Genomic DNA, 57,671 nt, shown 5'->3' on the forward strand with positions numbered 1-57,671 from the left:
TCGGGCTTCCGTGAAGCGATCCTGTCAGGGCCGCGCGGAGAGACGCGCGATGCACACGCCCCAGCGGTGCGCGCAGGGCAGCGCCGAGCGCGACGCCCAGGCGAAAGAATTCAGTCGCGAAGCGGCCATGCCGGCGGCCGTAATCCCGTATCCGGTTTGCCGTCAGCATGCTCGACAGAAACGGGTTCGTTTTGGCTTCACCACCGATATGGGTGGCCTGTGCAGAAGGAATGAAGTCGATGCGCAAGCCGCTCTGGCGAACCCGGCGCATGAAATCGACCTCCTCGCTGTAGAGAAAGAAACTTTCGTCCCAGTCTCCGACACGGGCGCGCGCCTCGGCACTGATCATCAGCGCGGCTCCCGTTGCCCATTTCACGGCAGCGCGCCGCTGGTAGAGCCGGCTGTCCGCGATCACCTCTCCGACCCCGAGCCTGCGTGCCAGCTTCCCCCCGATCAAGGCTTCCGACCAAGCCGTCAGGATGGATGGCTCACGCCTGAGCGAGGGCGCGAGCGTCCCGTCCCCATGCATGATGCGAGGAACCGTGACACCCACTCCCTCATCACCCAGTGCCTCTCGGAGTAGCCTTGCGCAGCCCGGCATGAGGCGGATATCGGGATTGAGCACGAGCAGATCGCTTTCCGGGCCAGCAAGTTCCGCAGCGGCGTTGATCGCGGTGGCGTAGCCGGCATTGCGCCCCATGCGCACGAGTTCCGGCTTGGTGAAATGGAAAGCCGCGAGTTCCGGGGAGGCATCGCGGGAATCGTTGTCCGCCACGATCACCCGCACATTCTCGACGCCGTTGATGCCCAGAGGAAGGGAGTCGAGCAGGCCGGGGAGCACTTCCCCGCTGTTATAGGTGACGATGATCACCGCCAGCGGCGCCGGCTGCGCGGCGAGGGGATATTCCGCTTCCGTTGAAACGCCGAGCGTCGTCATGATTCCTCGCGATGGTCCGGTTTCCGAGTTTCTTGTGCCGGCCCAACTCTAAAGAGCGTCAGGCGTACGGGGACAGGGAGAAAGACGGCTTATGGCGACTGGCAATTCAGCGGTTGGGGGTGTTCGGATGGAGTGACGCTTCGTCCGATGGGCGTAAGGGCGGGGCGCGTGTCCGCGCTCTGTCCGCTGCAGCTAAGTCTTTCATGCGAATAGCCAAGTAGCGTTCGAATTTCGGAACATCGTTGTCGAAATCGGTGGTTCGGTATCCGGCTTGCCTGCTGGTCCGTCCCCGATCCGTTTCATCCAGGGTGCGACGCGATGAAAAATATGAGTTTCCGCAGCGAGCGCGATTTCGGGGAACGGCCCGAGCCGCCGGTCCGGCCCTTCGTCGTGGTAGCCGACAATGCGACGCTTCCGGCCACACAGCCGCTGGACCGTCTCGAAGCGCTTCGCCGCATGTCTCCCACGCTTGCGCGGCGGGTCGGCGAGTTTCTCGAACTGGCCAAGCGCGGTCTGCCGCAGATGTATGCGGATGGTGCCTTCGCGCATACCGTCAGGCTGACGCCTGCGCGTGACGCGGTGGCGGCCGAAGGCGACAGCCTGCGCTATGCGGTGAATGTGGGCCTCGGCGTCAGCCTGCTCGACGAAACCGAACAAAAGCAGATTCTCAAGGGCGACACGGCGCAGGACGTCATCGTGCGCACCACGGGCAGGGCGGAATACTCCAACGACCCGGGCGCGGTGGCTCTTGCCGCCTGGACGTCGGCCGAGGCAAGCGAAATATTCGCGGAAGCCCTGTTCCGCCGGCTCACCGAACTCTTCCTGACCGACGCGCCGATCAACACCGTGGACACAGCCTGGGCGCTGATGGCGGCGGTTTCGGGTCACCGGCTGGGCGATACGGCGCAGCTTCTTGTTGCCGCGCGCGACAGACTCCTCGCGGCGCAGAGCCCGTCGGGCCTCTTTCCCCATACGCTTCCAGCAACGGCCAATGGCCGCATGCGCGCCCATGTCGGCTCCTTCGCCGATCAGGTTTATCCGATCGAGGCGCTGTCGCGCCTTTATGCGCTCAACGGCGACAAGCGTGCCTTGCAAGGCGCGGAAGCCGCAGCCGCCCGCATCTGCGCGCTCCAGGGCCCGGCCGGCCAATGGTGGTGGCACTACGATACGCGCGATGGGTCTGTGGTCGAAGGCTACCCAGTCTACAGCGTCCATCAGCACGCCATGGGACCGATGGCGTTGCTCGACCTGCGCGAGGCGGGCGGCACCGATCACATGGCGTCCGTGGTGAAGGGGCTCGGCTGGCTCGACCATCATCCCGAAGTGCGCGAGCCGATGGTGTCCGAGAAGCATTCCGTGATCTGGCGCAAGGCCGCGCGGCGCGAGCCCAGAAAGATGGTGCGTGCAGTGTCCGCTCTCACCACGCGTTTCAAGCCGGGACTGAAGCTGCCGGGCCTCGACATCCTCTTCCCGCCTGCCCGCATCGACCATGAGTGCCGGCCCTATGAGTTCGGTTGGATGCTCTATGCCTGGCTCGGCGGAGGCGCCGTGCTGGCTGCTCGGGATGGATCCCCAAGGGATGAGGAGAACGGGAGGGCATGATCATGCGCCATCGACGCCAGCTTCTTTTCGGCCTCTATTTCGATCCGCTCTCCATGGACGAGGTGATCGAGCAGTGCCGCAACGCGCTGGTCACGCGCAGCCGGGTGCTGCTCGGCGTGCTCAACGCGGCCAAGATCGTCAATCTGCGCGGCGACGAGGCGCTGCGCAACTCGCTGATGGAATGCGACCTCCTGCTCGCCGACGGACAGTCGGTGGTTTGGGCGAGCCGGCTGCTCGGACGGCCGCTGCCCGAGCGAGTGGCCGGCATCGACATCTTCGAGCGCTTGCTGGGCCTGGCCCATCGCGAGAACCGCTCGATCTATCTGCTTGGCGCAAAGCCGGAGGTGCTGGCCGCGCTTCAACTGCGCCTCGCTCAGGCCTATCCCGGATTGCGCATAGCGGGCAGTCATCATGGTTACTTCAAGGCTGCTGAAAGCGCCGAGGTCGCCGAGGACATCCGACAGTCGGGCGCCGACATGCTGTTTCTCGGCATGACCTCGCCGAAAAAGGAGATCTTCCTCGGTGCGCACGGGGCTTCGCTCGATGTGCCGATCCTTCATGGCGTCGGCGGTTCCTTCGACATCCTGGCCGGCCTCACCCAGCGTGCTCCCGATCATTGGCAGCGCTCCGGATTCGAATGGGCCTATCGCGTGATGCAGGAGCCGCGCCGGCTCTGGTGGCGCTATGCGCGCACCAACACGATCTTTCTGGCGTTGACACTGGCCGAGCTCCTGCGCCCGGCCCGCGCCTTCAAGCGCAGCCGCGCTTCCGCCGTGATGCAGCCGGCGGAATAAGGCCGTTGGTTCGATACCGTCATTCAGTGCCTGAGATTCCGAGTCCGGGGGGACGAGAGAATGCATAACCTGTTCAAAGGCCGGGTCGCCATCATCGGCCTGGGCTATATCGGCTTGCCGACGGCCGTGGTGCTCGCCACGCGCGGCATCGAGGTGATCGGCGTCGACGTCAATCCGCAGACGGTCTGTGCTGTGTCGCGCGGCGAGGTGCCCTTCGTGGAGCCGGACCTGGCGGTGGCCGTCAGCGGTGCGGTGGCCATGGGCCAACTGAAGGCGACATCGGAAACGCCGGAGGCAGACGCCTTCATCATCGCCGTGCCCACACCCTTCAACGAGGACCATTCGGCCGACTTGTCTTACGTCGAGACCGCTACGCGCCAGATCGCGCCGCATCTGCGGCAGGGCAACATCGTTGTGCTGGAATCGACCTCGCCGCCCGGCACCACGGAGAAGATCGCGGGCTGGATCGCGGAAGAGCGGCCCGACCTCAAGATGCCGCACGACACCGAGCCCAATGCCGACATCTTCGTCGCCCACTGCCCCGAGCGCGTTCTGCCCGGGCGCATCATGATCGAGATGATCACCAATGACCGGATCGTGGGCGGGCTGACCAAGCGCTGTGCGGAAGCTGCGGCCTCGATCTATCGCATCTTCGCGCAAGGCGAGATCCTGCTGACCGATGCCGCGAGTGCCGAGATGGCGAAGCTCGTCGAGAACGCCTATCGCGACGTGAATATCGCGTTCGCCAATGAGCTCTCGGCGATCGCCGAGCATCTTCACATCGACGTCTGGGAAGTGATCAAGCTCGCCAACCGTCACCCGCGCGTTTCGATCCTCAATCCGGGGCCGGGTGTGGGCGGCCACTGCATTCCGGTCGATCCGTGGTTCATCGTGGCGGCTGCGCCCCAGATTTCCCCGCTGATCCGCACCGCGCGCGAAGTGAACGACCGTCGCCCGCACCATGTGGCCGAACAGGTCATCGGCAAGGCCCGCCGCTTCCGCACGCCGACGGTGGCGTGCCTCGGCCTCACCTTCAAGGCCAATGTGGACGATATCCGCGAAAGCCCGGCCGTCGAGGTGGTGGGACTGATCGCCGAAGGTCTGCCCGATGTCGAGATCGTGGTGGCCGATCCTTACGTCGATGCACTCCCGCGCCAGCTCGCTGGCCGTGACAACATCAAGCTCGTCGGCGCGCATCAGGCGGTGGAAAGTGCCGATATCGTGGTGCTGCTCGTCGAGCACGAGCCGTTCAAGGCGATGCGGCACACGCGGCTCAGCGGCAAGGTCCTCTACGACACGCGCGGCGCCTGGCGCTGACGCGCTGGCACCATTCCTGCGACAGTTCGGCCCGCAGCGCGAACAGGCGCTGTGGGCCGAAGGTTTTCGAAGGAAGTGGTTGAAGCACGCGACGGGACCCGCCGAGCGGCACCCGCCAATCCGGTAGATCAGGCGGCGACGTTCTCGGTGACTGCCGGCAGCGGCGCGGCGTCGAACTCGTCCACGGCAACAGCGAGGCCGAAATAACGCTCGATGGCCTTGACGGTGCGCTCCGCCGCGAGGCCATCGCCGTAAGGATTGACCGCTCGCGCCATGGCGTCATAGGCGGCCGCATCCGTCAGCAGCGCCACCGTTTCCCGCACGATGCGCTCTTCGTCGGTTCCGACCAGCTTCACCGTGCCGGCTGCGACCGCTTCGGGCCGTTCTGTGGTCTCGCGCAAAACCAGAACCGGCTTGCCGAAGCTCGGCGCTTCTTCCTGCACGCCGCCGCTATCGGTCAGCACCATGCGGCAGCCGTGAAGGGCAAGCACGAAATCGCTGTAGCCGAGCGGTGCCGTGATCAGCACATTGGCCAGCCCTTCGAGCGGTGGCAGAAGCGTTTCGCGCACGCGCGGATTGAGATGCGCGGGCAAAAGGAACGTGTGGTCCGGGAAAAGCCGCGCGAGACGTGCGATGGCGCGTGCCGTGCGCTCCATCGGTTCGCCCCAGGATTCGCGGCGATGCGCGGTGACGAGCACATAAGGCTTGCCGGCAAGCGAGACGAGGTCCGGGTTCTCGATCGGGATTTCGCGGCTTGCGACGTCGAGCAGCGCATCGATCACCGAATTGCCGGTGACGAGGATATTTTCCGGGGCGATGTTGTCGCGCAGGAGATTGGCTTTCGCCTCATGGGTGGGGGCCAGATGCAGGACCGAGACCTGCGAGGTGATCCGGCGGTTCATCTCTTCGGGAAACGGATTGTAGCGGTCGCCCGTGCGCAATCCTGCTTCGAGGTGGATCACCGGGCACTTGGCATAAAATGCCGCGAGGCTCGCGGCGAAGCAGGTCGTGGTGTCGCCCTGTACCATCACCGCGTCGGGCTGTTCCTGCGCGATCAGGTCGGCCACGCCGGCGAGCACGCGGCAGGTGACGTCTTCCAGACGTTGCCGTTCGGTGATGACGTTGAGGTCGTGTCTGGGCACGATGCCGAAGAGCCCGTTGACCTGGTCGAGCATCGCACGGTGCTGGCCCGTGACCGCCACGATCGGCATGCAGGTCGTCGAACGTTCCAGTGCCGCGATGATCGGTGCGACCTTGATGGCTTCGGGCCGCGTGCCGTAGACGACGAGAATCTTGCGCATGTTCCGGTCCCCCGTCTGAAACGAATGCCGTGCCGGACGATTGAATTTAGCCGGCTATTAATATCCGTATTTCTGCATGGTCGTGTGGCAGCGGTTGAGCACGACGCCGAAGAAGTTGGCCCGTCCCTCGAACTCACGTTCGCACTGCTCGATCTCGGCAAGCGTGGTCTGTCCGGCGGCCGCCACCAGCATCACGCAGTCGACATGGGGCAGAAACGCCATCACATCGTCGCTGGCGAGCATGGGCGGCAGGTCGAAGATCATCACATCGGGTGCGAGGCTTTCTCTGACCGTCTCGATGGCGCGCGTGGTTTCCGCACCTTGCAGAAGCTCGGCAGGCATCGGTACGGGCGCATCGTTGGGAGCAAAGGCAAGGTTGGCGCCGAATCGCAGAAAGGTGCGCTCGACGCCTGCGCGACCTTCCAGAAAGGCGCGCATGGATGGCGCTTCACGCAGGCCCAGCGCGTTGGCGACCTGCGGTCGCCGCAGATCGAAATCCACGAGAACCGTCCGGCAGTCCTTCTGGTGTGCAAGGCTGAAGGCGAGGTTGAGCCCCACCACGGTCTTGCCGCAGCCGGCGGTCGGCGAGGTGATGGCGACCGAACGCCAGTTGTTCTCACGCAGTGTCTGCAAGAGTTTCGTGCGAACTACATCGAAGGCCGAGGACGCCGGATCCCTGCGCTCGAAGGCAAGAATGCGGCTGTTGGCGGCGACGCTCGGATCGATGTCGATGGAGTGCAGCGCATCCCAGGCGGCACCCTCGGCCGCCTGCGGACCCCCTTGGAGCAGTTCAGGCTTGAGGCTGATCAGGGGATCCCGCATCGGAATCACGGGTGAGGCGCTGCTGCTCATGCGGCCATCCTCATGCATGTCAGTCAGCGGGTAGGCGGCGGAGAATTCTTCGGAGCGCATCGACATCTCTCACATCACCCGATTGGAGCCGAGGCTCACGGCGACATGCTCGATCAGTCCAGTGATCGGCTGGCGGTAGTGCTGGACGACAAGAAGAAACAGCGGCAGCGCACAGGCCATCGTGAGGGTGCCGAAGGCGAGCCTGGCCTGCTGCGTGCGCTTCTCGCCTTCGATCCAGATATAGGGAATGGTCGCGAGCGGCTGGATTTCGAGCATCTGCGCGAGCTCGGTCGGGCGGCGGATCGATTTGTCCAGGAGCTCGAGCAAAACGACGAGGCCCAGCCCCATCACGATGCCCATCCCCAAGCCCATGGCCACGATCTTGCTCTTCTTGGGGCTTTCCGGCTTGGCCGGCGGCTGGGCTTGCTCGATCACCGAGATGCGCCCGCCCTTGGAGCGCATTTCGATCTGTTCACCGGTGGATGCCTCGGCGAGCTTGGCCACCGCCGTGTTGTACTGGGCCTGCACATTGTCCCGGCTGCGTTCGAGCGCATTGAGCGTGGTCTGGTTGGTGGGCGTGGCCGCGATGGTCTTGCCGAGCGTCGAAAGATCGTCCTCGATGCTGCTCCGCTCGCGGCCGATCTGGGAAAGTCGCTCGTCGATCTCGGAGAGCTGGATATCGAGGCTGGAAGGCTCGGTCTTGCGACTGGTCGTATTGGCCGTCTGGTTGTCCTGCACGCGCCTTTGCACCGCGGCGATGCGGCCCTTGAGAGTCACGATGTTCGGGCTTGCCTCCGAATAGATCGAAAGTTGGTCGGACAGCGCGCGATTGAGGTCCTGCAGCATCTGCTGGTCGGGTGTCAGCGGGCCCGCACCGCCGATTTGGCCGGTGTTCTCGAAGAGCCGCACGAGATTGTCGCGCCGCAGGCGAAGGCCAGCTTCCTCGCGGTCGAGCAGTGCAAGTTTTTCCTGGCCGTTCGACTGGCGGGTGCGACGGAAGTCGATGCTGTCGGGCAGTGCGTCCTTGTTGGCGTTCTTGAATCGCAGGATCTGGGATTCGAGTCCGGTCAACTCGTTGCCCAGCCGCGACACCTCACCGTTGAAAAAGGCCTGCGTGTCGCCGGCGCGGCCCGTGCGCACTCGCATGTTGCGGTCGAGCACGATATCGGCAAGCTCGTTGGCGACGCGTGCCGCGAGTACCGGATCGCGCGCATCGAAGGACACGTTGAAGACATTCGCGCTCTGCTCGCCGGGTGTCACGGTAAGCGGCACCTGTTCGAAAAGGATGCGTGCGCGCATGTTGTCGACAAGCGTGTCGTCCGAAAGCTGCGCACGTCGCTCACCGAAGATGTTCAGCCGGTCGGCGAGGTCGAGCATGATCTCGCTCGTCGTGATTTCCTGCTCGATGATCTGAATCTGCTCAAGCGCGCTCGTGGGAACCGTGGATTTGGCAAGGTCGGAGGGAATCTGTGGTGCTTCCGCCAGAAGCTTGGTGCTGGCGCGATAAACCGGGGGCAGAAGAAGGGCGGTTGCGATCCCGAGGGTCGCGCCGAGCGCAACGATGCCCAGAAAAAGCGGGAGCCGCTTCAGAAAGACCGAAAACAGATGGCGAATATCGAAATCACCCATCGCGAAGCGCAAGCTCCCTTGCCGGATTGGTTCCCGATCTTCGGCCGGCTAGGGCTTGAAAGCCTAGACAGACCTTAGGAGGGCTTGGGTAGGGAGGCCCATCCCGACCTCCTCGCTCCGATGACCGAGCCTATGCACCTTAAGGATTAGACCGGCGCCGGGCTCGACATTTCGGCCTATAAGGCGCCCATGGCCGCTGCGGCCATGGCGCCCGCATCGGCCGGCTGTAGAATCTGCTCGGCGCTGGACGCCGTCGCGCGGAGGTAGAGATCGGCAGCCCAATAGGCGAGTTGCATGATGGTCAGAGTGGGATTCGCGCTGCCTGCCGTTGGAAACACTGCCGCACTCACCACGGCAAGGTTGGGCACGGCGTGGCAGAACAGGTCCGGCCGTGTGACCGAGGAGGCGGGATTCGTTCCCATTCGCGCCGAGCCGGAAGGGTGCGCACAGGCTTCCGCGCTGGCGGTGATGAGCGCTTGCGGATCGCGCGCCGCGGAGGAAAGCCGAAGCGGGCAGCGAGCTTCCAAGCCGGACTTCTTCCAGTAATCGGTCAGGCAGGCGACGGCCGTGCGGAAAGTTCGCTCGTCGGCAGCAGTCGGCTTCCACTCGAGGCGAGCATTGCAGGTGCCGAGCCTGTCACGCGTTTCACCGAGCGAGATGCGGTTCGCGTGATGCGGCAGTTGCTCGACGCACAGGAAGATGCGCTGCGTGACATCGGGGGGGACGTAAAGACGCTTTCTGGCGAAGCGCCAGTAGGCCGAGCGGACGACTGTTCCTGCATGCGCCGCGATGTGTCCGAGCCCTGCAACGTCGAGCCGCCTTTCCTGCAATCCGTGTGCAGCGGCTCGAAGATTGCCTAGCACGCTGGTCGACAGATCCATCGATACATAGGCAAAAGCCCCCGACACGTCATGCTTGACCTGGGCGCCCGCCGACAGGTCGAGATGGATGTCGCGCCGCGTCCCCTTCATGAACAGATAGCCGAAGAGCTGTCCCGTCAGCTTGGGATCGGTGCGGTCGACCGTAGCAATTTCGGCCTTGAGATGGTCCTGGAAGAAGCGACCCAACACGCGGCAGCGCTCGAACGCGCGCTGTTCAGATACCTTGTCAAGAAGCAGCAAAAGGCGTGTGCTTTCGATCGTGCCGGCCGCGAGCACGAAGCGGTCAGCATGGATGGTGATCTCGCGTCCGTTCAGGCTGCGCGCCGTCAGCGCTTCGAGCCGGCCGCTGAGCCTGTCGAGTCGGAAGTCGTACACCGTGGCGTCGAGCCAGACTTCGAGATTGGCATTGCGGGCGCATTCTCGCCGAAGCTGGGCGCCCAGATTGCACTTGCGGAAACTCGGACACTTGGCCCATCGCGGATAGAAGGTTTCAGCGTCCGCCGGAAAGCGGCCTTCTTCCAGCCCGCCGCTCTCATCCCCCATTGTGTCGAACGACCCATCGGCCAGACCGAAAAGTGTCTCGATCTCTTGCTGGTAAGGCGTGAACCGCGTCATCGAGACAGGCCACCCCGATTGGCCCAGATTGCGGCGCGGGCCGGTTTCATAATCGGTTATGGGAATCATCCGTCCACCCCAGCGGAAGGAGGTGCCGCCGAGACCGCGGTGCCGACCGCTCAGTGAACGGCTGTAATATCCGTTCGGGTCCTCGATCTCGTTGAGCGACTGCCATTCCTCGCCGTGATCCGCGTCACCGCTTTCGAGAAGAACGACGCGCCGGCCGGCCGCCGCGATGCGGCGCGCCATGAGCAGGCCCGCAATGCCCGCACCGACTATGCAGATCGGTGCAACGACCCGCTCAGCTTCCGCGCCGATTTCGGAGAGACGAAACAGAGACATGCGGCTCGAACCTTCTGACCCAAGCGATGTGATTTCATTCTCAAATGATAATGAAATGGAGGCAGGGGTATGAAGTCATGGCCAATCCTCCTTTTGACCAATATTGCCTCTCGCCAATAATCGTGGTCTCTCGTGACGGCATGCACCACGCGGATTAAGTAGTTGTCCGCTTGAGCCGTGCTTTGTGCTTCCGCCAGACAGACGAGGTTCGAGCCATGCAAGCCGTTCCGCAGCTGAGCGTGATCATTCCACACCTCAACGAGCCAGGTGAACTGCGGCGCTGTCTCGCGGCGCTAGCAAACCAGGAGGTGGAAAAAGGAAGCGTCGAGGTGATCGTGGTGGATAACGGCTCGCGCGAGCCGCCGCGCACGGTTTGCGACGGATTTGCCGATGTGCGGCTCGAGATCGAGACCGTTCCCGGTCCGGGCCCCGCACGCAATCGCGGCGCAAGCGTTGCGCGCGCGCCGCTTCTTGCCTTCATCGACGCGGACTGCTTGGCCGATCCTCGCTGGGTTTCGGCTATCCTCGACTTCATGAACAGGCATCCGGAGATCGATTTTCTGGGGGGCGAGATCGGTATCGAGCCGCAGGACCCCGATCGGTTGAGCGCAGTCGAGGCCTACGAAAGCGTCTTCAGCTACCAGGTGCGGCGTTATACCGAAAAGCTCGGCTTTGCGGCCACAGGAAACATGGCGGTGCGCGCCGACGTGTTCCGGCGTGTCGGTCCCTTCGGCGGCATCGCCACCATGGAGGACACGGAATGGGGGCAGCGCGCGACCGCGATGGGCTTCAAGGTGGCGTTCCTGCCTGAAGCGCGCGTGACGACGCCGTCCTGCAAGTCCTTTGCCGAGCTGGCGCGCCGCTGGGACCGTCATGTGGCGCATGAGTTCCGCCATGTCGGCATGAAGCCGGGCCGCCGGGCGGTCTGGGCGGCAAAGGCTGCCGCGGCCGTTGTCTCACCGCTCGCATCCGTGCCGCGTATTCTGCGATCCGACCGTCTTCAAGGCTTGGCGCCACGCTGGCGAGCCTTCGTTTGCCTGGCGAGGGTGCGCTTTTACCGGGCCCAACTGATGGCGCGCCTGCTTTGGCGCAACGACGCGGGTGCAATGGTCGGTCTTTGGAACCGCGAAGCGTCCTGATCCGATTTCAACTTCATTGCGCGGGTTTCGCCTGCGGACATGGCCAAGGGGGTTCCGGCGCATCCTGAAATATGCCTGCCCATGGCGCACTCGATCCCAGGCTTGCCGTCAGGATGCGCAAGCCTCGCCAATTGGATCGATTTCCTTTCTCAAACCAATGCCACGATCGGATGTTGCGGGGTGCCCATCTTCCTCCATACGGCTGAGCGAATTGCGCCGTGTGAAGAATGGAAAAGCAGAAAAATTCTGCCCGATCCGGGATATATTGCGGAAGGAATCGATCGAGAGCGTGGTTGAACCATCCGATCTAGAGCAATGTTGCTAGGTCTAGACGATTGATAGCCTCGGGACGGGGCGATTAAGATTCGTTAAATCTTGCGGGTAGCCGAATCGACTGCTGCCTTGAAGGATTTCGAGGGGTTGTCGCGCCGCGCACAGAGCGCGCGGCCATGGCAGCAGCGCCCAACATAGTCTTCATATCTGGAGGCCTCCATGACGGAGTCCGTTGCCAGGCTGCATGAGCGCGGCCTGATGCTCGATAGCGCTTGGATTCTTCCCGGCTCGCGTCCCTTGAAGCTTTATCCGAAGGTGAAACGCTGCATCGATGTGGGGGCGACGCTTCTGGCAGCCCCGTTTCTCCTTTGCCTTATCCTTGTTCTCGCCATTCTGATCCGCCTCGACGGGGGGCCGGCCTTCTTCGCGCAGCCGCGTATCGGCATGAACGGGCGGCCGTTCCGTCTATGGAAGCTACGCTCCATGCAGGTCGACGCGGAAGCCTGCCTTCGGCATTATCTGGAAACCAACGTGGAGGCACGGCTCGAATGGGAGCGCAACCAGAAACTCCGCGAGGATCCACGCATCACGCCGCTCGGCCGGTTGATCCGCAAGTACTCGCTCGACGAACTGCCACAGTTTCTCAACGTGTTGCGCGGCGAAATGAGCCTCGTCGGGCCTCGTCCCATGCTCTTGGATCAGCGCAGGCACTATCCCGGCACGGCCTATTTCGCGCTGAGGCCCGGGCTCACGGGGTCCTGGCAGGTCAGCGACCGCAACGACTGCTCGTTTGCCGAACGGGCACGCCACGACAATCGCTATGCCGCCGCCATGTCTTTCGCGACAGACCTTCGCATCCTTGTGATGACGCCCCTGGTAGTGGTCCGCGGCACGGGGATTTGATTGGAGAACATCAGGGCTTTGCCTTGGGAGAGTAGCGGCCAAAGAAAAAGCGGGCATATCAGCTGCGATATGCCCGCTTTTTTCAATCTCTTTCCTGGGGACCTGCAGGAGAGCCGCTGTCACCCCACCCTTTAGTTCATAGGAAAGAGATCATTGATCTTGAAAGCCACTTCCGTGCGGTTCGTCGCCTTCAGCTTTTTCATGATGTTGCGGATGTGAACCTTGACGGTGCTTTCCCGCAGATTCAACTCATAGGCGATGATCTTGTTCGCCTTGCCGCGCCGAAGCGCTTCCACCACCTCCGTCTGGCGCAGGGTGAACATGCCCGAAAGCGGACGTGCCGTTTCGTTGCCGTTTGGGATCAGCTTGCGCATGGCAAAAACGCTGGATGCCGGCACGAAGGTCCCACCTGCCATGGCGAGCCCGATCGCTTCGATGCAGACCTCCACGCCCACCGAGCTCGGAATATAGCCCCGTGCGCCGCAATCGAGTGCGCTCAGGATCTGGGCGAGGTCGTCCGAGTCGGCGAGCAGGATCACCGGCACCGGTGCGAACTCGCTTGAAAGTTTGCGGATCTCGCTTTCGGTTGCTGCATCGGAAACCTTGCGGCCGCCGATATTGAGCAGGATGGCCGAAAGCGGCGGGTTGAAGTCCTTCTCCAGCTTCCACTCCTCCATGGAGCTGAAATGGAGGATCTTCATCTTGAAGCCGCGCGATACCATGCTTTGTGCGAGACATTCACGGTCGAGGGCGCGCGGGTCGATGATGACCAGCGAGCGGTCGAGTCTGACCGCCATGTCCCGTCCCCCACTCTCCTTGGATGCCATATCCGAAGAGAAGAGATGAATGGGAGCTGCGTGCCGCGCTGCAGCCATGCTGCTCCCGTTCGATGCTACGATCTGTTCCATGTAACCCCCAATTCCAAAAGGCGGTTCGTCCGCCCGAAAGTTGAAAGATTATGGGAAACCGAGAAGCGATGTCGCATGCCGGAGTCATCCTCCAGCCTACGAACGAATGTGCCCCCACCTTCCCCCGATGAGCACTCCCTGCACCGTCCTGTTTACCTGTTTTTAACCCACCGTCTATTGATCTAGGTTAATAATTGATTGATTTATTCTTGTGTCGAAAAGACGACGACTCTCAATCAAGTGGTTAATTCAGTTTTGATGAACCCAAGCGCGCCTTGGTTTAGTATCAATTTGACGTATTCGACTATTTGGATGGATGCGGGCTTGTGGTTTCCTTCGCGCAAACTCGCAGGTGAGGGCGGAAGTAAGTAATCGTCTAATCATGTGGTCGTATCGAATGCGGTGCGCCCTCGCCTGAAGGATGAGGCCATGATTGCAGCATAACGAAAGGAGAACTGTGAAGCGGCTCACGCTCAAGTCGGTTCCACCACTCGCCTAAGCTGCCCGACCCCAAGCGGGCTGACCGAACATCTCGGCGCAGTGCCGGGAGATTTCATTTCTTCGAGCGGATCAACACCTTCCGGTCGGCCAATATTGGACCGTCCTATTCGGAAGATGGTTCGATGCGGGTGGGAAGACCCTCGAACGAGGAGCATGAGCCGGATGTCGATCTTGGTGAGCAGGCGAGCATCCCTTTTCCACCGATCTCACCCATAAAGCTTATCGCGCCACCTCCAATGACGAGCTTCAGCTCTTGCCGCGATCGCACATCATGTGGGGCTGCAGGGTTTCGGTTCAGCGACCTCTTTGGGGAATGAAGTCATGTTTGGTGCAAAACCGCGGAAGCCTGCTCTCGCGGGCTCCTCCAACCTTGTTGCGGCGCCCGTGACGTTCAAAGGGGCTTCCGATCCGGCTGTGGTCTCGCTTGACGCCATCACGGGCCATGTTGGTAACGTATCCCAAAGTTCCAGTTCGAATGGAAGCGGTGCCGCAACATCGTCGGGAGCCTCGTTGCGCTTCGTCTCGACGTTCAAGTCCTCCCCCGTCTGGGCGCCCTCGGCGGCTGCACAAGGCGCTGGGTCCGACGGTGCCTCTGCCGACCGTCACGAAGACGGCCAGCCCAATTCCTCCGTGCGACTCGTCTCATCCCCTGCCAGGCCGGCGACGAGCTTCCGCGTCGTCCGTTCGCCCGATACGGCCGCTTCGGGTGGCGATGCGGGAGCAGGATCGGGCGAACGGACGCCTGTGAAGCTTGAGACGCCAGCCACATTGGAAAGCGCTTCCCAGACAGCAGCCTCAAGCCTGATGGGTGGCGCGCCCGGCATGGCGGGCGTCGAAAGCTCGGGCAACAATGCTGTTCCATCGACGATGACCACTGCACCGGTGGCGCGTTTCACGACGTCGAGCGCAACGACGCAAACGACCGAACCGCAACCGGCCTCGCTCGCCGCCGGGCCGGCGATGAACAAGATCGCACTTGAGAACCTGAAAGAGGGCAATCCCGAGAGCGAGTGGGGTATCACGGGCGATGGCGATGCCAATATCCAAGGCTTCGCCACCAACATAAGCACCAATATCGGCGGCACGGTCGATTTCAAGATTGCCACCGATTCCACCCATTACCGCATCGATATCTATCGCATGGGCTATTACGGCGGCGATGGCGCGCGCAAAGTCGGCTCGATCGACAAATCGTTGACGAGTGCCCAGATCCAGCCGCATCCCATCGTCGACATGGACAAGGGCCTGATCGACTGCGGCAACTGGGCGGTCTCGGCGAGCTGGGCGGTCCCGAGCGATGCCGTGTCGGGCCTCTACTTCGCCAAGCTGGTGCGCGAAGACGGCACCAAGGGCGAAAGCATCATTCCCTTCGTGGTCCGCGAGGACGGCTCCAAGAGCGACATCGTCTTCCAGACCTCGGACACCACCTGGCAGGCCTACAACGAATGGGGCGGCGCGAGCCTCTACTTTGGCGAGGTGCCGACCGATCCCAACGACATGATCGCCTATATGCCGCCCAACTGCTCCTGCGGCATCAAAGCGATCGGGCGTGCCTACGAGATCAGCTACAACCGCCCGCTCGTGACCAACACCAGCACCAAGGGCGGGCCGCACGATTTCATCTTTGGCGCCGAGTATTCGGCCATCCGCTGGCTCGAGCAGAACGGCTACGACGTTTCGTATATTTCTGGCGTGGACACCTCGCGAAACGGTTCGTCGTTGCTCGACCACAAGGCATTTCTGTCGGTCGGCCATGACGAATACTGGTCGGGCGAGCAGCGCCAGGCGGTGGAGGCTGCACGGGATGCCGGCGTCAATCTCGCTTTCTGGGGTGGCAACGACTGTTACTGGAAAATCCGGTGGGAAGACAGCATCGACGGCAATGGCACACCCTACCGCACCATGGTCTGCTACAAGGAGACTTGGGCCAATGCCGACATCGACGAAGGTGGGGCAACCGGCACGTGGCGTGACCCGCGTTATGCCGATCCCGGCCAGAAGCCCGAAAATGCCCTTATCGGCACGATGTTCCAGGTCGACAGCTATCGGGAAGACCAGATCACCGTTCCTTACGATTATTCGCAGCTCCGCTTCTGGCGCAACACCGATATCTCACAGCTTCAGCCGGGTGAAACCGGCACGCTCGCCAAGAACCTGCTTGGCTATGAGTGGAACTCGGATGTCGACAACGGCTTTCGGCCTGACGGTCTGATCAATCTCTCGCTGACCAATGTGTCGGTGCAGCAATATGTGTTCGACTATGGCTCGACGGTGGGTGCCGCAGATGCGCAGCACAGCCTGACCATGTATCGCGACGCAAAGAGCGGTGCGCTGGTCTTCAGCGCGGGCACCGTGTTCTGGTCCTGGGGTCTCGACTCGAACCATACGGGTGCCGCGACCCCAACCGACCCTAACGTCCAGCAGGCCATGGTCAACATGTTCGCGGATATGGGCGTCCAACCGACCACGCTGGTCGCAAGCCTGATCGCTGCGAGTTCGACCGAAGACTTCGTCAAGCCGACCTCGACCATCACCTCGCCGGCAATGGGCGAGGCGCACACGGAGGGCCAGCGAATCGTCATCACCGGCACGGCAACCGATGGCGGCGGCGGGCGCATCGCCGGTATCGAGGTTTCGGTCGATGGCGGCCTGACCTGGCGCAAGGCAACGGGCACGACATCCTGGACCTACGCCTGGAACGCGCAGGCGGCAGGCACCTACGTGATCAAGGCGCGCGCCACCGATGACAGCCTGAACATGGAAACGCCTTCGGCGGGTACCACCATCACGGTCTCGCTGCCCGACACCAACAGCCTGTGGACCTATGCGGCGAAGCCTGCTCAGGAAACGACGGTCGAGCGCAAGCCGGTCGAGCTTGGCGTGCGCTTTTCCTCCTCTTCCACCGGCTATGTCTCGGCGATCCGATTCTACAAGGGGCAGTACAATATCGGCGAGCACACGGTAAACCTGTGGACGGCCGATGGGCAACTGATCGCAAGCAATGCTTCGGTAAGCGAAACAGCGACGGGCTGGCAGACGGTGAAACTGGCTCAGCCGATCCGTATTCAGGCGGGTGTCACCTACGTCGCCTCCTATCACACCAACGGATTCTATTCGGCCAGCACTGGCTATTTCAACTCCGGTTACACCAGCGGTCCGCTGACCGCCGAGGCAGGTGGCGGCGTCTACAAATACGGTGATGCAGGCACTGCGGTCCCCGACCAACGCTATCTGAACGAGAACTACTGGGTCGATGTCGTGTTCAAGCCAGGGGCGGCGCCCGTCAACGGTACCCCGAATGCGCTCGACGATTCAGGCTTTTCGACCTCAGGTAATACACCGCTCTCGATCGCGGCCGCACAGCTTCTTGCCAACGACAACGACCCGGACGGCGATCCACTGAGTATTGTAAACGTTGCCGGCGCCGTGAACGGAACGGTCGCATTCGACAGCCGAACAAATGCTGTCACCTTCACGCCGACGAATAATTTCAGCGGAACCGCGAGCTTTTCCTACACGATATCCGACGGGCTTGGTGGTACCTCCACTGCCAAGGTTTCTCTGCAGGTCGGCGCCCCGGCGCCGCAAAGCCTTTTCTCCTCGAGTAGCATGCCGACAGTCCAGAACAGTGGCGACAATGCCAGCGTCGAACTGGGCATGAAATTCGTGGCCGCGAGCAACGGCACGGTTTCCGCGATCCGCTTCTACAAGGGCTCGGCGAGTACCGGTGCACACACGGGATCGCTCTGGTCGAGCACCGGCGAGCGGCTAGGCAATGTGACATTCACCAACGAGACCGCCAGCGGCTGGCAGGTGGCGACCCTTGCCTCACCGATCGCCATCACCGCCGGTTCGACCTACACGGTCTCCTATTATACGTCCTCCGGCTATTCCTACACGCAGAACCAGTTCGCGAGTTCGATCGTGAATGGCCAGCTCACAGCGCCATCCAGTTCCTCGAGCGGAGGCAATGGCGTGTTCCGCTACGGCTCCGGCGGCGTGGCGCCGACCCAGAGCTACGGCAACACCAATTACTGGGTGGACGTCGTCTTCAATCCAGGCGCGACCGTCGCCAATCGCGTGCCGGTCGCAGCCAACGATGCCGGCTTCTCGACGAACCGCGACACGGCATTGTCGCTCGCCGCCGCAGCTCTTCTGGCAAACGACAGCGATCCGGACGGCGACGCGCTCGCCATCACAGGTGTGAGCGGGGCCACCAACGGCACTGTGTCGTATGATTCCCAGAACAAGACCGTCACCTTTACGCCGACCGCTGGCTACACGGGCTCGGCGGGTTTCACCTACTCCGTTTCGGATGGAAAGGGCGGAGTGGCGACAGCCAGCGTTGCGCTCACCGTCACCAGTCCGGCGCCGACGAACAGGGCGCCCGTCGCGACCAACGATTCAGGCTTCTCGACCACCAAGAACACCGCGCTGACGCTTGCCGCCTCGGCGCTGCTTGCCAACGACACGGATGCCGACGGCGATCCGCTCACGATCACCGGTGTCAGCGGTGCCATCAACGGCACCGTGTCCTATGACAGCCAGACGAAGCAGATCACGTTCACGCCGACAGCCGGCTATGCGGGTGCTGCCGGCTTCTCCTATGCCATCGCCGACGGCAAGGGCGGCACGGCAAGTGCGAACGTTGCACTCAACGTGTCGGACCCGGCTGCGACCCAAAGTCTTTTCGCAGGCACCGCCACGCCGGCCGTGCAAAACAGCGGCGACAATGGCGCAGTGGAACTCGGCATGAAGTTCACCGCCTCGGTGGACGGCACCGTCACCGGTGTGCGCTTCTTCAAGGGCTCCGCTAACACGGGTACGCATACGGGCACGCTGTGGAGTGCCAGCGGCCAGCGCATGGGCACGGTGACGTTCACCAACGAGACGGCAAGCGGCTGGCAGACGGCCACCTTCTCGGCACCTGTCGCGATCACGGCAGGCACGAGCTACACGGTCTCCTATTATACCTCGTCCGGCTATTCCTACACGTCGAACGGCTTCTCCTCGGCCGTCAGCAACGGTTCGCTCGCCGCGCCGGTGGGGGCAGGTGTTTTCAGCTACGGCACAGGCAATGTTGCGCCGGCGCAGAGCTATAACAACACCAACTACTGGGTGGACGTGCTCTTCAACCCGGGCGGTACCGCGCCCAATCGCAACCCCGTCGCGACGGCCGATGCCGGTTTTTCGGTTGCCAGGAACACGGCGCTCACCTTCAACGCTTCCGCGCTTCTCGCCAATGACAGCGATCCGGATGGTGACACCGTCGCGGTCACCGGCGTCAGCGGCGCCACCAACGGCAGCGTTTCCTTCGACGCGCAGAACAAGACGGTCACGTTCACGCCGACCGCCGGTTACACCGGTGCGGCGGGCTTCTCCTACGCCATCTCGGACGGCAAGGGTGGCACGGCAAGCGCAACTGTCGCGCTCAACGTGATGGATCCCGCTGCAACCCAGTCGATCTTCGCCGCAACCGACACGCCCACGATCTTGAGTGTCAACGACACCAAGCCTGTCGAACTCGGCATGAAGTTCAAGGCCGACGTGGCGGGCACGATCACCGCGATCCGTTTCTACAAGGGTTCGGACAATACCGGCCCTCATGAGGGGCACCTGTGGAATGCCTCGAACCAGCTCGTCGGCACCGCGACTTTCACCAACGAAACGGCGAGCGGGTGGCAGGAGGCTGCCCTGAATACGCCGGTCAACATCGCGGCGGGCGAGACCTACACCGTTTCCTATCACACCAACGGCTTCTACTCGGCGACCTCCAACGGCTTCGCCACGAACAAGGTGAACGGCAATCTGGAGGCGCTGGTCGGCTCGGTCGCGGGCGGCAACGGTGTCTACAAATACGGTGCGTCGGGCGTGCTCCCCGATCAGAGCTACAACAAGACGAACTACTACGTGGATGTCGTCTTCAAGCCGCAACTCGCGGCGTGAGGTGGCCGTCGTGGAGAAAAAAGCTGTCGACCGCCGTCTGCCCGTTTCGGTGCTCGCCGGTTTCCTGGGCGCGGGCAAGACGACGCTTCTGAACCATGTGCTGTCGAACCGCGAAGGCCTGCGGGTCGCGGTGATCGTCAACGACATGTCGGAGGTCAACATCGACGCCGACCTCGTGCGCGATGGCGGTGCCGAACTGTCGCGCACCGACGAGACGCTGGTGGAACTGTCCAACGGCTGCATCTGCTGCACGCTGCGCGACGATCTTCTGGCCGAGGTCCGGCGGCTCGCCGAGGAGGGGCGCTTCGACTATCTGCTGATCGAGGCGACCGGCATCGCCGAGCCTCTTCCGATTGCTGCGACCTTCTCGTTTCGTGACGAGGGGGGGAGGGCGCTGGCCGACATCGCGCGCCTCGACACGCTGGCAAGCGTTGTCGATGCGACCAGCGTGCTCGACCAGTTCGGTGACTTGTCCAAGCTCAGGGATCGAAATGCCGCCCGCGACGACGCCGACGAGCGCACGCTGACGGATCTCGTGGTGGAGCAGATCGAGTTCGCCGATGTGGTGGTCGTCAACCGTGTCTCCGAGGTGGACGCCGAGACGCGTCTCGCCGTGCGCCAGCTGGTCGCGACCCTCAACCCGGACGCGCGGGTGGTGGAAGCCGATTGGGGTCGCGTGCCGCTGGGTTCCGTGCTCGGCACCGGGCTCTTCGACGAAAAGAAGGCCGCGACCCATCCGCTCTGGCACAAGGAACTCTACGGTGCGACCGCCCACGTGCCCGAGACCGAGGAATACGGCATCGGCTCATTCGTCTACCGCGCTCGCCGGCCATTCGATCCTCGCAAGCTCGACGCGTTTCTTGCCGAGAGGTGGCCGGGCCTGATCCGCGCCAAGGGGCATTTCTGGCTGGCGACGCGGCCCGACTGGGCCGGCACGCTGTCGATTGCAGGCAAGCAGACGCGGATCGAGCCCAAGGGCATGTGGTGGGCGGCGGTTCCGAAAGTCCTCTGGCCACGTTACCCGCAATTTCGCGAACTGCTCGACAGGCACTGGCAGGAACCCTGGGGGGACCGCCGGCAGGAACTCGTCTTCATCGGCACAGGCCTCGACCAAGCGGCGATGCGAGGAGCACTCGATACCTGCCTGGTGGGCGACACCGACACCTTCGCACCGGAGCGCTGGAGCGCGCTTCAAGACCCATTCCCGTCCTGGGAACACCAGCACGCCGCCTGAGGGGCAGGGGCGTGGAACGACCGAGCAACCGTCTGACTTGAGGAGACAGAACATGCATAACGAAACTTACGCCGACGGCGTCGGCGAGATCACCATCACCGGCTCCATCGTGCGCATCAACCTGATGAGCCTGTCGCCCACCGAAATCGACGAGCACGGCAACGCCAAGGCGGTGTTCCGCCAGCGCGTGGTCATGCCGGTGGACGCCTTCGCGAACGCCGTCGAGCTGATGCAGAAGGCCTTTGCGAGCCTGGTCGAAAGCGGCGCCATCCGCCGCGTCAACGACGGCCAGATGGGTTCCGTGCCGCCTGTGCCCGCGCCTGAGCGCGGCACCAACGCTTCGCCCAACTTCAACTGAGGCGAAGATCCCCGCTCGATGAGAGACGATCGGGGACCGAGCGCAGCAACCGGTGGTGCGCGGTGCACCGCCTTGTGAGGCCAGAGTAGAGAGCCGCGGGGGCGGTACGGCCGATGGCAACGCATACCAATCTTTTGTGTCTGGCTGTGGTTGCCCGCAGCCATGGGGTGGATTTGTCGCCCGAACGCCTCGCTCACGATTATTCGGTGGGCGAAGCCATGGTGCCGACCCGGCGCCTTTTGCGCATGGCAAGCGACGCAGGCCTGAAAGCCCGCGCCGTCAGCCTTTCCTGGGCAGGATTGCTGAAGCTCGAAAAGGCTTTTCCGGCGCTCGTCGAGCTCAGCAACGGCAATTGGGTCGTGGTGGTGGGCGCCAGCGCCGGCGAGGGGTTGAGTGGCGGCGCGCCTGTGATCAAGGTGCTCGACCCGCTCGCCGAGCGGCCCGAGCTTCTGCTTCTGAACGAGGAGCAGTTCTGTTCCCGCTGGAAGGGTCGCGCGGTTCTCGTCAAGCGCGCCTATCGCATGTCCGATCCCGACCGGCCCTTCGGCTTTCTCTGGTTCGTTCCGGAACTTTTGCGCCAGCGCAAGCTCTTCGTGGACGTGACGATCGCCGCTCTCATGCTTTATGCGATCGGCCTCGCCACCCCGATCTTCTTCCAGCTCGTGATCGACAAGGTGCTGGTCCATGAGAGCTATGGCACGCTGACGGTGCTCACCATCGGCGTCGCGGTGGCGCTCGGCTTCGACGCGCTCTTCACCTTTATCCGGCGCTATCTGCTGCTTTACGCGACGAACCGCATCGATATCCGCGTGGCGACACGCACCTTCGGCCATCTGCTCAGCCTGCCCATCGCGCTCTTCGAGCAGGTCTCGGCGGGTGTGCTCGTCAAGCACATGCAGCAGACGGCGCGCATCCGCGAGTTCCTCACGGGCCGTCTCTTCCTGACGCTGCTCGACGCGATGTCGCTGTTCGTTTTTCTGCCGATCCTGCTTCTTTACAGCGTCAAGCTGACGGCGGTCGTGGTCGGCTTCACGCTGCTCGTGGCGCTCGTCGTGCTGATGCTGATGGGGCCGTTCCGTCGCCGTCTCCAGACCCTCTACGAGGTCGAAGCCGACCGCCAGGGCTCGCTGGTCGAAACCGTGCACGGCATGCGCACGGTGAAGTGCCTGGCACTCGAGCCGCGCCAGCGCCAGGTCTGGGACGACCAATCGGCACGCTCGATCTCCGTCCGTTTCCAGGTCGAGAAGATCTCGACGCTGGCCCAGAGCATGACGGGGCTGCTCGAAAGGCTGATGGGCGTCGCCATCATCGGCATCGGCGCGCTCGATGTCTTCGCGGGCTCCTTGTCGGTCGGCGCGCTCGTCGCTTTCAACATGCTCGCGGGCCGCGTGTCGGGACCGCTCGTGCAGATCGTGACCATGGTGCACGAGTATCAGGATGTAGCGCTCTCCGCCCGCATGCTGGGGGAGGTGATGAACCGGCGGCCCGAGAATTTCGGCCGTTCGCGCGGTGTGCGCCCCGAACTCAAGGGCGATATCGAGTTCGACCACGTGTCCTTCCGCTACGGGCCCGATGGCGCGCCGGCACTCGACGACGTGTCGTTCAAGATCCCGGCCGGCTCACTCTTCGGCATTGTCGGCAAGAGCGGCTCGGGCAAGACCACCGTCACCCGCATGATCCAGGGGCTCTACCCGATCCAGCAGGGTCTCTTGCGCATGGACGGCACCGACATGCGCGAGATCGATCTCGTGCACCTGCGCCAGAGCATCGGCGTGGTGTTGCAGGACAGTTTCCTGTTCCGTGGCACGGTACGCGAGAATATCTGCGCGGCGAAACCCGATGCGACCGTCGAGCAAGTAGCCGAGGCCGCGCGCCTCGCAGGCGCCGACGAGTTCATCGAGAAGCTGCCACGTGGGCTCGAAACCATGCTCGAGGAGAACGCCTCGAACCTTTCCGGCGGGCAGAAGCAACGACTGGCGATTGCGCGCGCTCTGATCACCGACCCGCGCATCCTGATCTTCGATGAGGCCACCAGCGCGCTCGATCCCGAGAGCGAGGCGATCATCCGTCAGAACCTGAAGCTGATCGCCGAAGGCCGCACCGTCATCGTGGTTTCGCACCGCTTGTCCACGCTGACGGATGCCGATGCGATCCTTGTCGTGGATCGCGGCAAGATCGCCGACCTTGGCCGCCACGACCAGCTCGTGACGCGCTGCATGCCTTATTACCAGCTTTGGAACCGTCAGAACCGGGTGGCAGCATGAGCACGCCAGCGAACAATGGGAACAAGAGTGGCAATGAGGGCAATGCGCCCGCGCCCGCCGTCATCGAAGGTGAAGTCCTGCCGCCCGAAATCGTCGTGAAACGCACGCCCCCTGCGGTGATCTCGGAATTCCAGTCCGACGCGGTGGAACTCGAAGAGCGGTTGCCCTCGCGGGTGGCGCGGGTGATGCTTTATGCGATCACGCTCTTCATCGGGGCGGCGGTTGCCTGGGCCTCGTTTTCCTCGCTCGATGAGGTGGTGGTGGCGCAAGGCAAGCTGGTGACCACGAAGCCGACCATCGTGCTCCAGCCGCTCGAAACCTCGATCGTGCGCGACATTCATGTGGCGCCCGGTGACATCGTGCATCGCGGTGACAAGCTCGCCACGCTCGACCCGACCTTCACGACCTCCGCCGCCGATCAGCAGAATGCCAAGTTCGCAGCGCTCGACGCGCAGATCAGGCGGATCGAGGCGGAACTCGACAATCGCGACTATCGCCCGAGCGTGTTGCCGACCGAGGAGGAGCAGTTGCAGCTTCGCCAATTCGGCCAGCGCCGCGCCTTCTACGTCGCTCAGCTGCAGAATTTCGATCAGCAGATCGCGGGGCAGGCTGCGACGATCCAGACGGCCGCCGAGCAGGGCAAGATCCTGCAGGCGCGTGTCGACACGCTCGGCCAGATCGAGAGCGTGCAGGAAACGCTCTACAAGAAGGAAGTCGGCTCGCTCCTCAACATGCTGTCCGCCCGTGACACCCGCTTCAGCATGGAAGCCTCGCTTGCCCAGACCAAGGGACAGGGCTCGGAAGCCTTCCATGCGCTCGCCAAGCTTCGTGCCGACCGGCAAGCCTTTATCGAGGATTTTCGCCGCGCGGCCGTCGATCAGCTCGTGGATCTGCGCTCCCAGCGCGCAGCTGTGTCCGAAGAGATCAAGCGGATCGAGCTGCGCCAGAAGATGGTGACGCTGGAAGCGCCGGCGGATGCGGTGGTGCTGGAACTTGCCCAGCGCTCGATCGGCTCCGTGGTGCGCGAAGCCGAGCCGATGATTACGCTCGTCCCGCTCGACGTGCCGCTGGAAGCGGAAGTCGCCATCCATTCCCGCGACATCGCGCGCGTTTCGAATGGTGAAGCGGTTCGGGTGAAGTTCGATGCCTATCCGTTCCAGAAGTTCGGTACATGGCCGGGCACGGTGCGCACCGTCAGCCGAGACGCGTTCGCGGCCGACCCTGCGAAAGCGCAGGGAGACCCCGCCGAGGCATCCGTCTTCCGTGGTCGTGTCACACTCGCCGATGCGGCAGTCGGCGCACCTCACACCACGCTCCAGCTGCTGCCGGGCATGACGGTGAGCGCCGAGATCAAAGTCGGTCAGCGCCGCGTGATCTCCTACTTCCTTTATCCGCTCCTGCGGGGGTTGGACGAGAGCCTGCGCGAGCCCTGATCCCGTTTCTCGCCCTGGCTCGCAGGCGTACCCAATTCGTATGCCGCATCATCGTCCATAAGTGGTAGGCTAAGCCAAATGGTGTAGCTCTCGCGGTAAATTGGAAGCAACAATCACCACATTGGTAAAGGCGGAGAACTTATTAAGAGAGTAAATGCTAGAGCTGATCGTATGTGACTTTGGGGAAGGTGCTGAAACCAGTTTCAGTTTTGGTGGGGTCGATGCTGAGGGGTGTGGATGCATTCGCGATCAAGCTTGAGGCCTTCGGTGCGCTGAGCTTGGGGGACCAGGCCGCCTTGAATACCGTTCAGGGGCCAGTCCGGCGTATTTCGGCCGGCACGGAAATCGTGGCCGAAGGGCAGCCGCTGCGGACCGCCTATATCCTGCGCGAAGGCTGGACCTCGTCGTCCAAGCAACTGCGCGACGGGAGCCGGCAGGTCATCGATATCCAGATTCCCGGCGACCATCTCGGCCTTTCCGGCATTCTCCTCAGTGCTTCGGATCGAACCTACACGGCGCTTACCAAGGTTGAGGTGACGCAACTCGATACCGAGCGCCTTCTCGATGCTCTCGGCACCAGTCCGAACCTTGCCCGCCTGCTACTCAAGGCCGCCTCGCGTGAGGAAGCCATGCTGGTCGAGCATCTGGTCAGCATCGGCAAGCGCGATGCCACCGCGCGCACGCTGCACTTTCTTCTGGAACTGGGCGCGCGCATGCGGCTCGTCGGGCGCGGCTCGGCCAACCGGTTCGAGTGCCCGATCTCGCAGGCTACGCTCGCGGATGCGCTCGGCATGACCGCCATCCATCTCAACCGCGTTTTGCGCCAGCTGCGCGAGGCGCAGCTGATGATTTTTCGGGAAGGTATCGTGACCTTTCTCGATGTCGAAAAACTGATCGAAATGGCGGATTTCGACCGTGGCTATCTGGAAGACGGTATGGGTCTGCTCGGGTGATCCTTGTTCGGTTCTAAGACACTTCTCCGCAACCATTGATCCAGCGCTGGCCTCCCGGCAAACCTCTGCTAGGCTGTTCTTCGGGAACAGAACAGCAGCAGAGGAGAGCCCATGTCGACGGTGATCAAGAACGGCACGATCGTGGCGGCCGACCGCTCTTATGAGGCCGACATCCTGATCGAAGGCGAAACGATCGCGGCCATCGGGGTGGATCTGAAAGGCGACACGGTGGTGGATGCCGAGGGGGCTTATGTGATGCCGGGCGGTATCGACCCGCATACGCATCTGGAAATGCCCTTCATGGGAACGACCGCCGCCGAAACCTGGGAAAGCGGCACGGCCGCAGCCCTTTCGGGCGGCACGACCTTGGTGGTAGACTTCGTAATCCCTGGTGAGGCGGGCATGCTGGCGGCTCTCGATGATTGGGAGGCGAAGGCGTCGCGGCAGGCTTCGTCCGATTACTCGTTCCATATGTGCGTGACGGGCTGGTCGAAGAACCATTTCGACGAAATGGAGAAGGTGGTGGGTAAGGGCATCAACACCTTCAAGCATTTCATGGCCTACAAGGGCGCGCTGATGGTGAACGACGACGAGATGTTCGCCTCGTTCCAGCGTTGCGCGAGCCTCGGCGCCTTGCCGCTGGTGCATGCCGAGAACGGCGATATCGTCGCCGCACTCCAGCAGAAATACCTGAGCGAGGGCCTGACAGGCCCCGAGGGTCATGCCTATTCCCGCCCGCCGGAAGTCGAGGGCGAGGCCACCAACCGCGCGATCATGATCGCGGATGCGGCAGGCACGCCGGTTTATATCGTCCACACCTCGACTGAGCAGGCGCATGAAGCGATCCGTCGCGCGCGCCAGAAGGGCATGCGCGTCTATGGCGAGCCCTTGATCCAGCATCTGACGCTGGATGAAAGCGAATATTTCAACCAGGACTGGGACTATGCCGCGCGCCGCGTGATGAGCCCGCCTTTCCGCAACAAGGCGCATCAGGACAGCCTGTGGGCCGGTCTCTCGGCCGGCTCGCTGCAGGTCGTCGCCACCGACCACTGCGCGTTCACGACCGACCAGAAGCGCACCGGGCTCAACGACTTCACCCGCATCCCCAACGGCACCGGCGGGCTCGAGGACCGCATGCCGGTGCTCTGGACGCGCGGCGTCGAAACGGGGCGGCTCACGCCCAACGAGTTCGTGGCGGTGACCTCCACCAACATTGCGCAGATCCTCAACATCTACCCGCAGAAGGGTGCCATCCTGCCGGGTTCCGATGCCGATCTCGTGGTATGGGACCCCAAGCTCGGCAAGACCATCGCGGCCGCCACGCAGAAGTCGATCATCGACTACAACGTGTTCGAAGGCGTCGAGGTGCGGGGCCTGCCGCGCTACACGCTGTCGCGCGGCGAACTGGTCTGGCAACACGGCAAGAACGACGCGCCGCGGCCGGGACGCGGCAAGCATGTGGCGCGCAAGCCGTTCGCGGCGGCGTCCAAGGCCTTGTCGGTGTGGAAGGAGATCACGGCACCACGGGCAGTGACGCGGTCAGCGCAGCATATGCCGATCGGGGTGTGAGGTTTTTTATGGTGAGTCTAGCGGAGACGTCACCACCGCCCCTTACCCCTCCCCACAGGGAGGAGGGGAGACGTCATCGCTGCGTCTCACTCTGAAGCTCGTCGCCTAGCCTAAAACAAGAGGCTCGACTTTCACGTCCCCCCTTCCTCCCTGTGGGGAGGGGTACGGGGTGGGGGTAACCTCTCCACCTCAAGATACCTCGCAATTTCCGTTCCTCATCCCACTCCAAAGGGTGCAAACGGCTCCTGACCATTCCTATATGCGGGGAAATCAACCACGAGGACCCGTTCTTGGCCCGGTCGCGCTTTCGCATCACAGCCCTTCTTGCCAGCCTGTTCATGGTGTTTTCCATGATTGCTGTCGACCATGCCGAGGCACGGCGGGGTGGCAGCTTCGGGAGCCGGGGCACGCGCACTTTCCAGAGCGCGCCGGCGACCCGCACGGCACCGCAGCAGACGGCACCGATCAATCGCTCCATGACGCCCAATCAAGGGCCGACCACGCGGCAGAATCAGGCTCTGCCCGGCGCACAGCCCCGCCCGGGTTTTGGCGGTGGTCTCTTCAGCGGCGGATTGATGCGCGGGCTTCTGATCGGCGGCCTGTTCGGCATGCTGCTCGGTCATGGTTTCGGTGGCATCGGTGGCATGATGAGCATGCTTTTCCAGTTTCTTTTGATCGGCGGTCTGATCTGGCTTGCGTTGCGCATGTTCCGCCGTCAGGAGCCTGCGATGGCAGGCGGTCCACGCGCGAACCGATATGAGGCGCCGCGCCAGCCTGCACCGAATACGTTCAACGTGCCGCGCATGGGATCCGGTGCCGCCCCAAGCGCGCCGGTCAGCCGCGATATCGAACTGAACCAGACCGATCTCGACCGCTTCGAGCGTATGCTGAGTGCGGTGCAGGACGCGTTCAGCCGCGAGGATCACGGCGCGCTACGCCGTCTCACGACGCCCGAGATGGTTTCGTATCTGTCCGAAGAACTGGCCGACAACGCGCAGAAGGGCGTGCGCAACGAGGTGTCGGATGTGCGCCTGCTTCAGGCCGACATCGCCGAAGCCTGGAACGAGGGCGCGGATGATTATGCCACCGCCGCCCTGCGCTACACCTCGCGCGATACTTTGCGCGACCGCGCAACGGGGCAGATGACGCTTGGCTCCGACGAGACAGCGAGCGAAACCACCGAACTCTGGACCTTCCGCCGCACCAATGGCGGGGAATGGAAGCTGTCGGCTATTCAGGAAGCCTGAACAGGCAGGAGAGCCGCTTTCGCTGCTTGGCCCGCCGCACGTTCACTCCGCGATGGAGTCATGGTCGGTCGTCTATAATGGCAGCTATGACGAAGATCATATGCCTCTCGTTTTAAAGCGAGAGGCTGCTCGCATCCTCCAGCCTAAACTGCTGAGTGCTACAGTCCGGGTTGACAAGAATGGCCCTTACGAGTGCAGGCGTTGCCATCATGGAGAGGTAATTGAGCAGCCGGGCGCGGTAATCGGCCAGCCGCGTGCGTAAGACAGGTTGATCTTCGTAGAGTGTCCCTTCGAACGAGTAGGCGACGCGCTGCTTTGCCCTCTCTTCGCTGATGATCGAACGATACCATCCTTGCGGTGAGACATCCGCGATGCGGACTTTGCATGATCCCATCGTGCCGGTCACCCATTCTGGGGCCGTGTTCGGTGCGGCGTGAGCGACGCTGAAGCCTCGCTCGGAAAGAAACGCTGCGATATCAGGGCCGCCATTGGTATCCGGCGCCTTTTCCGCGCTGCGAAATGCATGAACTTTCGCTGACAGGCTCACGGCCAGTACGAAGGCCGCAATCAGGCTAGGCAAGGCGCGTGGCATCGTTTCTGATCCCATGCAGGCAGATGAGGAAGATGGTTGCAACCGTCAGCCAGCCGAATACGCCTGCGCCGATCGGACCATGGAGGAGATCGTAGGAAGCGGGAAAAAGGCCGATCAGGCTGATCCGCGTCACGTTGAGTGCGATCACCGCGAGACAGGCAAGCAAAGTCCAGAGCATAGCCTTGCGCGACCAATCGCCGGTCTGGAGGTTGACGAAAGTAGCGGCGCAGAGAAACGCCAACGACAGGTTGCTCATCGAAGAACAACTGGGCGCGATGAACATCACGCCCGACCCGTCCGCGAAGGGCACCACATTGTCGTTGACGCTCGTTCCGATGACCCATCCGACCAGCTTCGCGTCGAGCCGCAGGATGAGATCGCTGAACGTCGCGAAAAGAAGTCGCGCCCAGAAAAGCGGGACGGAAAGCGCGAATGCCAGCACACCGGCCCGACGAAGCGAACTTTCCGCAGGTGAAGAGCGGATCAGATATGCTCCCATGAGGGCGATAGCCAGCCAGCCCAGCACAGGAACAGGGAGCAGGATCAGCACCACTGCGGCAACCGCGACCGCAAGATCGGTTCGGCTGCGGGGCTCTGCCGGCACGGCATTCCAAAGCTGCAGAGCGGCGACGGCGCCGGCGAACCACAGAATGGCGCTGACGTCGAAAGTGTTTAGCGCGGCATCGACCCAGCCGTCGCGAAGGACGGATTTATAGATTTTTTCAGCTGAACCGTTCAGAAATGCCAGTACGACCAAGCCCGAGAAAATAGCCTGGCGCGACAAAGCCTGTGCTTCAGCAAGCGGCACACGCCAAGCAGCAGATCGGGCGGCCTCACGTGGCATCACGCCATGCGGGTTGGACAGAGTCGTGTTTGCCTGCAGCATCGCTGCTGCGCCGGATCAGCGGCGATCCGGCGACGACTTGCGGTGCTGCTCGACGTTGCGACGGCGGCGGCGGACGAACCAGGCATAGCTGCCTGCCGCGAGAACCACGGGAATGCCCAGGCCGGCGACCGGTCCAGGGACCGCATGCGAGGTGGGCGGGCCCTTTGGGCCGCCTTTGCCAGGACCGCCGGGGCCACCGGGCCAACCGCCCAGAGCGAGGGCCGGCGAAGCGGCGAGAGTGAGAGCGCAGGCAGCGCCCAGAAGAAGTGACCGAGGCTTTGTCATGACCGTTCCCTGCATCGCGAAAGTTCAAGCGTTGAGAACATTGCGTATCAGGTTGGGAATCAGTCGCGCAGATAGCCTAATGGCTGGAGACATTTTATCGAAAGAATATGCCCTAAGACTTTTGCATTAATTCAATCAAATCCCCGGCATCAGTGGTATTCGAGCGATTTCCCGCTCGCGATGTTGGGAATATCAATAATATTGTTTAGATAAGGCGTTTTATCGTGTCTATCCATAGCACCTTTGGTGAGGTGCAAAAGCGGTTGAGATTATTATATCGGCACAACTTTCTTGCGAGGTCGGATGCCAGCCCAGTTGTCTCGGAAATCAGGCCACCGCCTTCCGCGAGGCGATAAAGTCCGGCAGTTCGGGTTCGGGCCGACCGGCGGTGCGGATCAGCAGGCCGCGCGCGGCAAGTTCGAGCTTTTCCTTCAAACCCAGATGAGCACCGGTTCGCGCGGTGATGAGCGCCTTAACCAGCCCGCGTGCGCGGAGCGCGACTGGGTAGCGGAAGCTTGCACTTTCCAGGAACTCACGCTGCTTGTCGCGGCCCGCCAAGGCCCAGGCCTCGCGCTGCAGGATCTGCACCGCGCGTTTGAGGTCCAGTTCGCGTTTGAGATAGCCGGCCGTGCCGCCGAGATCGCGCGTGGTCTGCGCGCCGTTCTCGGCCCAGACGGCGAGCGGCTCCATCGCCACATAGATGTCTTCCCAGACCGAGAAGGTGCGCAGATATTCCTGCAATGTCGCGGTGCAGGCATAGCCGATCTCGAGCCGGCTCCTGGCATCGCGCGACCAGAACAGTCCGCCATTCGACACGCCGATGCCGGGAATGAGCGAGAGCCTGAACTGGCTGGGCTCGTAGCGGCCTTCCGCGAACATCTCATCGAGAATGCCCGTCTCGCTCAACCGCGCTTCGGGTGTGCCGGAGCCGAGTTCGATCAGCTGGTTGCGCAGGATCAGTTCGACGCCCTGTTCGCGGGCGATGCGGAGATTGTCTTCCATGAAGCGCGGAAGCAGGAAGTTGTCGTCCTCGACCACGCAGAAATAGTCGGCCTCGTGCGGGTTCTGAGCGGTGAAGCACTGGTCGATGTTGCGCGAAGCGAAGTTCTGCTTGGGGTTCAGCGTGTAACAGATGCGCGGATCGGCGAGTGCCTCCACCACGGCGCGCCCGGCACCATTGCGGTCGTCGTCATAGACGTCGCAGATCCAGTTTGTGTGCGTCTGTGCTTGCAGTGACTGGAGCGCACGTCGCAGCATGTCGGGGCGCTTGTAGGTCGGCGTGCGCGCATGGACGAGAAAACCGGATGTTTCCATTCTCAGGCCCTTTTGCGTTCAGGCGACGCCGATGATTCTGTGATCAAGGGTGTGAGGTCGCCATTCGCCGGATCGCGCACCAGCATCTCGACGTCCAAACCGTCCAGGCGTTGGAGAATGGCCGGCGTCTCGTTCGCGTCTTCGACCACCACCGCGCGCAAGGTGCCGCGGGAGCAGAGCGAGGCAGCACGCAGTCCGGCAAGGCCGAACGCAATGACGCGGCTTTCGTTGAGAGCCGCACTCTGCGTCAGTTCGGCCATGCTTTGGCGCTCACCCGCATCCATACCGCCTTTCTCACGGAAGGGCGGAACGGCAACCGCAACGCCGTCACCGACGATGCCGAGTGTTCGCATGACCGTTGACTGCAAATTGGCGTCAGGCAGTTTCTCTCGCAGGAGAAGGACTTGTCCGGTGGGCGCCGTGCTTTCGGCAGTTTTGGCCGGATGCGAGAAGTGCTCGCGCACCGAACGGATGAGGGGCGCCACCAGCGTCGGACGCTTGGCCACCAATGTGGCAGAGCGCGCAACGGCCTTGCGTTTCAGGCTCGACACCAGCTGCTCATAGGCGAGCGCGCCTTCGAGGCCCTTCATGCGCTTGTTCAGCGCCTCTGCCGCCTCGCTCGCAATCGTCGGGTAGGCGACTTGCAGCGCCTTCTGATTGGTGATCATGGCTTCGACTTTCTCTTCCGAAAGCCGGTGCGAGATCGAACCGCTATGGCGGCGGTAGAGATAGGTCGGCTCGGGCAGAAGGAAGAAGCGATTGCCGTCGAGCAGGAAGCGTAAAAGGAAGTCGTAGTCTTCGCCGACGCGGATGGCCTCGTCGTAAGACAGGGCTGCGAGCTTCTCGCGCTTGAGCATCGGCTTGAGATAGCCGAGCGCCGGTAGGCCGGAGTTCAGGCCGTTGGCACGGATGAAATAGGCGGGCGATACCTCTTGCGGCGCGTCGTCGAGCGAAGCGCCCAGAAGCGTCTTGGGCTCGATCGGGCCGTCCTCGGAAAAGAACACCATGTCATCGGCCACGCCATCGGCCTGAAGCGCTTCCGCGCGTTCCAGAATGCGCTCGAAGCGTTCGGGATGAATGATGTCGTCCGAATCGACCACCGCGATCCAGGTGCCGCGTGCCGCACGAAGGGCGGCGTTGCGCGCGGCCGATGGCCCGCCATTTTCCACCATCTCGATCAATGTCACACGTGAATCATGTGCCGCCGCATGGCGGACGAGGACAGCGCTCGCATCGCTCGAAGCGTCATCGGCGACGATCAGTTCGATGTCCGAAACCGTCTGCGCGAGCACCGAGGCGATGGCCGCCGGCAGGTGGGGTGCGCCGCAATGGTTGGCCATCACCACGGAAACGAGGGGGCGGTCCGAGACTTTGGCCTCGCGGGTGAGTGCGAGCGGCAGGGAAGCGGTCATCGGCCCGCTCTCTTACTGGATCGCAACCGGCGGCAGGGGCTGCACGACTTTGAGCACGTCGCCGGGCAGAACCGGTGTGTTCTCGTCGGCGTCGAGCTTGGTCGTCTTGCCGTCCACCGTGCGAGTGAGCGTGTAGCGCAAGGGCGGCAGGCTGCTTTCGCCTTCGGTCGCGGCGAGCGAGGCGAAATCGGCGGCCTCGACGATCAGCTGGCGCTGTGTGCCGGTCTTCATCACCGCTTCGCTCAAGGCGCGCTGCACTTCCTGACGTTCGGTCGCGACATCCGAATTGCGCGTGTTCTGCAAATCACTCGCATCCTTGTCGGCCTCGCTGATGCTCTGGCGCGCCTGGAGGATGGCCATTTCGTAGTCGAGGATCTTGCCTTCCATTTCGGCCACCGACTGCTCGGACGAAAGCACACGGGTGTTGGCGACGAGGCCCTTCTGCTGCAGGCCACCGACGCTTTTCAGCTCTTCACGAGCAAGCTCCACCTGACGCGTCTGGCTCTTGATCTTTTCTTCGAGCGAGGAAACCTGATTTTCGAGCACGACCTTGAGATCGGCGAGCGATTTGAGCCCGACTTCGAGCTTCTTGCGGCGCGTGTCGAGCAGCGCGCGCTCGTCGGCCATGATGGCGGGCAGGTTGGGGTTCTTCCGCACCTCTTCGGGCGCTTCGAACTCGGTCTTGTTTGCCATTTCAGCGTCGAGCCGGGCGCGCTGCACCAGAAGCCGCACACTCTGGTCGGAGGCGACATCGAAATTGCCGCGTGCGGTGATCAGATCTTTTTCGGGCCGCGAGCCCGAATCGGACGAGCGTCGCATGCCGCCCGCGACGGATACGGCTTTCAGCACAGTGAGCTCGGGTGCGTAGGGATATTCACCGGGGCTCTTCACGTCGCCATCGATGAAGAAGGGGCGGTATTCGGCCACTTGAACTGCCGCATCCGGCCGGTCCGGCAGGGCGAATTTCTGCTGAAGCGTTTCGCCGATCGTCTTGGCGATCTCGGTGGTAGTCTTCCCCGTCGCCGCCACTTCGCCAACGAAAGGCAGGTAGATGTTGCCCGCCGCATCCACCGAATAATCGCCGGCCACGCCTGCCCAGTCGCGGAACTCGCCCTCCACCGCGCGCCATTCGACCACGCGGATCGAGAGCTTGTCGCGCACGCCGAGGCGATAGGGCTCGGCGGCAAGGGGGCTCATGCCGGCGAAAAGAGTGGAAGCCGCAAGGGCTGTGAGAAGGAAACGAGAAGTCAGCATGCGGAGCAAGCCTCCATGCAGCATCGTTTGAAACAAAAAGGAGGCGGGAATGGTCCCGCCTCGCTGGGATCGCGCCGGAAAGATCAGTACGAGCCGCGCGCGGCATAGACGGCTGGGATCGTCTTCATGATGATCCGCAGGTCCTGGCCGATCGACCAGTTCTCGACGTAACGCTGATCGAAGGCGATACGCGCATCATAGGACACGTCGTTGCGCCCGCTGACCTGCCACAGGCCGGTAAGGCCCGGACGGGACTTGAAGTAGTAGATGGCCGAATTGCCATACATGTCGAGCTCGTCGCGCACCACGGGGCGGGGCCCCACGATGCTCATCTCGCCACGCAGGATGTTGATCAGCTGCGGCAGCTCGTCGAGCGAAAGCTTGCGCAGAACCTGACCGACGCGGGTCACGCGCGGATCGTTCTTGAGCTTGCGGGTTTCTTCCCATTCCGCGCGCGCCTCGGGGTTCGCGTGGAGGAAAAGGGTCAGCACCGTGTCGCCATCGGGCACCATGGTGCGGAACTTCAGGCAATGGAAAGGCGTCCCGCCGCGCCCGATGCGGCGATGGCCGTAGAAAATGCTGCCGCCATCGTGGAGCTTCACGAGGGCCGCGACGAGAAGAAACAGGGGGCTCAGCGCAACAAGGCCGCAAAGAGCACCAAAGATATCGAATCCGCGCTTCATGACCCCTCCGATGGGAGGAAGGTCAGCATGTGTGGCGGGCATGGTGAGGCTGCCGAGCTTGGCAAAGTCGCTCATGTCGCAACTCCGAGTGGTAAACTGTCGGTGAGAGAAAGGTAGCACGCTTCTGGTGCGGTGCAACACATAGGCTGCATTTTAACGGAGAATAGACTTGCGCTAAATTAGCTAAAAATTCCGCGTTAAGCGAATGTGACGAAACAATGTCGGAATTTGGTGTGATTTCACTGCAATGCAGTTATGCAATTTTGTGCTCGTCGGCTGTGCCTATGCACAAAAATTAAGCCGGAAGACCAAGGGTAAGCAAAAAACAAAATCCTCGTTACGTGGTCTTGTTTCGGACTATAGTCTGAAAAAGGCTATTTAAGCTGACTCCTATCCGAATGATTGCTTGGCGTCTTTTGATGCTGCGGTGCAACATAAATCGATATGATTTTGGTTATCGACCCTTTGGCTAACTTGTGGAGAAAATCGGTCGCCGATATACTCAAAGTTAATGCTTAAAATAAGCTGCATTTTGTGCTGAACGCTCTCTTCACGTCTTTCCGTGAGAATTCGGTGCACGTGTAGAGAGACTTGAAGAAGGCTAAACCTGTTATGGCCTCTCTTCGGAATTCTGAGAGAGGGTAAGTCAGGCGATGTCGCTGCCAAAGTTCTTGATTGGTATGGCAGCGGTGTGCGGCGTGGTGGCGCTCTGGTCGGTGCTCGATGACGCATCGTTAGGCACGGTCGTTTTGCGCGTCATCATATGCGCTGCCCTAATTCAGCTCGGCTATTTTCTCTGCATTTTAGTGCTCGTGGGTCGCGAACCCGAGACCGAAACCGAGAAAAACAGCGCTGCTCGTGGCGAGAATGAGGCAGCGAAGACCCCTTCGATCGAGCCCAACCGCTCGATTCGATGAAGCGAGTCGCGGCGTAGCTCTCTTTATATATGGGCGGTGCCTCCGAAGTTTCGCCCCGAGGTTGCCGAGCCGGCTTTGATGCTCGATCGGCGCGCCAATTTTTCTCCAAGTCGCGCTAAACCGCTCCGCGCTTTTTCCTCGGCGGTTGCCCTCTCGGCTCCGTGATGCCATGTTTATGCTGCATTGCAGCACGACAAGCGTGAGCGAATGAACCGGTGACGTGCGGCTCAAAGAGCCGTCGAATAAACCATTTCAAGGGCTTGGGCCGGGAATCGGCTCGCGACGTCCGGGCATTTCATCCACCCCACTCGATCAGCGGTTCAGCATAGAGCGATGGTGACACGATTCTCTTTCCGCAGCCGTAACCCGCAACGTGATCAGATGACGGACGATGCGCGCAAGCGCCGTTTGCTCGACATGATCGATGCGTTGCGCAAGGAAATGGCAAGCGAGCGCGATGGGCTCGCGCGGCGCAAGGAATCTGTCGCCTCGGATGCGGCCTATCTTTCCGAAAGCATGGAAGACAGCGCATCCGCTCGCATGGCGGGTCGCCTCGATGCGTTGACGGAAGCGCTGCTCCACGCGGAGCGCCGTATGGCAACGCTCGCCCGCCAGATCGTCTTCATGGATCGGCTCCGCGGTCAGGCCGCGGAGCTGACAGGGCAGGGGGGCGACGTGCCTGCCAAGGAATCCGAAGGACAAGCCTGATGACTTCTTTCTTTCGCCAACCCGGCCTCTGGGCCGCGGCCGCACTCGCCTGTTTGAGCGCGGCACCGGCATTCGCCGCCGATGACAGCTTCGTGGATGAGTTCGACCGCTTCGACCTCAATCGTTGGTACGTGTCCGATGGCTGGGCGAATGGCGACTTCCAGAACTGCACATGGTCCAAGCGCAACCTGAAACTCGCCGATGGCAAGCTGACGCTGTCCTATGAGGCACGCAAGACGGGCGACCGTGACCACGCTTGCGCGGAAGTCCAGACCAAGCAGCGCTTCTCCTATGGCACCTATGAAGCACGCACGCGCACTACGCCCGCTTCGGGGCTGAACGCTGCCTTCTTTACCTATATCGGCCCAGCCAACGGCCAGCCGCATGACGAGATCGATTTCGAGGCGATCACCCGTGACACGAGCAAGATCGACGTCAATACTTATGTAAGCGGCAAGCCCAACAACGGCTCGAAGGTGCCGGTTGCAGGCGGCACGGATGGCGGCTTCAACGACTACGCTTTCATCTGGGAGCCCAACCGTATCCGCTGGTTCGTCAACGGCAAGCTCCTGCATGAGACCAAGCCCGACACACCGCTGCCGATAAACGCGCAGAAAATCTTCTTCTCGCTCTGGGGCACGGAAAAGCTCACGCACTGGATGGGCCCGTTCACGTCGCCCACAAAGCCCGTCACGTTCGAAATCGAGCGCGTCGCCTACACCAAGCTCGGCGACAAGTGCCAGTTCCCCGAATCCCTGGTGTGCAAGAACCCATGACAAGGGTGAACCAATGAGCGTCGAGGTGCTCAGCAATCAAAAGGAGGGTGCGCGTGCTTACGCGTACCTTTCGACCGGTCGCGCCAAGGCTGCGGTCGGCGGCGCGATCTGGGCCGCGCTCGGTTCGTTTGCGCCGGCCATCGTCGGTGCTGCTGTCTTCACCGTCACGTCCCGTTTCCTCACGCCCGCCGAGTTCGGCCTGGTGGCGCTGGCGGCTGCCATTGCAGCTCTCGGAAGCGCGCTCGGGCCCGGCGGCTTCGGCCAGGCGCTCATCCAGCGCAAGGATATGAATGCCGCCCATTGCGACGCCGTGTTCTGGCTCTGCATGGGCTTCGGCATTCTGGCCTATGCGCTGATCGTTTTGCTCGGCGTGCCGCTTGGGCAATGGCTGGGCGAGCCGGGCCTGGCGGTTCTGCTGCCTGTGTTGAGCCTGCGCGTGCTGTTCGATCTGGGTGCCATCGTGCCCAATGCGCTGCTGGCGCGCACCATGGCGTTCCGCAAGCTCGCCATGCGCACCACGGTCGCCTCGCTGGTGTCCGCCGCGATCTGCCTTCTTCTGTTGGCGCTCGGGGAAACCATCTGGGCCTTGGCGCTGTCGCAACTCGCCGCAAGTATGGCTGCGAGCGTAGCCGCCCTCGTTTCGTCAGGCTGGTGTCCGCGCTTTTCATTCAGCCTCAAGGCGCTGCGTCAGATTTCCCGCTTCGGCATCTTTGCTTCGGGCCACCGCATCCTGCAGACGGTCAGCCTCGACCAGTTGCTCGTCGGCACGCTTCTGGGCACCGCGGCCCTCGGCCTGTTCGGTTTCGCGCGTCGCATCTTCCAGATCCTCAACGATTTGATCGCCGGCGCGCTCGGCAACGTTTCCTATTCGGCGCTGTCCTCGCTTCAGGCCGAGAAAGAAAAGCTCTCGCGCGCGCTGGTCATCACCACCTTCGCCTCGTCGGCCTTGGCCTTTCCGGTCTTTCTCGGGCTCGCGACAATCGCGCCCGAACTCGTGCCAACACTCTTCGGCGCGCAATGGAGCGAGGCTGTTCCCGCGCTTCAGGCCTTCTGCGTGATCGGCCTCTTGTCCAGCATCGGCACGATCCAGGCCTCGCTCATCAACGCGCAGGGCAAGGCCGACTGGTGGCTGGGCTATATGACGGTGAAGCAGGCCGGGACGCTCGTCGTCATCCTCGCGCTCTATCGCTACGGCGTGACCGCACTCGTGGTCGGCATGGCAGCACAGAACCTCGTGATGTGGCCGTTCTCGGCACGGAAAGTCGCGCAGCTGCTCGATATTCCCTTGGGCGCCTATCTCAAGCCCTTCGCGGTCCCGGCTCTGGCCTCCGCGCTGATGGCGGCGGCCGTGATCGCGGTGGATCACGCCCTGCCCAACCTTTCACCCCTCTTGCACCTTGCCGCATCCATCGCGGCGGGGGCGGCCGTCTATGCTTTGGCGCTTTCGGTGCTGGGCTTCAGGCGGCTGCGCGAGATCCTTCTTATGATCACCAAACGGAGGCCCCTCTCCTCATGAAGCTCATTTATTTCAAGGGCAAAGTCCCCAATTTCGGCGACGAGTTGAACACCTATATCTGGCCGAAGATCCTGCCGCACAATTTCCTCGACGAAGACGAGAGCGAGCTGTTCATCGGCATCGGCTCGATCCTGTTCGACGATTACCCGAAAAAGGCCCGCAAATATGTGATGGGCTCGGGCTATGCCGGCTATACGCCGCCGCCCAACGTCCATGACGGCACGTGGGACGTGTCCTTCGTGCGTGGGCCGCGCACGGCCAAGCAGCTCAACATTTCCGAGCGCAAGGCTATCGCCGACTCCGCGATCCTGCTCCGCACGCTCGACCTGCCCGGACCGAAGAACCCCGTGCCGCTCGCCTTCATGCCGCATTATGAAAGCCTCGAGCGCGGCTTCTGGGCCGAAGCTTGCAAGGTGGCCGGCATTCCGATGATCGACCCGACCGACGACATCGAAAAGGTCATCGGCGAGATCAAGGGCACGAAGATGCTGATCACCGAGGCCATGCATGGCGCCATCGTGGCCGATGCGCTGCGCACGCCCTGGCTCGGCGTTCGCCCGCTGCATGCCATTCATCATCAGAAGTGGCACGATTGGGCGGAAGCGCTCGACATCGATCTCAAGCCGCAGGTTCTGAAGCCGTCGAGCTCGATGGAGCTTTACGTGCAGATGACGGGCGGCCGCGGCAAGGTCGAGGGCCGTGCCGGCCGATGGGGCCGTTCGCCCCTCGCGCTGCCGCTCAACAAGGCGATGATCCACCGCGCGGCGGCGCATCTCAAAAGCTTGGAAAAGTTCGAGCCGCAGCTCAGCCGCGATGCGAAGATCGGCGAAGCGACCGAACGCGCCATGCAGGCGGTCAACGATTTCGTGCGGGGCCGGGCTGCCGCAGCCTGATAGCGCTTCAGGAGAATAAAGAAGAAAGCCGGGTGTTCGCATCCGGCTTTTCTTTTGTCACTCGTGCGGCAATGCCCCGTCCTTGGCCCGCCACACCTCGTTCATCTGCGTCGCATGCACGAAGGCGATGACGACGATCACGGTCGAGATGTTGAACTGGAAGAAGACCGGTACTTCGGCGAACGAGGTGCAGAGGAGTGCGGTGAGGAAGGACAGGAGATAGGCGTTCTCGGGTGCCGAGCTTCGCACGATCCAGCGCAAGAGCGCGAACAGCGCGCCGAAGATGATGGCAAGCTCGATGGCCATCCCGATCAGGCCGATCTCCACCGTGTTGGAGATATACATGTTGTGGAAGTGGAAGCCCGCGCGCGCCTTGATGCCGAACATCGCCCAGAGCATTTCCGCCGGGCCCGAGCCCTGCACCCAGAAGGCCTGATAGCCGATGCCGAGCAGCGGGTGCTGGCGGATCGAATCGAGGCCCACGGCCCAAAGATCGGTGCGGCCGGTGATGGTGGGGTCCTTGCCCGACGCCCGCAGCAGGTCGGCGAGCAGCATTTCGCCGTAGAAGTAAACGAAGCCTGCGAGCAGCAGCGCCAGCATGAAGGCGGCTGCAAGCAGCGTCATCTTCTGTTTCGGTCCCACGCGCCGTGTCGCGAGCACCAGAAACGAGATGCCGAGCGCGACGACGGTTGCGATCAGGTGACCCGTCGATTGCGCGAGAAGCAGGAAGGGGAAGGCTGCACCGAGGCCCCCGAGTGCCGCAAGGCGCAAAAGCTTCGGCGCAGAGCGGTCGAACAGGACGGCGAGCGAGGTGAGCGCGAGCCCCGAGGCCACGGCGGCAAAAGCATTCTTGGAGCCGAAAATGCCGACCCAGGCGCCGATATCGTCGCGCACCCGCCCGAACAGCGCACTCGCCACGATGCCGAACGCATAGATGCCGAACAGGTAGCGCAGCAGCAGCTTCGGCGAAACGCGCACTGCCATGACGACGGCCACCAGAACCGTGATGCCAAGCTGGATCGCATAGCGTAGCGTCACACCCGGATACTGCGACCAGAGCGTGGACAAGAGGCAGAAGAGGGGAAGCAGGAAGAGCGGCCAGTAGCGTGCCGCCGCCTGCGCGCTGTGCTCGAGCCTGGTTGCGATCATCAGCCCGCCTGCGGCCAGAAAGAGCAGCACGGCGAGCGGCCCGAGCAGCGGCGTCATGATCAGCGCGAACAGCACCACGAGCCCCGCAAGCGGGCCCACGGGCAGCGCGACCAGCGGCCGGTCGGCGACGATTCCGGACGGCGTGAAAGGCGCGGATCGGCTCAATGCGCCGGCCTCTTTCGCCACGGTTTGGTCTCTTTTTCCATGCTTTCTGCTCGCATCTGCGAAGGAAAATCGCCTGTCTTGAACACCTGAAACATGGCGAAAGCCGGGACGGTGGGCAAGCAACAAGGCAGGATTTGCGCGGGTTCCGGCTCATGGCTTGTCACAGATACCGCTTCAACCGAACCAAATCCGCGCAAAGCACAACCTTTGTCATGTTGCGATGCAGCAAGAGGCTGGCTACCCTTCGATTCGAACACAAGGCGGATCACCAACGATGCTGCATGTGCTGTATCTCGTGCACGATTTGAACGACCCGGCCGTCCGCCGCCGCGTGGCGATGCTGAAGGCGGGCGGCGCGCGCGTGACGCTGGCCGGCTTCCACCGCGGTGCCTTCGTGCCCGAAAGCGTGGAATCGGTGCCGACCGTCTCGCTGGGCGCGACTGCTGACGGCCGCTTCGCCCAGCGCATCGGCGCGGTTCTGAAATCGGGCATGTCGCTCGCGAAGCATCTGGCAGGCGTCGAGAAGCCCGACGTGATCCTCGCGCGCAATCTCGAAATGCTGGCGCTCGGCAACCGGGCGCGGCGCCTGTTCGGCGCTGATGTGCCGGTGGTCTATGAGTGCCTCGATATCCACCGCCTGATGCTGCGTTCCGACCATGTCGGCCAGGCGCTTCGCTGGACCGAGCGGCGGCTCGCGCGCGATGCACATCTCCTGATCACCTCGTCGCCCGCCTTCCTGCGCGAATATTTCGAGCCGTTTAAGCAGACGAATGGGCCGGTGATGCTGGTCGAGAACAAGTTTCTGGAGCTTGAGCCCGCCCCGCCGATCGCGGCGGTGCCTGCCTCGCTGCCTTGGATGATCGGCTGGTTCGGCGCGCTGCGCTGCGCGCGTTCGCTCGAGCTTCTGTCGCGCTTCACCCGTGCGCAAAACGGCGCGTTCACCGTCACCTTGCGCGGCAAGCCCGCCTTGCGCGAACTGCCGGACTTTCAGGCCCGCGTCGAAGGCGAGCCCTATCTTCAGTTCAAGGGGCCTTACCGAAACCCGGAGGAGATGAGCGACATCTACGGCGCGGTGCATTTCTCGTGGGCCATCGACTTCTTCGAGGAAGGCGGCAATTCGCGCTGGTTGCTTCCCAACCGCCTTTACGAGGGCTGCCGCTTCGGTGCGGTGCCGATCGCAATGGCCGGCACCGAGATTTCGCGCGTGCTCGAAACCCGTGGCATCGGCCTGATCCTGCCCGAAGCGACGCCCAAAGCCCTTGACGCGCTTCTGGGCGGAATGACCGCTGAACGCCATGCCGCCCTGCGCGGCCGCATCGAAGCGACCGACCCAAGCATCTGGGCCTGCACCCGAGCCGAATGCGAGGACCTCGTCTCGCGCATCACGGGCCGTGCCTCCACTTCACCTGTTACCCTGCAAGCGGCCGCCTGAGCGGCCACCGACCGGAGTTATCCATGGACCAGCCCGAGCCTTTCGAGAGCTCTGCTTCTCCTGTTGCATCCTGCTTGATCGTCATTCCCTGCCTCAACGAGGCCGCGCATATCGGTGGGCTGCTCAAGCAGTTCCGTAGCTCCGCCGAGCGGCTGAACGGCTTGATCGTGGTCGCCGATGGCGGCTCCAGGGACGGCACGGTGGAGATCGTGGTGGAAGCCGCGCGCAAGGATCCGCTGATCAAGCTCGTCCACAATTCCAAGCGCATCCAGAGTGCCGCCATCAATTTGGCCGTCGAACGCTTCGGCGGCGACCTCGCTTATCTCATCCGCATCGATGCCCATGGCGGCTATCCGGACGATTATTGCGACAGGCTCGTCGCGGAAGCCGAAAAGACGGACGCGGACTCGGTGGTCGTGTCCATGCGCACGCTGGGCGAGGGCGCGCTGCAATTCGCGACGGCGGCTGCCCAGAATTCCAAGCTCGGCACCGGCGGGTCGCGCCATCGCCACACCTCTGGCGGCGAGTGGGTCGATCACGGCCACCATGCTCTGATGCGCATTGCCGCCTTCCGCGCGGTCGGCGGCTATGACGAGAGCTTCTCCCACAATGAGGATGCCGAGCTCGACTGGCGGTTGGGGCTTGCCGGCAAGCGCATCTGGCTGACGGGCGCGACGCAGATGGACTATTTCCCCCGCACGTCGCTGTCCGGCCTGTTCAAGCAATATCTCGGCTACGGCAAGGGCCGCGCACGCAACATCCTCAAGCACCGGGTGGTGCCCAAGGTGCGTCAGGCTTTGCCGCTGGGCGTGTTTCCGGTGGTGCTTCTGGCGCTTCTCGCGCCGCTGCATTGGCTGGCCGTGGTGCCGTTCCTTGCCTGGGCCGGCATCTGTCTGGCCTATGGCGCGGCCATGGCCTTCAAGGCGCGGGATGCGCGGCTGCTTCTGTCCGGCGTCTCGGCCATGGTGATGCATTTCGCATGGTCGCTGGGCTTCTGGCTCCAGCTCCTGCACCTGCCCATGAGCCCTACGCGAAAGGTGCAGCCCGCATGAGCCTTACGCGCCTCGACATCGCCGTCTGCACCTTCCGCCGCCCGCAGCTGATCGACACGCTGCGCTCGCTCGCTCGCCTCGATCTGCGTGACGATGTGAGCCTGCGCATCGTGGTCGCCGACAATGACGAGACGCCGAGCGCCAAAGCGCTGGTGGATGGCTTCCGGGCCGAGAGCGGGCTTGCCATCGTTTATGTCCACGCGCCCGCGCGCAATATCTGCATTGCGCGCAATGCCTGTCTCGACGAGAGCGATGCCGACTTCCTCGCCTTCATCGATGATGACGAGATCGCCACGCCGCAATGGGCGTCGGAGCTTCTGCGCCACGCCGGGAATGCGGATGTGGTGCTTGGTCCGGTGCGTGCGATCTATGCTGAGGATGCCCCAGGCTGGATGCGCCATGCCGATTCGCATTCGACTTTTCCGGTTTTCGTGGGCGGTGTGATCCGCACGGGCTATACCTGCAACGTGCTTTTGCGTCGCGAAAGCCCGCATGTGAAAAGCCGGCGTTTTCGCCTCGAACTCGGCCAGACGGGCGGCGAGGACACCGACTATTTCGACGGCGTGACTGAAAGCGGCGGACGTATCGCCTACGCCGAGAATGCCTGGGTTTCCGAGGATGTGCCGGCCACGCGCGCACGCTTCGAATGGCTCGCCAAGCGCCGTTTCCGCATGGGGCAGACGCATGGGCGTTTGTTGAAGACCAAGGCGGGTGGCGCCCGGCGCGGCGTGCAGCTCTGCCTTGCTGCTGCCAAAGTCGGGTACAGTTTGCTTTCCGCCGGCTTGACCGCGCCTGTGGCGGCCAAGCGCAATCGCAACATGCTGCGCGCAGTGATGCATGCCGGCACGATCGGCGGCCTTCTGGGCGTCAAGGAACTGCGCCTCTACGCCCAGCCGGCTCCGCTGCCGGCGGAGCGGAATTCCTGACACGAGCAGGATCGGACACGTTATGAACAACACCACGAGAATGCCGATCGCCAGCTGGGCCAACACCCAGCCGCATGTTCCGGAGAAATCCGCTTCCGCCGGCGACTTCATCGATTTCGAACGCCTGTTCGCCATGGCGCGCCGCCAGATCTGGGTGGTGGCGGCGGCGGTCGCGCTCTGCGTGTTGCTCGGCATCGTCTATCTGCGCACCACGCCCTCGACCTATACGGCCAACGCTTCCGTGCTGATCGACGAGGGGCTGAACAAGCTGGTGGACGGCACGACGGCGACGACCTTCACCGTCGAAACCGACACCGCGATCCTTTCCCAGATCGAGATCGTGAAGTCGGCGCGCCTCGCGGCGGTCGTGGCCGATGCCGAGAACCTCACCGAAAATCCGGCCTTCATGGAGCCCGAGCCGTCGCTTCTCGGCAACATCATCGCGAGCGCGCGCGGCGTGCTCGGCTTCTTTTCCAGCCGGCCGGACGGTCTCGAAGGCCTGAGCGAAAGCGAGCGGGCGGCAGCGATCAAGGCGGCAAACCGGGAAACGGCCATCGGCATCCTGCAAAAGAACCTCGATGTCGGCCGCATCGGCCGCTCCAATGTGATCGCACTCGCCTATACGGCGCAGAGCCCGCAGCTCGCGGCCCAGATCACGCGCGCCTACACCAAGGCCTATCTCGCCGACCAGCTCGACGCGAATTACGATGCGACGAGCCAGGCCACCGTCTGGCTCGAAGGCCGCATCGCGGAGCTCAGGAAGAACTCGCAGAACGCCTCCATGGCGGTGGAGAAGTTCCGTGCCGAAAATGGCCTGACGGCCGCGCGGGGCGAGCTGATCAGCGAGCAGCAGCTCTCCGACCTCAACAGCCAGCTCATTATCGCCCAGGCCGACACGGCGCGCGCCAAGGCACGCTCCGACCAGATGGACGCGATCCTCGCCAAGGGGCAGTCGGCCGCCGTCAAGGAAGGCGTCGTGCTCGCCGAACAGCAGGCGCAGACCACGCCGGGCGCGGAGATGCAGAACACCACGCTGCGCCAGCGCTACGTCGCCGTGTCGCGCCGTTTGCAGGAGGTGGTCAACGCTTATGGCGAGGACCACCCGCAGGCCGCACTTCTGCGCGACGAGTTGAAGAACCTCGAGCCCCAGATCTATGCCGAGCTGCAGCGTCAGGCGCAGACCTTCAAGAACGAGTTCTCCGTTGCCCAGGCGCGCCAGAACTCGCTGCGCGAAAGTGTTGCGAACGCGGCTGGCCAAAGCTCGCAGGCAAGCGAGGCGCAGGTGAAGCTGCGCGAACTGGAACAGCAGGCGACCACGCTCAACACGCTCTACCAGACCTTCCTGTCGCGCTATGAGGAAGCGGCGCAGCAGCAGAGCTTCCCGATCGCCAAGGTTCGCGCCATCTCGGAAGCCGTGACGCCGCGCCGCCCGTCGGGCCCGCGCACGATCATCGCACTGGGCTTGTCGGTGGTGCTCGGCCTGATGCTGGGCGGCGCGCTCGCCATGCTCAACGAGTTCAACGAGCGCTTCTTCCGCACCAGCGACGATGTGCGTGACCGGCTGGGCCTCAAATTCTTGGGCTACTTGCCATTGGTGGGCGCGAACAGCCGTGCCAAGAAAGGCAGGTTCGGCCTGTTCAAGGGCAGGCGGTCGAGCCACGGCACAGGCGAGAAGAATTTGCGCATCGGCATCAACGCGCCGTCCTCGCTCTTCGCCGAAACCTTGCGCAACACCAAATTCGCCAGCGACGTCATGCTGGGCATCGGTCAGTGCCGCGTGATCGGTGTGGTCTCGCTCTTGCCGGGCGAGGGCAAGTCGACGGTTGCCGCGAATTATGCTGGGCTTCTGGCCTCGCGCGGCGCCCGCACGCTTCTGATCGACGGCGATCTTCGCAAACCCGCTCTGACGCACCGTCTGGGCTTGGGCGGCGCGCAGGCCGGCATCGTGGAAGCGGTGATGAACGAGCAGCCCTGGCAGTCGGTGGCGGCCACCGACAACGAGACGCATCTGTCGGTGATCCCCGCCGTGATGCGCGGGCAGCTGACCCACACGAGCGAGCTTCTGTCAGGCCCGGCCTTCCGCCGTTTCCTCGACAACGCCAAGCCGAACCTCGATTACATCATCGTGGATCTGCCGCCGCTCGGCCCCGTGGTGGACGGCAAGGCCTTCGCGCCGTTGGCCGACGGGTTCATTCTCGTCACCGAATGGGGCGCGACGCCTCGCGCGATGGTGCGTTCCTTCTTCCAGCAGGAGCCGCAGATCGCCGAGAAACTGTTGGGCGTGATCCTCAACAAGGTCGATCTAAAAAAGCTGCCGCGCTACGGGGCGCTCGGCAGCTCGGAGCATCTCTTCGAGAAATATTCGAGCTACTATCTCGATTCCGAGGAGCAGGAAGCGCCCCGCCGCGCCGCTTGAGCTACCGCAATTGCCGGGCGAAGATCAGCTTCGCCTTTGTGCCCGAAAGCCGGACCGCGGTCAGAAGTCCCGTCTTGACCGCGCCGGTATCGATGTTGAGCCGCCGCCCGACAAGCGTGGGATGCTCCACCGGCGAATGACCGTGGATCAGCCAGCGCCTGCGGCTGGGGTCGTCCGCGATGCGCTCCATGCGGATCGTCGTGCAGTCCTCGACATTCTGCTTCTTGAGGGAAACACCGGGGCGCAGGCCCGCATGGACGAGCACGGCCTCGTCGCTGACCGCCATCAGGCCCAATTCACGCAGGAAGCGCTTGTGCGCTTCGGGGATCGCCTTGCGCACGGCCTTTTCCATCGCCGCATCGCTTTTATGCAGCGTGGAAAGATAGTTCGGGTCGATGCCGTAGGAATAGAGCGCCTGGAGGCCGCCGATGCCGAGCCATGCTGCGAGCGGCTCACGGCCTTCGAGGAAATCGAGCATCGCCGCCTCGTGATTTCCCCCGAGGCACAGGCGTTGAAACCCGCGTGGCGGCCGTCCGCAGAGATGGTCGAGCACCTGCGCGCTTTCGGGGCCCTTGTCCACATAGTCGCCCAGCATCACGATGGTCTTCGGGCCCGGCCTGTCGCGGGCATCGGCCACGATCGCGGCTTCGAGGTCGCGCAAGAGCGTGAGGCAGCCATGGACGTCGCCCACCGCATAGACGGTCGCGCGGGAGTCGAGCCGCAGCCGCCGCCAGTTCGCGCTGCCTGAACGGGCGCGCGAGGGGCGGAAAAGCCGGCTGATCAGTTTGCGAAGCATTGGGCGGAGAAAATCCCGAAGGGCCGAACCCTCCCAGAAACCTCCTAGAGCAATTCCGGCAAAAGGGGGAAGCGGTTTTGCACGATGCTTCCCACGAGCGGAGGATGGAGAAGCCTCCGTGACGAGAAGAGCGGTTGTTTCAGCATGGCGAAAACGCGCGCCGCGCAGCGCTCGCATGCTTGTCACAGGCACGGCGGAAGATTATATCGCCTGCAGATAATTAGCACACGAACCATTTGGTGATGTGATGGATGCTGTTCCGACCAGTGCGGCGTTTGTGGACGAGCTCGTCCGCATCAATCGCAAGATGCGCAACATGTTCGACGACCGCGCCCGTGCCCAGGGCCTGACCCTTCCCCGCGCGCGGCTTCTTCTGCATCTCGCGCGCCATGGAGCCGCGACCCAGTCCGAACTGGCTCAGGCGCTCGAGATCGAGCAACCGACCATGGTCAAGCTGGTGGATGGTCTCGAAGCCAAGGGCCTCGTGAAGCGCTGCACCGTGGAAGGCGACCGCCGCGCCAAGCGCATCGAACTGACCGATGCCGCGCAGGAGGGCGCCAGCAACATCCTCGATTTCGTGTCCGAACTGCGCGAACAGGTGCTTGAAGGCGTGGACGAAGCGGACCTTCTCACTGCCACCCGCGTTCTCAAGCGCATCAGCCGCAACATGGGTGTGCCGGCATAATGGACGCGCGGACTTCGTCGGATGGGGAAGAAGAACGGCAACGGCTCCCGCTGTCGCCCTCGCCCGAGCCTGCATCGTCTTCTGCATTGGCCGCCGCCGAGCCGATGAAGCAAGGACCAGCGAAACGCGTCTATGCCGCGTTGCCTCCGCCACCGCCTTACACGCCGCGCCACCCGGCACATGCTGGCCTCTACATGCTCACCTCGGTTCTGCTTGCCGTCACGCAAGGCTTCGGCATGAACATGGTGACGGCGAACCTCCCCCAGATCCAGGGCTCGCTCGGCGCCACCACCAACGAGGCTGCCTGGCTCGTAGCCGCCTATATGGCGCCCAATGTCTCGCTCGGCCTGCTGCTCGTGAAGGTCCGTGCGCAGTTCGGCCTGCGAAACTTCGCGGAGATCTCGATCGTCGTCTTCGCGGTGGTTGCGCTTTTGAACTTTCAGGTCAGCGACTTTTCTTCCGCGCTTCTGGTGCGCTTCGTGAGCGGCGTCGCTGCCGCGCCTCTTTCGACGCTGGCTCTTCTCTACATGCTCGAAGCCTTTCCGCCCGAGCGGAAGTTGACGGTCGGCATGTCGCTTGCGCTCACCAACACGGCCATCGGCGCGCCGTTGGCGCGGCTGATTTCTCCTGAACTGCTCGACCTGAACGGCCGGCACGGCCTGACCGCCTTCGAACTGGGGCTGGCGCTCGTCGCATTCTGTGGGGTCTATCTCTTGCCTCTCACCTCAGCGCCGCGCGTCAAGGTGCTCGAGCCGATGGATTTCGTTTCCTACGCCTTTATCGCGCTCGGCCTCGGTTCCTTTGCCGTGGTGCTGGCGCTAGGCCGCTTCTATTGGTGGTTCGAGGCCCCTTGGCTCGGCATGCTTTCGGCCCTTGGCATCTTCTGCGTGATGGTGTGCGTGGTGATCGAACTCAACCGCGCGAATCCGCTTCTCGACATTCGTTGGCTCTTGAGCCCTGCCGTGCTGCATTTCGCCGGCGTGCTGCTGCTTTTCCGCGTGGTGCTGACCGAGCAGGCGACCGGCGCACCGGGTTTCTTCCAGGCGCTTGGCTTTCTGAACGACCAGATGACCGTGCTTTATGGCATCATTCTTCTTGCCACCATCACTGGCGGCCTCGTCTGTGCCGCCGTGCTTCAGCCGGGAAGGGAACCACAGATCCACATCGTGGCGCTCGGCCTGATCGCGGTCGGCGCATTCCTCGATGGGCACGCGACGAACCTCACGCGGCCCGAGCAGATGTTTGCCAGCCAGGCGATGATCGCCTTTGGCGCCGCATTGTTCCTGCCGCCCGCGATGGCTGCCGGTTTTCGGGCGGCACTCGCCAAGGGAACCAATTATCTCTTGAGTTTCGTGATCACCTTCCTGACCACGCAGCTGCTCGGCAGCCTGCTCGGCTCAGCCATTTTCGGCACCTTCGTGACCGTGCGGGAGAAGTTTCACTCCAACATCCTGGCCGAGCATCTGACGCTGTCCGACCCTCTCGTGGCGCAGCGCATTTCGCAGCTTGGTGCGGCCTACTCGCGGGCACTGACCGACCGGACGCTTCTGAATGCCGAAGGTGTCGCGCTGCTTGGCCAGCAGGTGACGCGCGAAGCCAATGTGCTCGCTTACAACGATCTTTTCCTTCTGGTCTCCGCGCTGAGCGCCACCGCTCTCTGCCTGCTCCTGTTGCAGATGGCTTGGAGGGCCTTGCGCGACCGGATCGGTTCCCATTTTTCCGACCAGCCCGCTTAGTTTCATTCATTGTTATTGTTGTCGCCATGTCCCGATCATCCCGCTTCGCCACAATCGTGGCGCTCGTTCTCGGCTTCGCCGGCGTGCTCATCGCACTCTATGCCTGGCGCCTGCCGCCTTTCACCTCGTCGGTCGAGATGACGGACAACGCTTATGTCCGAGGCCAGGTGACGGTGATGGCGCCGCAGCTCGCGGGCACGGTCGCAGAGGTTCGGGTGCAGGATTACGAGACGGTGAAGGCCGGCCAGCTTCTGGTGCGGCTCGACGACCGCATCTTTATCCAGAAGCTTGCTCAGGCACGTGCGACGCTAGCAGGCCAGAAGGCGGCGCTCGCGAATTCCGACCAGGCGAAAACCAGCAATGAAGCGAAGATCCGCTCGAGCGAGGCGGCGATCACGAGCGCACAGGCCGCGCTGACGCAGGCCGAGGCCGGCTGGAAGCGGGTCGAGCCCCTGCTCGTGCGCGGCGTGATCACGCAGAGCGATGCCGATCAGGCCCAGGCCACGCTGCAACAGGCGCGCGCCGCCGTGCAGCAGGCCGAAGCCGCCCGCGAGGTCGCGCGTGAAGACCTTCGCTCCACGATCGTCGCGCGCGGTTCACTGGAAGCTGCCGTGTCGGGCGCCGAAGCGGCCGTGCATCTCGCTGAGATCGACGTCGAGAACACCCGCATCGTGGCGCCCCGCGACGGGCGCCTGGGCGAGGTCGCGGCACGCCCCGGCCAGTATGTGGCGATCGGCACGCAACTGCTGACGCTCGTGCCCGACCGCATCTGGGTGGTCGCCAATTTCAAGGAAACCCAGCTCGCCGGTATGCGGCCCGGTCAGCCCGTGACTTTCACGGTCGATGCGCTGCGCCATGCCCGCCTGTCTGGCCATATCGAGCGCTTTTCGCCGGCCACCGGCTCAGAATTCTCGGTGATCCGCCCGGACAATGCGACCGGCAACTTCACCAAGGTCGCCCAGCGCGTGCCCGTTCGCATCAGCATCGATCCGGGGCAGGAACTGGCGGCACGTCTCGCACCGGGCATGTCGGTCGTGGCGAGCATCGACACGAACGCGGATGCGGGGACGCCGGTGGCGGAGAATTAGGAGCGGGTGTTCGTGGAGGGGCGGCATGTCATCCCGCCCCGTACCTCTCGCGAGGGTAGGAAGGGATGATCGCCTCGGTCAGCCCCTCAAGCCCGGCGCCGCCGTCGTTTTTCCATTGCGTTGATCGCAAGCGATAGCGGCAGTGCCAAGGCCATCGCACCTGCCGATGGGCGTCGGCGATCCCGTATCTCTTGGATCGCTGCGTGGTAGCCCGCCTGCCAGTCATCGCTCTTGCCTTCGAAGGGCGACGAGCGCTCTGAAGACGGAGCCTGTGCGCCGCCTGAAGGCGCGAGCGTATCGGCGGCGTTGGCATCGCGCCGGCCCATCGGATCGTCGGAACCCTTCGTGGAATCCTGCGCCGTCTGCTTCTCGCTTTCGGCGTTGAGTTCGGCGCCCACGATCACGGCCGTCACGGAGAGCCACATCCAGAACAGCATGCCGATCAGCCCGCCGAGCGAGCCGTAGGTCTTGTCGAACTGCGCGAAGTTGGCCGCATACCAGGAAAACAGCGACGAGATCACGATGATGATCACGAGCGCCAGAACCGCACCCGGCGTGATCCAGCGCCATTTCGCTTCCTGCCGGCTCGGGCCGAAGCGGTAGAGCACGGCGATGCCGGAAAGGATCACCAGGGCCATTACCACGAAGGAACCGATGCGCACGATGGTCTCGAGCGCGGCCCCCAGACCGATGAAGTCGAGCACCACCGGCACGACCACGGTGGCCCCGATCATCAGCAGCGCGCCGACGAGGCCCGCCAGGGTGAAGAGGAGGGCCGTCGCGTTGAGCTTGATGAAGGAACGTTCCTCCCGCTCGCCATAAGCGATGTTCATCGCCTCGAAGAGCGTCTTCACGCCCGAGCTCGTGCTCCAGATCGCGATGCCGAGCGAGAGGATCAGCGCGAAGCCGAGCTTGGAGCTGCCGCTCGAAGTCAGCCGCGTCAACTGCTCGTTGATGATCCGCATGCCGCCTTCGGGCACGACCTGGGAAAGGGCGCTGATATGCTCGCCCACCGTCGCCGGATCGGTGAAGAGGCCGTAGAGCGAGACGAAGGCGGTGAGCGCCGGGAAGATCGCGAGCAGAAGATAGTAGGTGACCGCCGCAGCGATCAGCGTGACCCGGTCATCGCTGATTTCCTTGTAGGTCCGAAGAAGGATGTCCTTCCAGCCTGCCGGAGGCATCTGGCTGGGCGAGTCCGCCTGGCGCCCCCGCGCGTTATTTTCGTGTCCGAATGTGCTCGCGCTCGCCATGGCCGCTCCCCTGTCCTGCTGGGGTTGCAACGGGCGGAAGGAAGTGGGGTTGCAGGGAAAGAGCCCGCTCGGCCTGCTAAAAGCCGATCCGCGCCTCATCCACGAGAGCATCCGGCACACGGTCCACCGCGGCGCCGAAGAGCGTGTGGCCCTCAAGGCGCGTTTCGAGAAATGCCTTCGCCGAGGCTTCGCGCCCCCAACGCTGAAGCGTGGCCGATGCCAGAAGCACGGCGAGAATTTCGGCGAGCCGACGGGCGCGGCGCTGGTTATCGGCCGCTGCGAGCCCCGTTTCGAGCTGCAAGAGCCCTTCCGTCGCCGTAGGGCCGAGCCGGGCGAGATCGCGCAGTTCTTTGCGCAAAGCGTCAGCCAAAGCCGGCTCGCGCGAGAAGGCGCGGAGGATGTCGAGCGCAATCACATTGCCGGAGCCCTCCCAGATGGCGTTGAGGGGCGAGGCCCGGAACAGGCGCGGCAACAGGCTCTCCTCGACATAACCCGCACCGCCATGCACCTCCATCGCTTCCGCGACCACGGTGGGGCAACGCTTGCATACCCAGAATTTAGCGACCGGTGTCAGGAGGCGTGAAAGGGTTGTTTCACGTGTGTCACCCGCAATCGTGCCATCGATGCTTTGGGCCGTGCGGAAGGCGAGGGCGATGGCGGCTTCCACCTCCAAGGCGAGATCGGCGAGCACCGCGCGCATCAGTGGCTGGTCGATCAGTTTCCGCCCGAAGGCGCTGCGCCCGTCCGCATGATGAATGGCGAGCGACAGGCTCTGGCGCATCAGGCTGGCGGACGCCACCGCGCAGTCGAGCCGCGTGTGACTGATCATCGCAACGATCGTGCTGACCCCGCGTCCCTCCTCGCCGATGAGAAAGGCCTGTGCGTTCCTGTACTCGATCTCGGACGAGGCATTGGCGCGGTCGCCGAGCTTGTCCTTCAGCCGCTGGATCGCGATTCCGTTGCGCGTACGGTTCGGCAGCCAGCGTGGCACGAGAAAGCAGGAAAGGCCATTCTCCGTCTGGGCGAGGCTCAGGAACCCGTCCGACATCGGCGCGGAGCAAAACCATTTGTGGCCGACGAGCGCGTATGAGCCGTCCGCCTGCCGCGCCGCGCGCGTGGTGCCTGCCCGCACATCCGAGCCGCCCTGCTTTTCGGTGATCGCCATGCCGAGCGTCACCCCGCGCTTGGCCTCGATTGGCGCGATGGCCGGATCGTAGACGCCCGCCATGATCCGTTCGAGCCATGGATGTCCGAGTGTGGAACCGGCGCGGCGCAGGGTCGGCACCGCAGCGTAAGTCATCGACATCGGACAGGTAACGCCGCTCTCGGCCTGCGACATCAGGAAAAGAAGTGCCGCATGCGTCACATGCCCGCCTTGCGGATGCGTCCAGGCGCGCGACGAGACGCCGGCTTCCAGCCCCATCCGCATCAGGCGGTGATAGGCGGGATGGAATGCGACTTCATCCAGCCGCTGTCCGAACCGGTCGAAAACCTTAAGCTGCGGCGGGTTGCGGTTGGCCTCGACGCCGAGCGCGATGGCCTCGGCGCTGCCTGCCTGCGCACCCAACGCCGAAAGACCTGTCTGGTGGTCTGCGCCACCCGCTTCACACACGGCGCGGCGAAGCAATGGGTCCCCGTCATAAAGGTTCACGTCTTCCAGCGGCGCGGGCTGGTTGAAGACCTCATGCGTGTCGAGATGCGTGCGTGGGGGCAGGCTCGTCATCGCTGTCGGCTCCCGAACCGGCGAACGCTCCCTTCGCCGCCGGCTCCTGCCGATCCTACTCGCGGCAAGGCATCAGGTCACGCGCTCGCGCAGCTCCATCGCGTTGAAGGTCGCGGCACCGAATGTCGTGTTGTCGAACACCGTCCAGCTTTCCACGCCTTGCGCCGCAAGCGCGGAAACGGCCTTCGCCTGCCGGGTAATCGCTTCGTCGGTGTAGGTGGATTTGTAGATGTCCGGCGAGCCATGGAGCCGGAAATAAACGAACCCCCGCCAGCCGCCAGGCGCGCGCGCCTCCGGCACCATGGCCGGGTCGGCCGACACCCGCGCTACTCGAATGGCTTCGAGTTGCGCGTCGATTTCGGCCGTGAACCAGCTCGCATGGCGCGGTTCGAGGACAACCGAGGATTCGATGCTTTCAGCCAAGCCGCGCAGGAACCGAATGGCCTGCATGCCTGGAAAGCGGAAGCTCGGCGGCAATTGCACCAGCACCGGCCCGCGCTTGCGCTCAAGCCCAGCCGTTTCATCGAGGAACCGTGCCACAACCTCCTCGCAATCCTCGAAGCGCCGTTCATGCGTGATGGCTTTCGGCAGCTTCACCGCGAAGCGGAAATCGTCCGGTACGCTTTCCGCCCAGCGCCGATAGGTCTTCTGCTGATGCGGCCGGTAGAAGCTGCTGTTGATCTCGACGGCATTCAACCGCGCGGCATAGCGTTCGAGATGCGTGCCGGTGTCCGGAAACCTGTCCTGATGAGCAGGCGGCAGCGACCAGCCTGCCACGCCGACCCGTATCGGCGCGCGTTCGCCCGCTTTGCTTCTCGGGATCGAGTCCATGCGCCTCCAACGCATGAGGCGTTTTCTTGTTCGCGGCTGGTCAAGCTCCGCCCGTGCCCCAAGTCAGGCCCTGACCAGTTCCACCACGACCATCAGGGAGTGCCCAACATGTCTCAACCCAATGCCAAAGCATCCGGCAGCTTCACGATCGGCGGCGACGTTACCGTCAACCGTCTCGGCTATGGCGCGATGCGCGTCACCGGCCAGGGCATCTGGGGCGAGCCCCGCGACCGCGCAGAGGCCATCCGCGTGTTGCAGCGGCTGCCCGAACTCGGCGTCGATTTTATCGACACCGCCGACAGCTACGGCCCCTTCATCTCCGAAGACCTGATTGCCGAAGCGCTTCATCCTTACGACAATGTCGTCGTCGCCACCAAGGGCGGGCTGACGCGCTCGGGGCCAAATATATGGGAGCCTGTCGGCCGCCCCGAATATCTGCGCCAATGCGTCCATATGAGTCTGCGCCGCTTGAAGCTAGAGCAGATTCCGCTCTGGCAGCTCCACCGCATCGATACCAAGGTACCGCGCGACGAGCAGTTCGGAGCGATCAAGGCGTTCATCGACCAGGGCCTCATCCTCCATGCAGGGCTGAGCCAGGTTTCGGTCGAGGAGATCGAAGCGGCGCGACAGGTGTTTCCGGTCGCAACCGTCCAGAACCGCTACAACCTCGCCGACCGCGCCGATGAAGACGTGCTCGATTATTGCCAGGCGAACGGCATCGGCTTCATCCCGTGGTTCCCGCTCGCCTCCGGTGACCTCGCCAAGCCCGGCGGTGCGGTGGACGCGGTCGCCAAGGCGCATCGGGCGACCGCAGGCCAGGTGGCGCTGGCCTGGATCCTCCAGCGCTCTCCAGTGATGCTGCCGATCCCCGGCACCAGCAGCGTGAAGCACTTGGAGGAGAATGTCGGAGCGGCCGATGTTTCGCTGACGGACGACGAGTTCAAGCAGCTCGACGAAGCCGCGTCCAAGCGCTGACCAACCGAAGCGCGCAGCGAGGTCTCTCGCCGGGCGCTTCGATCGTGTTCAAGAATGGTGAAGGAAGATCAGCGCTGTGGCTGGCGGTAAAGGATCATGCCGCCATGATGCAGGGTATCGACGTCGACAAAATCGCCATCGGCGGTGAAGCCGGTGTCGTCCCAATATTCGATGTGGTTGCCCGTCACTTCGTAACGCCCCTGATAAGCGCTCTGGCGCGAGCCGCGCGCTTCGTCGTAGCGGTTGTCGGGCAAGAGTTCGTGCCGGACATGGCCGTCTTTCGTGACCCACATGCCGACATAAGGATGGTTCGCTTCAGCCATGGTCTGGTCTCCGCTGGCAGGATTGATGAGAACGGCCGCGCAAAGGGCGGCAGGCACGAGGGCGCGCATCAGTGAGCCGCCCTGGTCGGACGCACGACCATCTCGTTCACATCGACGTCGTCGGGCTGTTCGAGCGCGAAGCGCACGGCACGGCCGATGGCGTCGGGCTTGAGCGCGATCGAGCGATAGGTCTTCATGAGGTCTGCCGCGGCCCGGTCGGTGATGGTGTCCGCCAGTTCGCTTTCCACCACGCCGGGATGGATGCAGGTCACGCGGATGTCCTGGTTTTCCTGCCGCAACCCGTCCGAGATCGCACGCACCGCATATTTGGTGGCGCAGTAGACGGCAGCTGTGGGCGACACGGAAAGCGCGCCGATCGAGGCGATGTTGACGATGTGGCCCGCGCGCCGCGCCGTCATCTCGGGCAGAACGGCGGCCACGCCATAGAGCACGCCCTTGATGTTCACGTCGATCATGCGGTCCCATTCATCGACCTTGAGCGAGGCTATGAGCGAAAGCGGCATGACGCCCGCATTGTTGACGATGGCGTGGATGGGGCCGAACGTGTCGCGGCCCGCTTGTGCGAAGGCTTCCACATCCGCGCGGCTCGTCACGTCGAGCCTTTGTGTTGCGACCTGCGCGCCGTTGAAGCGCAACTCACTGGCGAGAGCGTCCAGACGGTCGGTGCGTCGCGCGCCCAGCACCAGCCGTGCGCCAGCTGCGGCGAGCTCGCGAGCGATACCCAAGCCAATACCGCTTGAAGCGCCGGTGATCAGAACTGTTTTATCGAGTGCCATGAAAATCTCCTTTGATTCGATGGGCAGGAGGTAGGCCCAAGAGTTGAGACGGACAATTTGTCGACTGGTGACTTCAGTGGTAACCGGAAATTA

47 protein-coding genes (1 of these 47 cut by a window edge) are annotated in these 57,671 nt (G+C 63.2%); 26 read left to right on the forward strand and 21 right to left on the reverse strand.

The window, feature by feature from the left end; genetic code table 11:
- Positions 1-937, reverse strand: partial view of a glycosyltransferase gene (locus NGM99_RS04905; protein ID WP_252816554.1) — the 5' portion only. The gene continues 8 nt to the left of window position 1, outside the view; the window shows 937 of its 945 coding nt (coding positions 1-937); it begins with the start codon at positions 935-937; the stop codon falls past the left edge of the window.
- A gap of 318 nt (positions 938-1,255) precedes the next feature.
- On the opposite strand from NGM99_RS04905, the gene NGM99_RS04910 reads away from it, so the two are divergent.
- From NGM99_RS04910 to wecC, 3 genes are read left to right on the forward strand one after another with little or no spacing between them, the layout of a single operon-like run.
- Entirely contained in the window at positions 1,256-2,539 is a 1,284-nt protein-coding gene (locus tag NGM99_RS04910) for a hypothetical protein (RefSeq protein WP_252816556.1), read from the forward strand.
- Positions 2,540-2,541: 2 nt separating this feature from the next.
- Positions 2,542-3,333: a WecB/TagA/CpsF family glycosyltransferase gene (locus NGM99_RS04915; RefSeq protein WP_252816558.1), complete on the forward strand. Its 792-nt coding sequence runs from the start codon at positions 2,542-2,544 to the stop codon at positions 3,331-3,333.
- Between the two features lie 60 nt (positions 3,334-3,393).
- Positions 3,394-4,650 (forward strand): UDP-N-acetyl-D-mannosamine dehydrogenase, encoded by a 1,257-nt coding sequence (wecC, locus tag NGM99_RS04920; protein ID WP_252816560.1) that lies wholly within the window; start codon positions 3,394-3,396, stop codon positions 4,648-4,650.
- A gap of 128 nt (positions 4,651-4,778) precedes the next feature.
- On the opposite strand, the gene wecB is transcribed toward wecC, so the two are convergent.
- From wecB to NGM99_RS04940, 4 genes are all read right to left on the reverse strand, one after another.
- On the reverse strand, positions 4,779-5,951 hold the full coding sequence (wecB, locus tag NGM99_RS04925) for a non-hydrolyzing UDP-N-acetylglucosamine 2-epimerase (RefSeq protein ID WP_252816562.1): 1,173 nt from the start codon (positions 5,949-5,951) through the stop codon (positions 4,779-4,781).
- Positions 5,952-6,008: 57 nt separating this feature from the next.
- Positions 6,009-6,869, reverse strand: a complete 861-nt coding sequence (locus tag NGM99_RS04930) for a CpsD/CapB family tyrosine-protein kinase (RefSeq protein WP_252816564.1) — start codon at positions 6,867-6,869, stop codon at positions 6,009-6,011.
- 3 nt (positions 6,870-6,872) lie between these two features.
- Complete coding sequence (locus tag NGM99_RS04935) at positions 6,873-8,432, reverse strand: GumC family protein (protein WP_252816566.1); 1,560 nt, start codon at positions 8,430-8,432, stop codon at positions 6,873-6,875.
- Positions 8,433-8,608: 176 nt separating this feature from the next.
- Positions 8,609-10,270 carry a GMC oxidoreductase gene (locus NGM99_RS04940; RefSeq protein ID WP_252816568.1) on the reverse strand — a complete coding sequence of 554 codons (1,662 nt, stop codon included), beginning with the start codon at positions 10,268-10,270 and terminating at the stop codon, positions 8,609-8,611.
- A 215-nt stretch (positions 10,271-10,485) separates the two neighbouring features.
- On the opposite strand from NGM99_RS04940, the gene NGM99_RS04945 reads away from it, so the two are divergent.
- Positions 10,486-11,409: a glycosyltransferase family 2 protein gene (locus NGM99_RS04945; RefSeq protein ID WP_252816570.1), complete on the forward strand. Its 924-nt coding sequence runs from the start codon at positions 10,486-10,488 to the stop codon at positions 11,407-11,409.
- A gap of 492 nt (positions 11,410-11,901) precedes the next feature.
- Entirely contained in the window at positions 11,902-12,585 is a 684-nt protein-coding gene (locus tag NGM99_RS04950; protein ID WP_252816572.1) for a sugar transferase, read from the forward strand.
- 131 nt (positions 12,586-12,716) lie between these two features.
- On the opposite strand, the gene NGM99_RS04955 is transcribed toward NGM99_RS04950, so the two are convergent.
- A complete protein-coding gene (locus tag NGM99_RS04955; RefSeq protein ID WP_435371394.1) occupies positions 12,717-13,412 on the reverse strand; it encodes a response regulator transcription factor in 696 nt (231 codons plus the stop codon).
- 903 nt (positions 13,413-14,315) lie between these two features.
- Between NGM99_RS04955 and NGM99_RS04960 the strand changes: the two genes are divergently transcribed.
- The 8 genes from NGM99_RS04960 (at position 14,316) to NGM99_RS04995 (ending at position 28,998) form a co-directional block, all read left to right on the forward strand.
- Positions 14,316-19,940, forward strand: a complete 5,625-nt coding sequence (locus NGM99_RS04960) for a DUF4082 domain-containing protein (RefSeq protein WP_435371390.1) — start codon at positions 14,316-14,318, stop codon at positions 19,938-19,940.
- Between the two features lie 10 nt (positions 19,941-19,950).
- Complete coding sequence (locus NGM99_RS04965; protein WP_252816577.1) at positions 19,951-21,174, forward strand: GTP-binding protein; 1,224 nt, start codon at positions 19,951-19,953, stop codon at positions 21,172-21,174.
- 52 nt (positions 21,175-21,226) lie between these two features.
- Complete coding sequence (locus NGM99_RS04970; protein ID WP_252816579.1) at positions 21,227-21,532, forward strand: hypothetical protein; 306 nt, start codon at positions 21,227-21,229, stop codon at positions 21,530-21,532.
- A gap of 113 nt (positions 21,533-21,645) precedes the next feature.
- Entirely contained in the window at positions 21,646-23,796 is a 2,151-nt protein-coding gene (locus tag NGM99_RS04975) for a peptidase domain-containing ABC transporter (protein ID WP_252816581.1), read from the forward strand.
- Positions 23,793-25,229 carry an HlyD family type I secretion periplasmic adaptor subunit gene (locus tag NGM99_RS04980; RefSeq protein ID WP_252816583.1) on the forward strand — a complete coding sequence of 479 codons (1,437 nt, stop codon included), beginning with the start codon at positions 23,793-23,795 and terminating at the stop codon, positions 25,227-25,229. Before NGM99_RS04975 ends, NGM99_RS04980 begins: the two co-directional genes overlap by 4 nt.
- Positions 25,230-25,450: 221 nt before the next feature.
- Positions 25,451-26,182 carry a Crp/Fnr family transcriptional regulator gene (locus tag NGM99_RS04985; protein ID WP_252816586.1) on the forward strand — a complete coding sequence of 244 codons (732 nt, stop codon included), beginning with the start codon at positions 25,451-25,453 and terminating at the stop codon, positions 26,180-26,182.
- A 111-nt stretch (positions 26,183-26,293) separates the two neighbouring features.
- On the forward strand, positions 26,294-27,751 hold the full coding sequence (gene hydA / locus NGM99_RS04990; RefSeq protein WP_252816588.1) for a dihydropyrimidinase: 1,458 nt from the start codon (positions 26,294-26,296) through the stop codon (positions 27,749-27,751).
- Positions 27,752-28,041: 290 nt separating this feature from the next.
- Positions 28,042-28,998, forward strand: coding sequence for a TIM44-like domain-containing protein (locus tag NGM99_RS04995; protein WP_435371391.1), 957 nt, complete (start codon positions 28,042-28,044; stop codon positions 28,996-28,998).
- Positions 28,999-29,110: 112 nt separating this feature from the next.
- On the opposite strand, the gene NGM99_RS05000 is transcribed toward NGM99_RS04995, so the two are convergent.
- From NGM99_RS05000 to NGM99_RS05030, 7 genes are all read right to left on the reverse strand, one after another.
- Entirely contained in the window at positions 29,111-29,590 is a 480-nt protein-coding gene (locus NGM99_RS05000; protein WP_252816590.1) for a hypothetical protein, read from the reverse strand.
- Positions 29,571-30,476 carry an exosortase/archaeosortase family protein gene (locus NGM99_RS05005; RefSeq protein ID WP_252816592.1) on the reverse strand — a complete coding sequence of 302 codons (906 nt, stop codon included), beginning with the start codon at positions 30,474-30,476 and terminating at the stop codon, positions 29,571-29,573. The genes NGM99_RS05000 and NGM99_RS05005 overlap by 20 nt, the downstream gene beginning before the upstream one ends.
- Positions 30,477-30,491: 15 nt before the next feature.
- Positions 30,492-30,761: a hypothetical protein gene (locus tag NGM99_RS05010; protein WP_252816594.1), complete on the reverse strand. Its 270-nt coding sequence runs from the start codon at positions 30,759-30,761 to the stop codon at positions 30,492-30,494.
- A gap of 327 nt (positions 30,762-31,088) precedes the next feature.
- A complete protein-coding gene (locus tag NGM99_RS05015; protein ID WP_252816596.1) occupies positions 31,089-32,075 on the reverse strand; it encodes a glycosyltransferase in 987 nt (328 codons plus the stop codon).
- 2 nt (positions 32,076-32,077) lie between these two features.
- Positions 32,078-33,487 carry a glycosyltransferase family 2 protein gene (locus NGM99_RS05020; protein ID WP_252816600.1) on the reverse strand — a complete coding sequence of 470 codons (1,410 nt, stop codon included), beginning with the start codon at positions 33,485-33,487 and terminating at the stop codon, positions 32,078-32,080.
- Positions 33,488-33,499: 12 nt separating this feature from the next.
- Positions 33,500-34,741 (reverse strand): polysaccharide biosynthesis/export family protein, encoded by a 1,242-nt coding sequence (locus NGM99_RS05025; RefSeq protein WP_252816603.1) that lies wholly within the window; start codon positions 34,739-34,741, stop codon positions 33,500-33,502.
- A gap of 83 nt (positions 34,742-34,824) precedes the next feature.
- Entirely contained in the window at positions 34,825-35,499 is a 675-nt protein-coding gene (locus NGM99_RS05030; RefSeq protein ID WP_252816605.1) for a sugar transferase, read from the reverse strand.
- Positions 35,500-36,077: 578 nt separating this feature from the next.
- Here NGM99_RS05030 and NGM99_RS05035 point away from each other — a divergent pair.
- The 5 genes from NGM99_RS05035 (at position 36,078) to NGM99_RS05055 (ending at position 40,234) form a co-directional block, all read left to right on the forward strand.
- Positions 36,078-36,341, forward strand: a complete 264-nt coding sequence (locus tag NGM99_RS05035) for an exopolysaccharide production repressor protein (protein ID WP_252816607.1) — start codon at positions 36,078-36,080, stop codon at positions 36,339-36,341.
- Positions 36,342-36,722: 381 nt separating this feature from the next.
- A complete protein-coding gene (locus NGM99_RS05040; RefSeq protein WP_252816609.1) occupies positions 36,723-37,049 on the forward strand; it encodes a hypothetical protein in 327 nt (108 codons plus the stop codon).
- Complete coding sequence (gene exoK, locus NGM99_RS05045; RefSeq protein ID WP_252816612.1) at positions 37,049-37,825, forward strand: endo-1,3-1,4-beta-glycanase ExoK; 777 nt, start codon at positions 37,049-37,051, stop codon at positions 37,823-37,825. Before NGM99_RS05040 ends, exoK begins: the two co-directional genes overlap by 1 nt.
- Positions 37,826-37,838: 13 nt before the next feature.
- The gene (locus tag NGM99_RS05050) at positions 37,839-39,341 is read left to right on the forward strand and encodes a lipopolysaccharide biosynthesis protein (protein WP_252816614.1); all 1,503 of its coding nucleotides are present in this window, start codon (positions 37,839-37,841) and stop codon (positions 39,339-39,341) included.
- Positions 39,338-40,234, forward strand: a complete 897-nt coding sequence (locus NGM99_RS05055) for a polysaccharide pyruvyl transferase family protein (protein ID WP_252816618.1) — start codon at positions 39,338-39,340, stop codon at positions 40,232-40,234. The genes NGM99_RS05050 and NGM99_RS05055 overlap by 4 nt, the downstream gene beginning before the upstream one ends.
- A gap of 57 nt (positions 40,235-40,291) precedes the next feature.
- Here NGM99_RS05055 and NGM99_RS05060 read toward each other — a convergent pair whose 3' ends face one another.
- Together NGM99_RS05060 and NGM99_RS05065 are read right to left on the reverse strand one after the other, a co-directional pair.
- Complete coding sequence (locus NGM99_RS05060; RefSeq protein WP_252816620.1) at positions 40,292-41,569, reverse strand: O-antigen ligase family protein; 1,278 nt, start codon at positions 41,567-41,569, stop codon at positions 40,292-40,294.
- On the reverse strand, positions 41,545-41,820 hold the full coding sequence (locus NGM99_RS05065; RefSeq protein ID WP_252816622.1) for a hypothetical protein: 276 nt from the start codon (positions 41,818-41,820) through the stop codon (positions 41,545-41,547). Before NGM99_RS05065 ends, NGM99_RS05060 begins: the two co-directional genes overlap by 25 nt.
- Positions 41,821-41,822: 2 nt before the next feature.
- On the opposite strand from NGM99_RS05065, the gene NGM99_RS05070 reads away from it, so the two are divergent.
- Genes NGM99_RS05070 through NGM99_RS05085 form a run of 4 tightly spaced genes read left to right on the forward strand, consistent with a single transcriptional unit; the run spans position 41,823 to position 47,374 of the window.
- Positions 41,823-42,980 carry a glycosyltransferase gene (locus NGM99_RS05070; RefSeq protein WP_252816624.1) on the forward strand — a complete coding sequence of 386 codons (1,158 nt, stop codon included), beginning with the start codon at positions 41,823-41,825 and terminating at the stop codon, positions 42,978-42,980.
- 23 nt (positions 42,981-43,003) lie between these two features.
- The gene (locus NGM99_RS05075) at positions 43,004-44,032 is read left to right on the forward strand and encodes a glycosyltransferase family 2 protein (protein ID WP_252816626.1); all 1,029 of its coding nucleotides are present in this window, start codon (positions 43,004-43,006) and stop codon (positions 44,030-44,032) included.
- On the forward strand, positions 44,029-44,958 hold the full coding sequence (locus NGM99_RS05080) for a glycosyltransferase family 2 protein (RefSeq protein ID WP_252816628.1): 930 nt from the start codon (positions 44,029-44,031) through the stop codon (positions 44,956-44,958). Before NGM99_RS05075 ends, NGM99_RS05080 begins: the two co-directional genes overlap by 4 nt.
- Before the next feature lie 22 nt (positions 44,959-44,980).
- Positions 44,981-47,374 carry an AAA family ATPase gene (locus tag NGM99_RS05085; RefSeq protein WP_252816630.1) on the forward strand — a complete coding sequence of 798 codons (2,394 nt, stop codon included), beginning with the start codon at positions 44,981-44,983 and terminating at the stop codon, positions 47,372-47,374.
- A gap of 1 nt (position 47,375) precedes the next feature.
- On the opposite strand, the gene NGM99_RS05090 is transcribed toward NGM99_RS05085, so the two are convergent.
- Positions 47,376-48,170 (reverse strand): metallophosphoesterase, encoded by a 795-nt coding sequence (locus NGM99_RS05090; protein WP_252816632.1) that lies wholly within the window; start codon positions 48,168-48,170, stop codon positions 47,376-47,378.
- A gap of 247 nt (positions 48,171-48,417) precedes the next feature.
- On the opposite strand from NGM99_RS05090, the gene NGM99_RS05095 reads away from it, so the two are divergent.
- From NGM99_RS05095 to NGM99_RS05105, 3 genes are all read left to right on the forward strand, one after another.
- Positions 48,418-48,855: a MarR family winged helix-turn-helix transcriptional regulator gene (locus tag NGM99_RS05095; protein WP_252816634.1), complete on the forward strand. Its 438-nt coding sequence runs from the start codon at positions 48,418-48,420 to the stop codon at positions 48,853-48,855.
- Positions 48,856-49,049: 194 nt separating this feature from the next.
- A complete protein-coding gene (locus NGM99_RS05100; protein ID WP_252816936.1) occupies positions 49,050-50,591 on the forward strand; it encodes an MFS transporter in 1,542 nt (513 codons plus the stop codon).
- Positions 50,592-50,617: 26 nt separating this feature from the next.
- Complete coding sequence (locus tag NGM99_RS05105) at positions 50,618-51,679, forward strand: HlyD family secretion protein (RefSeq protein WP_252816636.1); 1,062 nt, start codon at positions 50,618-50,620, stop codon at positions 51,677-51,679.
- 86 nt (positions 51,680-51,765) lie between these two features.
- Here NGM99_RS05105 and NGM99_RS05110 read toward each other — a convergent pair whose 3' ends face one another.
- The 3 genes from NGM99_RS05110 to NGM99_RS05120 all read right to left on the reverse strand — a co-directional run bounded on the left by NGM99_RS05110 (position 51,766) and on the right by NGM99_RS05120 (position 55,498).
- Complete coding sequence (locus NGM99_RS05110) at positions 51,766-52,929, reverse strand: YihY/virulence factor BrkB family protein (RefSeq protein ID WP_252816639.1); 1,164 nt, start codon at positions 52,927-52,929, stop codon at positions 51,766-51,768.
- A 76-nt stretch (positions 52,930-53,005) separates the two neighbouring features.
- The gene (locus NGM99_RS05115) at positions 53,006-54,652 is read right to left on the reverse strand and encodes an acyl-CoA dehydrogenase family protein (RefSeq protein ID WP_252816641.1); all 1,647 of its coding nucleotides are present in this window, start codon (positions 54,650-54,652) and stop codon (positions 53,006-53,008) included.
- A gap of 72 nt (positions 54,653-54,724) precedes the next feature.
- Positions 54,725-55,498, reverse strand: coding sequence for a DUF72 domain-containing protein (locus NGM99_RS05120; protein WP_252816644.1), 774 nt, complete (start codon positions 55,496-55,498; stop codon positions 54,725-54,727).
- A 93-nt stretch (positions 55,499-55,591) separates the two neighbouring features.
- Here NGM99_RS05120 and NGM99_RS05125 point away from each other — a divergent pair, with 93 nt between their 5' ends.
- On the forward strand, positions 55,592-56,458 hold the full coding sequence (locus NGM99_RS05125) for an aldo/keto reductase (RefSeq protein WP_252816646.1): 867 nt from the start codon (positions 55,592-55,594) through the stop codon (positions 56,456-56,458).
- Between the two features lie 68 nt (positions 56,459-56,526).
- On the opposite strand, the gene NGM99_RS05130 is transcribed toward NGM99_RS05125, so the two are convergent.
- On the reverse strand, positions 56,527-56,850 hold the full coding sequence (locus tag NGM99_RS05130) for an Atu4866 domain-containing protein (RefSeq protein WP_353937375.1): 324 nt from the start codon (positions 56,848-56,850) through the stop codon (positions 56,527-56,529).
- Entirely contained in the window at positions 56,850-57,578 is a 729-nt protein-coding gene (locus tag NGM99_RS05135; RefSeq protein WP_252816648.1) for an SDR family oxidoreductase, read from the reverse strand. The genes NGM99_RS05130 and NGM99_RS05135 overlap by 1 nt, the downstream gene beginning before the upstream one ends.
- Positions 57,579-57,671 lie beyond the last annotated feature (93 nt).

The organism is Mesorhizobium liriopis, from assembly GCF_024053505.1.
Taxonomy (GTDB): domain Bacteria; phylum Pseudomonadota; class Alphaproteobacteria; order Rhizobiales; family Rhizobiaceae; genus Mesorhizobium_B; species Mesorhizobium_B liriopis.

Bases quoted from the DNA above. Each gene is read 5' to 3' on its own strand.
- NGM99_RS05080 (WP_252816628.1), top strand. From the start codon at position 44,029: ATGAGCCTTACGCGCCTCGACATCGCCGTCTGCACCTTCCGCCGCCCG.
- NGM99_RS05075 (WP_252816626.1), top strand. From the start codon at position 43,004: ATGGACCAGCCCGAGCCTTTCGAGAGCTCTGCTTCTCCTGTTGCATCC.
- NGM99_RS05095 (WP_252816634.1), top strand. From the start codon at position 48,418: ATGGATGCTGTTCCGACCAGTGCGGCGTTTGTGGACGAGCTCGTCCGC.
- NGM99_RS05135 (WP_252816648.1), bottom strand. From the start codon at position 57,578: ATGGCACTCGATAAAACAGTTCTGATCACCGGCGCTTCAAGCGGTATT.
- NGM99_RS05120 (WP_252816644.1), bottom strand. From the start codon at position 55,498: ATGCGTTGGAGGCGCATGGACTCGATCCCGAGAAGCAAAGCGGGCGAA.
- NGM99_RS04935 (WP_252816566.1), bottom strand. From the start codon at position 8,432: ATGGGTGATTTCGATATTCGCCATCTGTTTTCGGTCTTTCTGAAGCGG.
- NGM99_RS04975 (WP_252816581.1), top strand. From the start codon at position 21,646: ATGGCAACGCATACCAATCTTTTGTGTCTGGCTGTGGTTGCCCGCAGC.
- NGM99_RS04915 (WP_252816558.1), top strand. From the start codon at position 2,542: ATGCGCCATCGACGCCAGCTTCTTTTCGGCCTCTATTTCGATCCGCTC.
- NGM99_RS05025 (WP_252816603.1), bottom strand. From the start codon at position 34,741: ATGCTGACTTCTCGTTTCCTTCTCACAGCCCTTGCGGCTTCCACTCTT.
- wecB (WP_252816562.1), bottom strand. From the start codon at position 5,951: ATGCGCAAGATTCTCGTCGTCTACGGCACGCGGCCCGAAGCCATCAAG.
- NGM99_RS04950 (WP_252816572.1), top strand. From the start codon at position 11,902: ATGACGGAGTCCGTTGCCAGGCTGCATGAGCGCGGCCTGATGCTCGAT.
- wecC (WP_252816560.1), top strand. From the start codon at position 3,394: ATGCATAACCTGTTCAAAGGCCGGGTCGCCATCATCGGCCTGGGCTAT.
- NGM99_RS05040 (WP_252816609.1), top strand. From the start codon at position 36,723: ATGACGGACGATGCGCGCAAGCGCCGTTTGCTCGACATGATCGATGCG.
- NGM99_RS05035 (WP_252816607.1), top strand. From the start codon at position 36,078: ATGTCGCTGCCAAAGTTCTTGATTGGTATGGCAGCGGTGTGCGGCGTG.
- NGM99_RS05055 (WP_252816618.1), top strand. From the start codon at position 39,338: ATGAAGCTCATTTATTTCAAGGGCAAAGTCCCCAATTTCGGCGACGAG.
- NGM99_RS05005 (WP_252816592.1), bottom strand. From the start codon at position 30,476: ATGCTGCAGGCAAACACGACTCTGTCCAACCCGCATGGCGTGATGCCA.
- NGM99_RS05115 (WP_252816641.1), bottom strand. From the start codon at position 54,652: ATGACGAGCCTGCCCCCACGCACGCATCTCGACACGCATGAGGTCTTC.
- NGM99_RS04910 (WP_252816556.1), top strand. From the start codon at position 1,256: ATGAAAAATATGAGTTTCCGCAGCGAGCGCGATTTCGGGGAACGGCCC.
- NGM99_RS04945 (WP_252816570.1), top strand. From the start codon at position 10,486: ATGCAAGCCGTTCCGCAGCTGAGCGTGATCATTCCACACCTCAACGAG.
- exoK (WP_252816612.1), top strand. From the start codon at position 37,049: ATGACTTCTTTCTTTCGCCAACCCGGCCTCTGGGCCGCGGCCGCACTC.
- NGM99_RS04955 (WP_435371394.1), bottom strand. From the start codon at position 13,412: ATGGCATCCAAGGAGAGTGGGGGACGGGACATGGCGGTCAGACTCGAC.
- NGM99_RS05020 (WP_252816600.1), bottom strand. From the start codon at position 33,487: ATGACCGCTTCCCTGCCGCTCGCACTCACCCGCGAGGCCAAAGTCTCG.
- NGM99_RS05015 (WP_252816596.1), bottom strand. From the start codon at position 32,075: ATGGAAACATCCGGTTTTCTCGTCCATGCGCGCACGCCGACCTACAAG.
- NGM99_RS04970 (WP_252816579.1), top strand. From the start codon at position 21,227: ATGCATAACGAAACTTACGCCGACGGCGTCGGCGAGATCACCATCACC.
- NGM99_RS05125 (WP_252816646.1), top strand. From the start codon at position 55,592: ATGTCTCAACCCAATGCCAAAGCATCCGGCAGCTTCACGATCGGCGGC.
- NGM99_RS05090 (WP_252816632.1), bottom strand. From the start codon at position 48,170: ATGCTTCGCAAACTGATCAGCCGGCTTTTCCGCCCCTCGCGCGCCCGT.
- NGM99_RS05130 (WP_353937375.1), bottom strand. From the start codon at position 56,850: ATGCGCGCCCTCGTGCCTGCCGCCCTTTGCGCGGCCGTTCTCATCAAT.
- NGM99_RS04980 (WP_252816583.1), top strand. From the start codon at position 23,793: ATGAGCACGCCAGCGAACAATGGGAACAAGAGTGGCAATGAGGGCAAT.
- NGM99_RS05010 (WP_252816594.1), bottom strand. From the start codon at position 30,761: ATGACAAAGCCTCGGTCACTTCTTCTGGGCGCTGCCTGCGCTCTCACT.
- NGM99_RS05105 (WP_252816636.1), top strand. From the start codon at position 50,618: ATGTCCCGATCATCCCGCTTCGCCACAATCGTGGCGCTCGTTCTCGGC.
- NGM99_RS04960 (WP_435371390.1), top strand. From the start codon at position 14,316: ATGTTTGGTGCAAAACCGCGGAAGCCTGCTCTCGCGGGCTCCTCCAAC.
- NGM99_RS05100 (WP_252816936.1), top strand. From the start codon at position 49,050: ATGCTCACCTCGGTTCTGCTTGCCGTCACGCAAGGCTTCGGCATGAAC.
- NGM99_RS05000 (WP_252816590.1), bottom strand. From the start codon at position 29,590: ATGCCACGCGCCTTGCCTAGCCTGATTGCGGCCTTCGTACTGGCCGTG.
- NGM99_RS04985 (WP_252816586.1), top strand. From the start codon at position 25,451: ATGCTGAGGGGTGTGGATGCATTCGCGATCAAGCTTGAGGCCTTCGGT.
- NGM99_RS04930 (WP_252816564.1), bottom strand. From the start codon at position 6,869: ATGTCGATGCGCTCCGAAGAATTCTCCGCCGCCTACCCGCTGACTGAC.
- NGM99_RS04940 (WP_252816568.1), bottom strand. From the start codon at position 10,270: ATGTCTCTGTTTCGTCTCTCCGAAATCGGCGCGGAAGCTGAGCGGGTC.
- hydA (WP_252816588.1), top strand. From the start codon at position 26,294: ATGTCGACGGTGATCAAGAACGGCACGATCGTGGCGGCCGACCGCTCT.
- NGM99_RS05085 (WP_252816630.1), top strand. From the start codon at position 44,981: ATGAACAACACCACGAGAATGCCGATCGCCAGCTGGGCCAACACCCAG.
- NGM99_RS05050 (WP_252816614.1), top strand. From the start codon at position 37,839: ATGAGCGTCGAGGTGCTCAGCAATCAAAAGGAGGGTGCGCGTGCTTAC.
- NGM99_RS05110 (WP_252816639.1), bottom strand. From the start codon at position 52,929: ATGGCGAGCGCGAGCACATTCGGACACGAAAATAACGCGCGGGGGCGC.
- NGM99_RS05030 (WP_252816605.1), bottom strand. From the start codon at position 35,499: ATGAGCGACTTTGCCAAGCTCGGCAGCCTCACCATGCCCGCCACACAT.
- NGM99_RS05070 (WP_252816624.1), top strand. From the start codon at position 41,823: ATGCTGCATGTGCTGTATCTCGTGCACGATTTGAACGACCCGGCCGTC.